Consider the following 56,838-nt stretch of genomic DNA (forward strand, 5'->3'; position numbering starts at 1 on the left):
ACGCAGCAGGGCTTTTTCGTCATCGAACAGGAAGCGGGCCAGCGCCTTGCACAGTTCCGTCTTGCCCACACCCGTCGGACCCAGGAACAGGAACGAACCGATAGGACGGTTGGGGTCCTGCAATCCGGCGCGGGCACGACGTACGGCGTTGGACACCGCCTTCAGCGCCGGTTCCTGACCCACCACGCTCTTGCGCAGTTCATCTTCCATACGCAGCAGCTTGGCGCGTTCGCCTTCCAGCATCCGGTCCACCGGCACGCCGGTCCAGCGCGACACGACAGCGGCGATACCCTGATCGGTCACGGTGTCGCTGACCATGCCGTCGCCCTTGCTGATCTGGTCCGCTTCTTCCTGCGCCTTGGCAATCTGGGCCTGAAGCTGCGGCAGGCGGCTGTACATCAGCTCCGATGCCCTAGCCAGATCACCCTTGCGCTGGGCAATCTCGATATCCGAGCGGATCTGGTCCATCTCTTCCTGCAGCTTCTGCACCGCGTTGACGCGATCCTTTTCCGCATGCCACGCCGCTGTCAGCGCATCGGACTTTTCCTGCAGTTCGGACAGTTCGGCTTCCAGCTTGCCCAGCCGTTCCCTGCTGGCCGCATCGTCTTCCTTGCGGATGGCTTCGCGTTCGATCTTGAGCTGGATCAGACGGCGGTCCAGTTCATCAAGTTCTTCGGGCTTGCTGTCGATCTGCATGCGCAGGCGGCTTGCGGCCTCATCCACAAGGTCGATGGCCTTGTCGGGCAGGAAACGGTCGGTGATGTAGCGGTTGGACAGGGTCGCCGCCGCCACCAGCGCGCCGTCGGAAATACGGATACCATGATGGAGTTCGTATTTCTCCTTGATGCCACGCAGGATGGAGATGGTGTCAGCCACCGTCGGCTCACCGACGTAGACCGGCTGGAACCGGCGGGCGAGGGCCGCATCCTTCTCGATATACTTGCGGTATTCATCCAGCGTGGTCGCACCGATGCAGTGCAGCACGCCGCGCGCCAGTTCGGGCTTGATGAGGTTGGATGCATCCATCGCGCCATCGCTGCGCCCGGCACCGACCAGCGTGTGCATTTCATCAATGAAGAGGATGATCTGGCCTTCGGCGGATTCGATTTCCTTCAGAACGGCTTTCAGCCGTTCCTCGAATTCACCACGGAACTTTGCACCGGCGACCAGCGCGCCCATGTCGAGGGAAAGCAGCTTCTTGTTTTTCAGCGCCTCCGGCACGTCGCCGTTGACGATACGCTGGGCCAGCCCTTCGACAATGGCGGTCTTGCCCACGCCCGGTTCACCAATCAGGACGGGATTGTTCTTGCTGCGGCGGGCGAGGACCTGAATGGCGCGACGGATTTCCTCGTCACGGCCGATCACCGGGTCCAGCTTGCCCTGCTGGGCGACTTCCGTCACATCGCGCGCATATTTCTTCAGCGCGTCGAAATTGGCTTCTGCGTTTTCACTTGTCACTGTGCGTCCCTTGCGGATGGCTGCAATCGCCTTGTCCAGCGCCTGCGGTGTGGCGCCCCCGCCCCGCATGGCCTGCCCCGCCGGCGTTTCGGACGCGGCGATGGCGGCCAGCAGCCTGTCCTGCGCCACGAATTCATCACCAGCCTTCTGGGCGCCCTGTTCGGCGGCATCAAGCACGCGTACAAGATCGCCCGTTGCGGTCGGCTGGCCCGCACCGCTGCCCTGCACCTTCGGCAGCTTGGCAAGGGCGGCGTCATTTGCAGCCGTAATGGCGGGAACCTGCCCGCCCGCCGCACGGATAAGGGAAGCGGCAGCCCCCTGTTCATCATCCAGCAGGGCCTTGAGCAGATGTTCCGGCGTTAACTGCTGGTTGTAATCCCGCATCGCAATGGTCTGCGCAGCCTGCAGGAAACCGCGTGAGCGTTCCGTAAATTTCTCGATATTCATAAGTTCCTCGTCCCTTTCAATCAGGCGACATAACTGGTTGTGCCATGGTGCCGTCCCTCAACAGGCAACGGCATGGCGCTGGATTTCAGATGGGATCACCCGGATGTTATTACAAGATGCCAGAAGCTGATTCCCCCTCCATCCGACTGTCCCGCGCCGTTAACGGCTGACCCTTCCATAATGATGACAGGTGACCATTAGCACCGTGTTGGCAACCTTGATTCAGGTCAAGGGTGGCCTGCCGTGTCGGCGCAACGGCCATTCGCCCTACGCTGGCACCCGCCTGCCCCGACCGGGCACAGGCGGGAAACCGCGCGGATCAGCCCTTTTTGGCGACAGCAGGCCCCAGAAGCAGCATATCCGCCGCCGAGAGGCGATCCGAGGCCGTGCTGGCCTGATGCCAGTAGGGATAGATGAGCGGCGGCGCGCTGGCGGCATCAAGGCGGCTGATTTCCTCCGCCGTCAGGTCCAGTGATGCGGCCTTGAGGTTATCGGTCAGTTGCGCCTCGGTCCGCGCACCGATCACGACCGATGTAATGGCGGGACGCTGGGCCACCCACGCCAGCGCCACCTGCGCTGCGGAAATGTCCCGGGCTTCGGCAATGCTGACCAGCACTTCCACCACGTCATACAGTTTTTCAATGTCATGAACCGGCGGCTCGCCCCAGTTCTCGATCTGCCGCGTGCCCGTAGGCTGCGGCTTGCCGCGCCGGTACTTGCCCGAAAGCAGCCCGCCCGCCAGCGGGCTCCATACCTGCACGCCAATGCCCTGATCGACTGCCAGGGGCAGCAGTTCGTATTCCGCGTCGCGGGCCTGCAGGGAATAATAGATCTGCTGGGACACCGGGGCGATCAGCCGGTTGCGTTCCGCCGTGCCCAGCGCCTTCATCAGGTGCCATGCGGAAAAGTTGGAAACCCCCGCATACCGGATCTTGCCCGTGCGCGTCAGGGTATCGAGTGCTTCCAGCGTTTCATCAAGGGGGGTCTGACCATCCCATTCATGCAGGTAGTACAGGTCGATATGGTCACGACCCAGACGTTTCAGGCTGGCTTCGCACGCGCTGACCAGATGGTAGCGCGACAGACCGGCGTCATTCGCCCCGGTGCCCATACGGAACCGGGCCTTGGTGGTGATCATGATGTCATCGCTACGCCCCTTGAGGGCAGCGCCGAGAATTTCTTCCGAAACACCGGTCGAATAGATATCGGCGGTATCGAACATGTTGATCCCGGCATCGATGCACAGGTCGATCTGACGGCGGGCGCCGGCAAGGTCGGTATTGCCGGTCTTGGCGAAATCGCCCTTGCCCCCGAATGTCATCGTGCCCAGCGTGAATGCCGAGATCCGCAGGCCGGAACGGCCAAGCTGACGATAATGCATGTCTTGCAATCCTTCTGCGCGAAGCGGCGTGCAAAGCCGCACACCCTCACGCCAACTATGGGCGTGCGGGCGGGGAGATGATAATCACCTTTACCCGGAAGCAGCTTGCACGAAGGAAATCAAATATATGCGTGACATCACCGAAATGGCGGTATTTGTCACCATTGTACGCCATGGCAGCCTGTCCGCCGCGGGGCGGGAACTGGGTCTGGCCACATCCGTCATAAGCGACCGGCTGGCGCGGCTGGAACGCCGCATGGGCACGCGCCTGCTGGTGCGCACCACGCGCCGCCATGCGCTGACGGCGGCGGGACAGCTTTACTACCACGAAGCCTGCGCCATTGTGGAAGCGACCGCACGGATGGAAGCCCGCACCCGCGCCATGGCCACGACACCGGCGGGGGAACTGCGGGTCACGGCCCCCATTCCGTTCGGGCGATGGTGGCTGACACCATTCATGACGCAGTTCGCCCATCGCCATCCCGATATCCGTATCAGCCTGACGCTGGAAGACAGGGTTGCGGATATCGTGGGCGAAGGCTTTGACATCGCCATCCGCGCGACCCCCGCCCTTGATACGATGCTGACCGGGCGGCGCATCATGGAAACACGGCGCGTGATCGTGGGTAGTCCCGCCTATCTGGCGCGCAAGGGGGTTCCGACGCATCCTTCGGAACTGGAAAACCATGACTGCCTGAGCCATGGCCCCACCCCCCACCTGCATACGCAGTGGCGGCTGGGGCGCGGCGCGCAGGTCCGCACGGAACGGGTGCGCGCGCGCCTGGCCTCCACCGATTCCGAAATGCCGGTGCACTGGGCGCTGGCCGGTCTGGGTCTGGTCCAGAAATCCCTGTGGGAAGTGGAAGGCTACGTGGCCGGGGGGCTGTTACAGCCAGTCATGGAGGAATGGGAGCCGGAGCCCATATCCTTTTTCGCCATCCATCCGGTCAGTACGGCCCATTCGTGCAAGATCGCGCTGTTCATTGATGAACTGGCGCGCCATCCCGCCCCGACCGTGGCGGCACGTGTGCCGCATCCGGCCTAACCGGTATAGGTGACGTTAAGTTCGCCCACGCCCGCGCAGACACCATGCATCACATCGCCCCGCCTGACCGGCCCCACGCCCGATGGCGTGCCCGTCATGATCAGGTCGCCCGGTTCAAGGGATACAAAGCGGCTGAGGCAGGAAATGATTTCCGCCACCGACCATATCAGGTCCGACAGGTCGCCTTTCTGCCGCAGTTCCCCATTGACCGTAAGCGTGATGGCGCCGGTGGCGGGATGGCCGCAGGCTGACACGGGCACGATGGGCGAAATGGGACAGGACTGGTCAAACCCCTTGGCCAGCGACCACGGGCGGCCTGCCTTCTTGGCCACGGCCTGAAGGTCGCGGCGCGTCATGTCGAACCCCACGGCATAGCCGTAAATATGGGAAAGGGCTTCTTCTTCCGTAATGTCATGACCTGGCCGCCCGATCGCGGCGACGAGTTCCACCTCATGATGCAGGTCGGACGTGCTGACGGGAAACGGCAGCAGTCCCCCCTGCGGCACCACGGCATCGCCCGGCTTGGAAAAGAAGAAGGGCTCGGAACGTTCGGGATTGCTGCCCATCTCACGCGCATGGGCGGCATAGTTCTGCCCCACACACCATATCCGCCGGACGGGAAAGGCACCTGCCGTCCCCTTCACGGGTACCACGGGCTGGGGACTGGGGGGAAACACGTAATCCGTCACGGTACGGCGCTCCTGCAATGCTGTCGGGCGCGCATGGTGGCACCCGTCAGGGGGTGTGTCACGGCAAATGCAGGGAAATACAGGCAAAGCGGACATAAAAAAAACGCCAGCCGGGACAGCCCGGCTGGCGCTGGAAAAAGGCGGGGCCGAAACCCTGCCCCCTGTGGCGTAGATCAGTTGCGGGACTTGTCGACCAGCTTGTTCTTGCCGATCCACGACATCATGCCGCGCAGCTTCTCGCCCACCTTTTCGATCTGGTGTTCGTTGTTGCGCGCACGGGTCGCCTTGAAGCCGATGTTGCCCGACTGGTTTTCCAGGATGAAGTTGCGCACGAAGGTGCCGTCCTGAATGTCGGTCAGGATCTTCTTCATCTCGACCTTGGTTTCCGGCGTGATCACGCGCGGGCCGGACACGTATTCACCATACTCCGCCGTGTTGGAGATGGAGTAGTTCATGTTCGCGATGCCGCCTTCATAGATCAGGTCGACGATCAGCTTCATTTCGTGCAGGCACTCGAAATACGCCATTTCCGGCGCGTAGCCCGCTTCGACCAGCGTTTCGAAACCGGCGCGGATCAGTTCGACCAGACCACCGCACAGGACAGCCTGCTCACCGAACAGGTCGGTTTCGACTTCTTCCTTGAAGGTGGTTTCGATGATGCCCGCACGGCCGCCGCCATTGGCGGAAGCATAGGACAGCGCGATTTCAAGCGCATTGCCCGAAGCGTTCTGCGCCACGGCCACCAGCGACGGCACGCCGCCACCCTTCTGGTATTCGGAACGCACGGTGTGGCCCGGACCCTTGGGCGCGATCAGGAACACGTCCAGATCGGGGCGCGCTTCGATGATGCGGAAGTGGATCGCCAGACCATGGGCGAAGGCAAGGGCCGCACCCTGCTTCAGGTTCTTTTCCAGCGATTCCTTGTACAGCGCGCCCTGACCTTCATCGGGGGTCAGCACCATCACCACGTCGGCCCACTTGGCGGCGTCGGCGGGCGTCATCACCTTGAAACCGGCGGCTTCAGCCTTGGGCACAGCCGTCGACTCGGGACGCAGGCCGACCACAATGTCGGTCACGCCGGAATCCTTCAGGTTGTTGGCATGGGCATGACCCTGGCTGCCGTAGCCGATGATGGCCACTTTCTTGCCCTTGATCAGGTTCACATCGGCATCGCGATCGTAATAGACGCGCATGATCTCACTCCTTGGAGAAATAAAAACGTATGGAAAGGTAAAAACCGGAACCCTTTACAGGATCGCCGCGCCGCGGGCGATAGCGACGATGCCCGTGCGTGACACTTCGGCAAGGCCGAGCGGACGCATGAGGTCGATAAAGGCATCAAGCTTGTCAGTCGCACCCGTCAGTTCAAAGACGAACGAGGTGGCTGAAGCATCAACAGGATGGGCGCGGAACGCCTGCGCGATACGCAGCGCATCCGCACGGCGTTCGCCACTGGCGATGACTTTCACCAGCGCCATTTCACGCGCCACATGCGCGTCCTGCTTCGTCATGACCGAAACGCGGTACACCGGCACCAGCCGTTCAACCTGCGCGCGGATCTGTTCCAGCACGCGCGGGGTGGCGGTCGTGACGATATTGATGCGCGACTGGTGGCGGGTTTCATCAACCGGGGCCACGGTCAGGCTTTCGATATTGTATCCGCGACCGGAAAACAGGCCGATGACACGCGCCAGCGCACCGCTTTCGTTTTCGACCTGAATGGCAATGACCGCGGAGACGGGGATCTCCTGCTGCGTGGTCATGATCGTAATTCCTGACTGCTGAAGGCGCCGCCATGGTGGCTGTATCTGCACACATGGCGGCAGGAAGGAAGAAAGGCTGCCGACAACACGGCGGCAGCGGGGATCAGACCAGCATGCGGCCTTCGGCGCTGATCTCGTCATCCTGATCGGGGCCGAGAAGCATCTGGTTATGCGGCGCGCCCGACGGGATCATGGGGTAGCAGTTTTCTTCCTGCGCCACACAGATATCCGCCACCACCGGGCCGGGGTGGGCCAGCATCCCGGTTATCACGCCATCCAGTTCGTCCACGCATGTCGCCCGCAGGCCCCGGCCGTGGAAGCTTTCGGCCAACTTGACGAAATCAGGCAGTGCGGCGCTATAGCTTTCGGAATAGCGGGATTCATGCAGCAGTTCCTGCCACTGGCGCACCATGCCCATATACTGGTTATTCAGGATGAACACCTTAACCGGCAGGCGGTACTGCGCGATGGTGGACAGTTCCTGAATGTTCATGAGTATCGAGGCTTCACCCGCGATATCGATCACCAGCGCATCGGGATGCGCGATCTGCGCGCCCACGGCGGCAGGCAGGCCGTAACCCATGGTGCCCAGCCCGCCCGATGTCAGCCAGCGGTTGGGCCTGTCGAAGCCGAAATGCTGGGCCGCCCACATCTGGTGCTGCCCCACCTCGGTCGAGACATAGGTGTCACGCCCCGTGGCGGTGGCCAGTTCATGCAGGCGACGGATGGCGTATTGCGGGCGGATGATCGCACCCGGCGTCATGTCCTGCGTGAAACCGAGGCTGTCGAGACCACGCCATTCACCAATCTGGTGCCACCACTGCGCAAGGTCGATGGGCTGGCGGGGATTGGCGGGGGTGCAGTCCCATTCCTCCAGCATCATTTCGATCACGCGGCGCACATCGCCCACTACACCTACGTCAACACGCACGATCTTGTTGATCTGGGAGGGATCAATATCCGCATGGATCTTAAAGGAACCGGGGGAGAACGCATCCAGCCGCCCCGTCACCCGGTCATCAAAACGCGAACCCAGCGCGATCAGCACGTCACAGTCATGCGTCGCCATGTTGGCTTCGTACGTGCCGTGCATGCCCAGCATGCCAAGGAAACGGCGGTCGTCCGACGGCATCGCCCCCAGCCCCATAAGGGTGGACGTGCAGGGAAAACCGGTTTTCTCGACCAGCCTGCGCAGGGCGACGGAGGCTTCGGGTCCGGCATTGATGACGCCACCGCCCGTATAGAACAGCGGCTTGCGCGCACCCTTCATCGCGGCCACGGCACGCGCGATCGCCTCACGTCCCGGTTCGGTCTGGGGCTGGTAGGACGGATGCGGCGCGCGCGGCGGCGCGGTGTACGGCGCGGGGCCGACCATCAGGTTCTTGGGCAGGTCCACCAGCACCGGGCCGGGGCGTCCGCTGCGCGCGATATGGAAGGCTTCATGCACGCTGGGCGCGATCTCGTCGGCGCGGCGGATCAGGTAATTGTATTTCGTGGCCGGGCGCGTGATGCCGGTGGTGTCGGCTTCCTGAAACGCGTCGGTCCCGATCAGCGGCACGCCAACCTGCCCGGAAAAACAGACCACCGGGATCGAATCCAGCATCGCATCCAGCAGGCCCGTCACCGTATTGGTGGCGCCGGGGCCACTTGTGACCAGCACCACCCCCACCTTGCCGGTGGAGCGGGCATAGGCTTCCGCCGCATGCACGGCCGCCTGTTCATGGCGGACCAGCACATGACGAATCGCGTTCTGGCGGAAAATGGCATCGTAAATGGGCAGGACCGCCCCGCCGGGATAGCCGAAAATGACTTCGACCCCCTGCTCGCTCAGTACGCGCAGAAGCACTTCCGCACCGGTCTGGACAACGGATGTATCCGTGCCGGCGGTGTGAGGCTTCAGGTCGGTCTGGTGCGGTGCTGCGTTCATGGTTCCTGCTCCTTCGCCCCGGCGACCGGGACAACCGGCCTGCCACCAAGGGCGAAATCCCGGGCCGGGTTTACGGAAACCCTTGGCCCGCGTCAATGCGGTTAATAACAAAAGAAATGATTTTGTTTGTCCATCTTTCCATTTGTTGCGCAGTGGCACAATTTTCAAACCGTTTTTCATACACAACACTGTCCGCCGGGGCGGCTAGCGGATGATGGGCAAACCATGTCGCCTGACGCTTTGTATATTGCCCGGTCAGGCGGATGGCCCGTTCGGCCGCCGCCTCCCGCGTCATGTCCCCGCGCAGGACGGCGGCCAGTTCCGGCACCCCATGGGCGCGCATGGCTGGCAGCGCGGGGGACAGATCCTGTTCCAGCAGGCGGCCAACTTCCTCAAGCGCGCCATGGCGCAGCATGTCATGGAAGCGACGCGCAATGGCGGCGCGCAGTTCATCGCGGGGCGGGTGCAGGCGCATTGCGATGAAACGGGCGTCCAGCGGCGGCAGCACCGCTTCCCGCCGCCACCAGGCCAGACCATGCCCGGTCGCCGCATGCACTTCCCATGCACGGGCGATACGCTGGCCATCCGTCGGGCGCAGGGTGGAGGCTGTTTCGGGGTCACGTTCATGCAGCAGGGCATGCACCGCCCCCGGCCCCAGACGGGCAACCATTTCGCGCGCCTGTTCGCGGATGGCGGGCGGGGGCTGGGGAATATCGGCCAGCCCGTGGATCAGCGCCTGATAATACATGCCGGTCCCGCCACAGAATACCGGCACGCGCCCCGCATCCCATGCCGCATGGGCCGCCGCGATCGCCTGCGTGCGCCACCATGCCACGCTGCCATTTTCCGCAGCGGGCAGGACACCATACAGGGCGTGGGGCACACTGGCTTCATCATGCGGGTCGGGACGGGCTGTCAGGATGCGCAGTTCGCGATATACCTGCATCGAATCCGTATTGATGATCGTGCCATTCACCTGCCGGGCAAGCACCATGGCCAGCGCGGACTTGCCCGAACAGGTCGGACCCGCCACGATCAGCGCCACGCGCCCCCGTCCCGCGGGGGCGTGTTTCATTGTCTCACCCCTGTCATATCCCGGACCTCATGGCTGATTCTTCTCCTTCCTTCTCCCATACCCTTGTACTGGTGGCCAATCGTGACGCCACATCCCTTACGCAGGTGGATATCCATGCGGCGCGTGATCTGGTGCACGGGGCGGCTCCCGTCACCCTTTCGGAAGGGGAAGCTGTCGAGATCGCGTGTCATGCCCCTTCCACATGGGATGCGCCAGATATCGCCGCGCTGCGCACGGTCTTTGCCGGGCGGGGAATGGACGTGCTGGTAACGCCGCGACACGGCCGCCGCAAGCGCCTGCTGGTGGCGGACATGGACAGCACGATCGTCAACTGCGAAACGCTGGACGACATCGCGGCCCATGCCGGGATTGGTGAAAAGATTGCGGAAATCACCACGCGGTCCATGAATGGCGAGATCGAATTCGAAGCCGCCCTGCGCGAGCGCGTCGCCCTGCTGCGCGGCCTGCCGGTCAACCTGCTGGACAAGGCGTGGAAGGATGTCCGCCTCAATCCCGGCGCGCTGGAACTGGTGCGCACCATGCGGGCGAATGGCGCGCATACGGCCCTTGTATCGGGTGGGTTCACGTTCTTCACCAGCCGCGTGGCCCAGCTATGTGGCTTCAACGAAAACCATGCCAACACGCTGCTGGAAGCGGATGAGCGGCTGACAGGGCATGTCGGCCTGCCCATTCTGGGGCCGGATGCGAAGCTGGAACACCTGCGCCGTCTGGTCGCGCATGGCGGGATCGACATGCACGACGCAATGGCGACGGGCGACGGGGCCAATGACCTCGCCATGCTGCGCGTGGCCGGTGCGGGCATCGCGTTTCATGCCAAGCCCGCCGTACGGCGTGAGATCAGCAATCAGGTGAACGAGACAACCCTGCGCACCCTGCTGTTCGCGCAGGGTTACCGCGCGGACGAATTCGTCACGGCGTAGGCGCACCTGCCCCGGTGGTGGCCACGCCCGCGGGCTGGGTGTGGCTGTCCTGTGCCTCCACAAATACACGCGTGACATCGGGGTAGTGCTGCTTGATCTGGCGTTCCAGTGCGCTGACCACCGTCTCGACCTGTCCCGCACTCATATCATTGCGGAAATCAACGCTGATCGCCACCAGCACGTCATGCGGGCCGAAATGCATGGAACGGATCTCGTTCAGCCGTTCCACCCCCTCCGCCGCCAGCGCCATGCGCCGCAGGGCGACCAGAACTTCGGGGGCCACGCCTTCCCCCGTCAGCAGGGACTGGGATTCGCGGGCGAGGAACCCCGCCGTCACCGCAAGGATGCAGCCGATCACGATGGACGCCACGCCATCGAACACCGGCATGTCCAGACATTCGGCAAGGATATTGCCCACCAGCGCCACGGCCAGACCGGCCAGCGCCGCCGTATCCTCGAACAGGACGGTGAAGACGGTGGGGTCCTTGCTGACCTGTACCGCCTCGACCCAGCCGCGCTTGCCTTTGCCATCCTTGCGGAAAGCCCGCAGGGCGAACAGCCAGACAGACCCTTCGAAAACGATGCTGGCGACCAGCACGGCGTAATTGACGGCCACATGCGCCAGTGGCTGCGGATGAAGGATGTGGACCACGCCTTCAAAAAAGGAAACGCCAGCCCCCAGCCCGAAAATCAGCAGCGCCACAACGAAGGTCCAGAAATACAGTTCCAGCCCGTGCCCGAACGGATGCAGCGCCGTGGCGGGACGGGTCGCGCGCCGGATGCCGACCAGAAGCAGGCCCTGGTTGCCGGTATCGATAAGGGAATGGATGGCCTCGCTCAGCATCGAAGCGCTTCCCGTCACGATGGCCGCACCGAATTTCGTGGCGGCCACCAGCAGGTTACCCAGCAGGGCCGCGAAAATGACTGTTCGGGAAGAAGCGGAATGTGCCATTGATTTTCAACCTGAAATACATCCCCATCCTATGCCCCTTTCCCCCCTTTTGACAGACTGCGCGGCTCATCCCTGCCAGTTGCGGTTGGCGGGGTGCCTGTCCTATGGTCGGACGATAATGCCTGTGGAGGTCTCCGCCTTATGCGCACCACTGTGATCCAGATGGCGCCCGGCGCATCCGCGCCCGAAAATATCGACCGTGCCCGCGCACTGATCAATGCCGCCGTCAGTTCCGACAAGCCCGATCTTGTCATCCTGCCGGAAATGTGGAGCTGCCTCGGGGGCACGCGGGACATGAAGTTCGCCGCCGCCGAAAACCTGCCCGCCCCCGATGACAAGGGCGAAGCCGGACCGCTGTACGCGTTCCTGTCCGGCATCGCGCGCGAACATGGCATCATGCTGCATGGCGGTTCCATCGGGGAACGGCATGGCGGCAAGCTGTTCAATACATCCCTGTTCTTTGACGCCGAAGGGCATGAGCGCGCGCGCTACCGCAAGATCCATCTGTTTGATGTGACCACCCCCGGCGGCGAAGGCTACCGGGAAAGCGATACCTATGAACCCGGTTCCGATATCGTGACCGTGCCGCTTGACCACGGGCTGAAGGCCGGGCTGGCCATCTGTTACGATATCCGCTTCCCCGCCCTGTTCCACGCGCTGCGCGCACGCGGCGCCAATGTCCTGCTGGTTCCCGCCGCCTTCACGGTGGAAACCGGTCTTGCGCACTGGGAAACGCTGCTGCGCGCGCGCGCGATCGAAACCCAGTGCTGGATGGTCGCCTGCGGCACCACCGGCACCCACACGGACGAAAACGGCCAGAGCCGCCGCACCTATGGCCATTCCATGATCATCGACCCATGGGGGACGATCGTGGGCCAAGTATCGGACGGACCGGGCTGGAGCACCGCGCGCCTTGACCGCACGGTGACGGAGAGCATCCGCGAGCGCATGCCGGTCATGGCGCATCATCGCCTGTCCATCCACACTCCATGAATGACGCGTCATACCCGGACTGGACTGACGGCACCCTTCCCACACGGCTGCATTTCGCCGCCGCCCCCAATGAAAGCGCCGAACTGTGGCTGGACCGTCTGGTCGGGCAGTACGGGCAGTGCCCGCCGGAAACGGCGGATGCCCTGATCTGCCTGGGTGGCGACGGCTTCATGCTGGAAACGCTGCATACGACACTGGGGCGCAGGCTGCCGGTTTATGGCGTCAACTGCGGAACCGTGGGTTTCCTCATGAATCCGGCGGTTCCGGACAACCTGCCGCAGCGTCTGGCCGCAGCACAGGCCGCAACCCTGCACCCGCTGCGCATGAAGGCCACGACACGCGGAGGGGAATGTATCCACGCCCTGGCGCTGAATGACGTGTTCCTGTTCCGCCAGACACGGCAGGCCGCGAAAATCCGCATTGAGGTGGACGACCGCGTGCGCATGCCCGAACTGATCTGCGATGGCGTGCTGATCGCAACGCCTGCGGGTTCAACGGCCTATAACCTGTCCGCGCATGGGCCGATCGTGCCCCTTTCGGCCAACCTGCTGCCGCTTACCCCCATCAGCGCGTTTCGCCCGCGGCGGTGGCGCGGCGCGCTGCTGCCCTCCTCCGCAAGGGTGCGCTTCGACATTCTGGAAACGGACAAGCGCCCCGTCGCGGCGGTGGCCGATTTTACCGAAGTGCGCGATGTCGTTTCCGTCGAGATCAGCGAAGCACGCGAACTGCATACCACCGTGCTGTTCGATCCGGGCCAGAGCCTGTCGGAACGGATCATAGCCGAACAGTTCACCGCCTGATCCCGCTTCAGGCGGGCACCATGCGATGCAGGCTGGCCCCGTTGGCATGCAGCCATTTTTCCGCCTGACGGCGGTGCGGGGTCAGCCTGTCCACCAGCAGCCAGAAATCCGGGCCGTGATTCATATGGCGCAGATGCGCCAGTTCATGGGCGATGATGTAATGCTGTACTTCCTGCGGGGCCATGACCAGCCGCCAGCATAACATGATGGCGCCATCGGACGAGCAGCTTCCCCAGCGGCTTTTCGTATCGCGCAGCCTGACCTGCGTGGGGCGAAGGCCGCACTGCCCGGTCAGCAGGCGCAGCCGCGCGGGCAGCAGCACCTGCGCCTGCGCACGCAGATAGGCCGCCACACGACGGGCAATGAACTCCTCGGCCCCGCTTACGTGCAGCCGCCCGTCCTCCAGCCATACGCCGCGCCGCGCATCAGGACAGTGGCGGATTTCATGCCTCTGTCCGTCCAGCAGGACATATCCCCCGTCGCATAGTTCCGGCGTGGGCGGCAGGCGGGACAGTCCTGCCGCCACCCAGCCTGAATGCGCGCGCAGCAGGGACAGCCCGTCGGCCTTGCGCGCGCCGCGTGGCAGGGTGATGATGACATGCCCGCTACGGGGATCGATGCGCATGGAAATCCGCCGCGCCTGCCGCGAGGGCCGCCATTGCACCGTTACCTGACCGGAGGCGATGGGCACGGTTTCCACAGCCGCGACAGCGCCCGCCACCATCAGCGACGACGCGGCCGCTTACGGCAGAAAGCGCCGCGGGGCGCTTCCCCCGGCCAGTCGATCACATGGTCTTCCAGCATCCCCGCCTTCCGTTCGCTTATGACCCGGCCGCTTACGGATATTCCGGCCTCATGCACGGTCTCGCGCGTGCCCGATACCAGCGGATGCCACCATGGCAGCGGTTCACCATCACGCACCAGAATGTAGCCGCAGGTAGGGGGCAGCCAGTCGATTTCAGCCACCATTTCCGCCGTCAGGCTGATGCAGTCCTGCACGCGGCGCTGACGGTTGGCGTAATCGGTGCACAGGCAGGTATCGGTATCAAGCAGCCGACAGGCCACATCGGTGAACAGCACCTCGTCCGTGTCCTCCTCACGCAGCTTGTGCAGACAGCACCGGCCACACCCGTCACACAGCGACTCCCACTGTTCGCGCGACATCTGCTCCAGCGGGGTCGTTTCCCAGAATGGGGGCGTATCGTGCGTCATGCGCGTGATCCTGACGTATCCATGCGTAAAAAACCTTAAGACCGGGCAACCGCCACCATGGCGCACAGGGCGATCATGATGATGGAAAACGCCGTCACCCCCGCCACCGGACCCCCAAGCAGCGGCAGCCACAGCAGCCGCATCCTTGCCTTCATATCCGCGCCCAGCCCGCTAGCCGTACGCACAAGGCCGGACGGAATCCGGTCCAGCACACGCAGCAGCGGCCACATGGCGGCAGGGGCCAGACATATACCCTGCATGCCGCTACCCACCATACCCGCCATGCCCATATGGGCGGGCCACCACAGGGCAAGCCCCAGTCCCGGCAGCACAAGGGCCAGCATCAGCCCGCGCAGCAGGACACACCGTTCAGGCCATGCCCGGTACAGCACGGCCTGCACCGCCAGCACCAGCAGACAGCCCACCAGCAGCCCCGCAGCCGTACAGCCCATATCCAGCCCCAGCAGCCCAGCAGGCCGGAACGCGATTTCGGGTATCATCAGGTCGCGTTCCGCAGCCACGTATCAAACCGCCGCGACAGGGCGGCGTAGTGGGTCTGCCAGAACTGGACATCCACGGGCAGGACCCTGCCCTGATGGCCGGGGTCCGGCACGGACGCCGGATACAGACCAAGGAAGGCCGCCTGCCGGTCAGGCTGGATAATAAAATGCAGCAGGTTGCGCGACTGACCCAACTGCTCCGCCGACTGGCCAGCCACTACCCCCCATGACAGGCCATAGGACAGCGCCATATCCGCATTCACACCAATCGTGTCCCTGCGGGCGGGGGCGATGGTCCGTACCGCATCCCCCGGCGCGCTGCTCATCAGCACCTGTCCGTGTTCCAGGATGCTGGCGGCCTCCGCTGGGGTGGACCACCACGTTATGTAAGGACGCAACTGGCTCAGCTTGCGAAAGGCGCGGTCCACCCCCTGCGCGGTAGCAAGCTGGTTATAGACATCATCGGGGGGCACCCCATCGGCCATAAGCGCGATTTCAAGCGTGGTGCGGGGGTCATGCCGCAACCCGCGCTTGCCGGGAAAGCGGACGATATCCCAGAAATCCGCCCAGCGCGGGGCGGTTCCGCTCCATGCCCGGTCCCATGCCACCACTACCTGCGTGGTCAGGCCCGGCACGCCACAGCCATCGGGGTTGGTCGTACTACCCGCCAGATGCACGACCAGCCCCTGCACGCATGCGGCACGGATGGTACTGTCATCTGTAAAGACCAGTGACCATGATCCCCTGCCATCCGCATGCAGGCCATGGGTATCGAGTTCCTGCACGGTGCCATGCCAGACCCTGTGGATCACCGGCTGCCCGGACATGCGGGCAAAGGGCTGGAAAAACGCAGCATTCTGCGCCTGTTCCAGCCGCGAATCCATGGTCGCCACCACCAGGGCCGGTTTATGGCGTGCCCTTGCCGCATGACCTGAAACGGGCAGCAGGGACAGCCCCCCCGTTGCCGCAAGCAGGCAGAGCAGGGCTGAACGGATGGACCAACGGGGCACGAACTGAAACACGGACAGGAAACAGCCTTTTACGCAGATGCTGACGGATGCCGGACGCTACCCCATTTCGCCGCGGAACGGAAAGGCAATTGCCTGCGCTGGCTGCCAGGCCAGCATGGCCGTCTGCCCCGGCTTCACACGTTGCAGCCCCGGCGCGGGGGGACGGCGGGCAAGCAGTTCCTCCCCATTGGCCAGCCGGAAACGCAGCAGGACATGATCGCCCATCTGCCGCAGGTCGGTCAGCGTGGCTTCCAGCAGCGGCGGTTCATCGGGGTCGGCGCTGACCGCCATGCCGGGGCGGGTGGGAAAAATGACCGCGATACGGTCGGGACGGATGCACAGCGTGGCAAGCTGGTCCGCCGCCACGTCGGGTGCCGCCATGGCTTCGACCGGCAGGCCACCGGGCAGATGCGCCCGCGCCACGTCGTCATCGATACTGGCCACGCGGACCGTCAGGCTGTTGGCATGGCCGAACCCGGTGGCAACCCGGTCACAGGCCGGGCGGTCGAACAGATCGAGCGCCGTGCCCGTCTGCACGATTTCCATGCCCGACATATAGGCGATGGTATCACCCAGAAGCAGCGCATCCTCACGCTCCCGCGTCAGCAGGACCACGCACAGCCCCCGCGCCTGCACAAGCCGCCCGACAAGGCGGCGCATGGCGACACGGCTGACCGGCGGCAGGGATGTGAACGGATCTTCCAGCACCAGCACGGCCGGGTCCAGCACCAGCACCCGACCGATCATGACGCGCAGCGCCTGCTCGCGCGTGAGGGAAAGGGGACTGGCGTTTTCGAGTCCGTCGAGTCCCAGCAGCGCCAGAACCGCGCGCACCCTTGCCGCCACCGCCTGCGTTCCCACGCCGCGTGCGCGCAGGGCAAAGGCCAGGTTGGCCTGAACATTCATATGGGCGAATAGCGGGTCCCGCCAGCCTGCCAGCACGCAGGGTCGCCTGCCTGCGGGCAGGGTCGTGATATCGACCCCGTCGACCTCGATCCGGCCCGCATGCACCGCCGTCTGCCCCACCAGCATGTCCGCCACGACCGACAGACATTCGGCGCGGTCATTCACAATGGCCAGACAGGACCCTGCGGATGCAGAAAACGACAGCGCGGACGCACCGGAAAAAGCCCTCAGTGCGTTGACAACCAGCCGTAAGGAGAAAGGAGACATGCGATAACAGAAACCTGACTGGGGAGATAACGCGTTATAAGCAATGGTTGCCTCCTTACCAGAGGATTATGGACTTTACCCTTCATAAAGGACCGGACAATGAGCAAGACAGACACCATCAAGCAGGTTACCCATGAAGACCTGCAGGCCCTGAAAAGCCAGATCGAAAACCTGCTGGGCGCACACGGCAAGCAGGCGCTGCATGATGTCGCGGGCAAGGCCGAGCATCTGGTCAGCAACGCACGCGAAACGATCGCGGAACACGCGCCCAAAAGCGGTGGCTCACGCGCTCGTTCGCTGGTGGCTATCGCCATTTTCTCGGTGATCGGCTACTTTCTTGGCCGCGCGACGAAATAAGGCGTTTTAGCCTGCTGCAACCAGAGGATATGCGAGCATCATGAGAATAGGCGAAATCGGCAGAACCATCATCGAAGGGGAACTGACCCTACGCAAACTGATGGCAATCCGTCTTGGTCGTCAGGCCGCATTTCTGGTTGTCGCAGCTATATTCGCTTTCTTTGCCGTCATTTCAGGGCATGGCCTGCTGTGGGCCTTCTGCTACCAGACGCTGGGCTTCAGCGCGCTGGGGGCGGCGGCCACGGTGTTCGCGGCCGATGTGCTTGTGGTTCTGATGGGGCTGGTCATGGGGCGGCGCTCCTACATGACCCCGGAAGAAATCCGCGTGCGATTCGCCCGCGAACATGCCCTGAACGAACTGCGGCAGACGGTGGCCCTGTCCGCCGTGGCCACCACGGTGGCGGGACCGCTGACACGTCACACGCTGCGTGCCGTGTGGGGCGTGCTGCAGACCCTGATGGGCCGCCGCAGATAAGCCAGCCCCCCTGCGCCCGGACTATCTGGCAATGATCTACGTCATTGCCAGATAGTATCCATGCCGAAATTGCATTGGCTCACATTGTCGTTTTCTGGAAACGTGCAGCGGTTGGATATAATAAGCACGCAAATGGTTTGCATGCTTAATAACTGCATGTCCCCGCTGACGGAACACAATGCCCGATTTCGAGCGCAACGAGAAAGAACTGTCGTTCGGTCGTCGTCTTGCCCGGCTTGGCGCCGCATGGCGGCGGCAGGTCGACAATGACCTGCGCGACTATGGCCTGACCGAGGCGACATGGCGGCCCGTTCTGTATCTGGGGCTGCTGCCGCCACCCGTGCGCCAGACGGACCTTGTCCGCGCGCTTGAAATCGAAGCCCCTTCCGTCGGTCGCCTGCTTGACGTGCTTGAACGCCGCGGCCTCGTGTTCCGTTCCCCCGACCGGGCGGACAAACGCTCCAAGCTGGTCAGCCTGACCGACAAGGGCGAACATATCGCCCGGCAGGTCCGCCATGCGGTTGAAGCGGTATCGAGCCGCCTGCTGGACGGCATCTCCACCCCCGAACTTCAGGCCTGCTATTCGGTCTTCGAACGGATCGAGGCCAATCTGTATGACCGGACCGGCGCATCCGCCGAAGTGGCGGGGGGACCGTCATGAACTTCCCGGTCGCTCCCCTTCCCCCCGTTCGGGTCGGACAGGACACATCCATAATGGCACCCGATGCCGGATGGACCCGCCATGATGGCGGCAAAAGGCGGACATCTTTGCACTTTGGCGCCATTGCCGGTTTCTTCCGCTCGCCCGGTCCGCTACAGATAGCGGCGGACACGCGGGGCATCTGCCATCGTCTGTTCCCGCCTGCTTCTCCTTCAACGGGACCGTTCGGAATGAGAACCGCCTGATGCTGAGCGAATTCAATCTATTCGGTGTCTTCATGGCACCGATTGTGGTCTATGCCGTCGCGGCCCTGCCCGTCACCATGCTGTTGCGCTCGCTGTTATGGTGGTGTGGCATCATGAAATGGTTCTGGCATCTCGCCCTGTTCGAGGTCGCGCTATACACTTGCGTCCTCTGCCTCATGATCCTGTACATCTGACTGCCCCAAGAAGGTTCGAGAAATCCCCATGCCCCTCCTGCGCACCCTCATTCGTGTGGTCCTGACCCTGGCGGTCGTAACGATGGCCATCGTCATGGGAATCACCTTATGGGACACCTACATGATTGCCCCGTGGACGCGTGATGGACGTGTCCGTGTCTATGTTGTCGATGTGGCGCCGGAAGTATCGGGAACGGTGGTGCAACTGCCGGTGGTCGACAACCAGTACGTCCATCGTGGCGACCCGCTGTTCGTGCTTGACCCCGTGCGTTTCCGTCTGGCCATCCGCGAGGCGCAGGCCCGTCTGGACGGCGCGCTGGAGGACCTGAAGCTCAAGCAGAATGACGCACGCCGCCGTATGGGGCTGGGTGGCATCGTGTCGGCGGAAGAGCAGGAAGTCTTCAACTCGAACGTCGCAACCCAGATCGCATCGGTGGACGCGGCCCGCGCGGCCCTTGATCTGGCCAAGCTGAACCTGCAGCGCTCCATCCTGTATTCCCCCGTCAACGGCAACATCACCAACCTGAACCTTCGGGTTGGTGATTACGTGACCGAGGGACATGCCCGGCTGGCGGTGATCGATGCGGATTCCTACTGGGTCAACGGCTATTTTGAAGAAACCAAGATGTGGGGCGTGCATGTGGGTGACGAAGCCCGCGTCAAGCTCATGGGTTACAAGGACATCATCCCCGGTCACGTCGTCAGCATCGCGCGCGGTATCAACGACCAGAACGGCAAGCCCGACGGGCTGGGCCTGCAGGATGTCAGCCCGATCTTTACATGGGTGCGACTGGCGCAGCGTATCCCGGTGCGTATCCATCTGGACCACGTGCCTGACAGCGTGACGCTGGCCGCCGGCATGACCGCCACGATCAGCGTCGGACCCCAGTCCCGTACCCAACGCGGCCGTCTGACGACCTGGCTGCAAGACCATCTGTAAGGCGCCGGGCACGATCATGAACATCAATTCCGTTACCCGCAGGACCGGCCTGTTCCTGACCGCGGCCATCTTCCTGACCGGCTGCACGGTCGGGCCGCGGTACCAGTCGGACCGCATGAAACCCCCGGCCAAGTTCACCGAGGACGATCACGCCGCCACGCCGGAGGAGATCGAGGAAACCGACCGGGAACTGAAGCAGTGGTGGCATCTGTTCAAGGACCCTGAACTCGACAGGCTGGTCGACAAGGCGATTGCAGGCAATTACGACCTGCAGGCAGCCGGGCAGCACATCCTTGCGGAACGCGCCATCCGCGATGTGCAGGCATCGCAGTGGTATCCGCAGCTTGATGCCGATGCGGGCGGCGGTAACGTGCGGTATTCGATCAATATCGAAAACTGGCCCCTTCGCCCCGGTAACCCGGCCAACCACCCGGATGCGAACTACCTGACCTACGGCATGGCCGGAAGCTGGCAGCTTGACGTATTCGGTCGCATCCGCCGCAGCGTGGAAGCGCAGAAATACGCGGTCGAGGCGACGATCGAGGAACGTCGCGCGCTGATGGTCATGATCCTGTCCGAAGTGGCAAGCGATTACATGATGCTGCGTGACCAGCAGTTGCGGCTGGAGATCGCGAACAACAACATCCACGTCGCGCAGGATGCCTATGATCTGACCAACCGCCTGTATCTGGAAGGCGTGGGCAACACGATGCAGATCGCGCAGGCCAAGGCGGAACTGGATTCCCAGACCGCGGCGCGTGAACCGCTGAAGACCCATATCTCCCAGATCACGCATGCGCTTGATGTGCTGATGGGACAGATGCCGGGCACGTCGGAAATCGAACTGAAGGTAGCCAAACCGCTGCCCAAGGTGCCGGAATTCCCCGCGGCCCTGCCGTCGATCGTCCTTGCCAACCGTCCCGACATCCGCACAGCCGAACGCCAGTACGCCGAAGCCACGGCCCGAATCGGCATGGCGGTGGCGCAGCTTTATCCGAATTTCAGCATCCCCATCAGCTTCAATCCGAACGCATCCGTTATGTCCCAGATGACGGAAGCCGCCACGATGAGCTGGCAGTTCCTGATGATGGCATCGCTGCCGCTGATGCACGGCGGCAAGATGACATCGCAGGTCCGCGCAACGCAGGCGGCGGCGGAAGCCAGCCGCCTGAACTATCGCCAGACCGTGCTCAAGGGCTTCCGTGAAGTCGAAGATGCGATGGCCGCATGGCATGATGATGAAGAACACACGGAACTGCTGGCCAAGGCGGCGGAAGACAGTGCGCTGGCCAGCGAACGCGCCCGCAAGCTGTATGCCGCCGGTCTTGTCGGCTTCCTGGAAGTACTGACGACGGAACGCACGACCCTGAACGCCCAGAATGCCGAAGCCATGGCGCGGCTGGAGCGCCTGCAGGATGCCATCAACCTGTACACCGCACTGGGCGCCGGGTGGCAGGGCATAGCCCTGACCAATACAACCCTGCCGGTATCACTTGAAAAGCAGAACATACTGGCCCGCGCATTCCAGCAGTAAGTTTTCCTGATACTGGCCTGCGCGGACGGGCGGGCCAGTATCAGAAACACGCCTCCATTCCTGCACCTATGCATGTCGGGTGAGGTCATCCGGCTGACAGTCCAATAAAATCCCTGCCTGACGATTGTCCTGCGTCCCACTTATGCTAAACAGGGCGGCATATGCGAGCTTGGCGGAATGGTAGACGCACGAGACTTAAAATCTTGCGCCCGCAACAGGGCGTGCGGGTTCGAGTCCCGCAGCTCGCAGACCATGACTAGTTATATATTATTAAGTAAAAACGTATGCTTTATATGTTTTTACTGTCGCGGCACGGGCAGGCTGCGGCAAGAGACCTTATATTACAGATCTGTCTCCAACCGGGGGCAGGCGCTCCTCAATTCTCCTGCTAAAATCGTAGCGCGTGCAGGTCGCACCACAGCATTTATTCATTAAATGAAATATTTCTTCTCGATTGAATTATATAATATTAATTCAATCAATGTAGATGAAACGTAACCGGAAGCAATACATGTCTGCCATTCAGATTTGTTCCCGTTGCCGAACACTGCACCTTGGTGGCAGCAGCAAGGGCGGTGCTGTCCAGATCATCGTAGCCGGTGCCGGTTTTCAGGGTCGTCTGTAACACCTGTCCCTGTTCCCCGAGTGTCAGATCCACCACTGCACTGCCTTCTTCGTGCATATGCCGCGCCATTGCGGGGTAACGCCATGAAGGCTGGGTACAATGTGGTGCCGTAGCGGATGATGCCGTTGTCCCTGCTGTCGCGCCATTCTGTGGCGCAATGGCGGGATGGCTCGCGCTGCCTGCCTGTTGTCCGCCCGGTGTAGCAACCGCGCCTGCGCTGCTGTGGACAGATACAGCATGCGCCGGAACGGGCGGAGCCGCCGTGGGTGCCGGACGTACCACCGGCCGGCGTATTTCATCCTGCTGTCGCACCTTTGGCTGTGGCTGTGGCTGTGGCTGTGGCTGTGGCTGTGGCTGTGGCTGTGGCTGTGGCTGTGGCTGTGGCTGTGGCTGTGGCTGTGGCTGTGGCTGTGGCTGTGGCTGTGGCGTAGCCGATGTGGGCGCGGGCGCAACCTCCGGCCGGTCAAAAAAGACCTGTATGCTGTTTTTTTCGCCCGCCAGTTCATGCACCGGCGTCTGGCGCGGTAACAGCCATGCCCCGATCATGCCATGCACCAGTATCGCCAGGAGCACGGCCCAGCCGGCGGCCATGGCACGCCAGCCCGGACGTTCGGACATGGTGGAAAACGGTGTGGCAAGCCTGCCTGCGCGTCTGTCCTGCTGCTGCACGCTTCTATCCATTACGGTGGCAAGACCTTACCCAGATTTGACAAAAACGTAGGCGTATCCGAGAACACATACCCGTTACCGCCCTTATCTTACAGCCAGAAAGCACCCGTTCAAACATGGGCCACGCCCGCCACCCTTTCCTGCATGACATGCCTGCGATCCGCTGGATCATGGTGCTGTGCGCATGCCTGGGGCTGTGGGGGCAACTGCTGATTGAAAGCCGCAGCCTGCCGGGTGAGCTGCCGCGTTCGACCATCATGCGGCTGACAGGCATCGACATTGCGCCGATGCCCCACATGGCGGACATGCCGCAGGCCGATGCCAGCCACGACACCATGATGGATGACATGGGGCCGGGACATACCGACCCCATGGACCAGCCGGGCCATGACCATACCGAAGGCTGCCCGCTGTGCCCGCTGCTGCACCTGCCTGCGCTGGTCCTGACCGTCCTGCCCTTTGTCCCGCTGCCGCCCGTTACGTGGGCACGCCCCCGGCATGCACTCAGCCAGCCGCGCGCGCCGCCGCCCGTCATACTGGGGCTTCCCCCTGCGCAGGGGCCACCTTCCGTATCCTGAACCCCCATGCCGCCGCATGCCCCCGTGGGCATGCGCTTTCCGGTCTCCTGTTCAGGACATGAAAAGTGACTTCCATAAAATCACCGGCCACGCTTATCGCGATGGCCGCTGGCGGCAGCATGCTGGCCGCTGGCCTGTGCCATGCCGCGCGGGCTGAAACCACCGTAACCCTGCCCGGCCTGTCGATCGAGGACTCGGCCGAAGATACCCCAATGGGCGAACGCCTGCTGTCCGCCAGTTCGCCATCGCAGGCGGATACCACCGCCGCGCGCCTCAGCAGCCCCGACGCGGTCAGCCTGTTCCGTAACCAGCCGGGGGTCAGTGCCTATTCGGCGGGGGGGCTTGCCGCACTCCCCGCGCTCAACGGCATGGCCGATGACCGGGTGGCAACCGTGGTGGACGGGGTACGCATCCCCTCCGGCTGTCCGAACCATATGAATCCCGCCCTGTCCTTCATCGATTCCGACAGTGTGGAGACCGCCACCGCCATTGCGGGGATCACGCCCGTCAGCATGGGCGGGGACAGCACTGGCGGCACCATCGACGTGGAACGCCGTGACCCGCAGTTCGCACGGCATGGCAAGATACTGGTGACCGGCCACGTAACCGGCACCTATCGCAGCAATGGCGGCGGATATGGCGCATCGGGCAGCCTGACGGTGGCGAATGACATGTTCAGCCTGCGCTACAATGCTTCCTACAGTCAGGCGGGCGATTACAAGGGCGGCGGGGATGCCGGTCTGGTCCGTTCGACCAGCTACCTGACCTACAACCATGACGTGACCTTTGGCGTCCATAAGGACAATCACCTGCTCACCCTGACCTTCGGGCAGCAGGACACCCCGCATGAGGGATTCGCCAACCAGTACATGGACATGACCAACAACCGCTCCACTTATGTAAACGGCAAGTATGTCGGCACATTCGACTGGGGCGAACTGGAAGCGCGTGGCTACTGGCAGCGCGAGGACCACGCGATGGACTTCCTGCCCGACCGGCGGAAAACCACCCACATGCCCATGAACACCAATGCCCGCATGGCGGGCTACAGCATCAAGGCCACCATTGCGCTGGCGGAAAAACATACCCTGCGGCTGGGCAGTTCATTCGACCATTCCGGCCTGAACGACTGGTGGCCACCGGTCGCGGGCAGCATGATGATGGGGCCTGACACCTATCACAGCATCAATGACGGCCACCGTGACCGTCTGGGCCATTTCGTGGAATGGGAAGCCGCGTGGACACCGCGCGTCTCGACCCTGCTGGGTTTCCGCAATGATCTGGTCATGATGAATACGGGACCGGTCGCCCCCTATTCCACCATGCCCTCCATGATGAGCAACGCGAACATCGCCGCCGCCAGCCAGTTCAACGCCACCGACCGGGGCCGGACGGATGTAAACTTCGATGTGACCGCCCTTGTCCGCTGGAAGCCACGCCGCGACCTGTCGATCGAAGGCGGCTATGCCCGCAAGACGCGCTCGCCCAACCTGTACGAACGCTACGCATGGGGGCGTTCGGCCATGGTCACCAGCATGATCAACTGGTTCGGGGACGGGAACGGCTATGTCGGCAATCCCGATCTCAAGCCGGAAGTCGCCAATACCGCCAGCATCACCGCTGACTGGCATGACCCCGATGGCGATCGCTGGGACCTGAAAATCCAGCCCTATTACACCTACACCCATAATTACGTGAACGTGCGACGCATCGCGTCATCGGGGCAGTTCTCGACACTGGAATTCGTCAACCACAATGCCCAGAGCTACGGCATCAACGCATCGGGCAATTATCGCCTGTGGCACAATGCCCGTTTTGGCCATGGCGAGATCGTGACCAACATCAACTGGGTGCGCGGACAGGATCTGACCAATGGCGCGGGCCTGTATCACCAGATGCCGACCAACGGAAACGTGGCGCTGCATGAACAGTGGAAAAACTGGACCGGTCGTGTGGAAATGACCTTCGTCAAGGCCAAGGATACGGTGGACTGGGTGCGCAATGAACCCCGCACCCCCGGCTATGCGCTGCTTGGGCTGGGGGGACAGTACACCTGGCGTTACATGACGCTGGATGCCAGCATAGACAACGTACTGAACCAGAAATACAGCCTGCCGCTGGGCGGGTGGTCGCTGGCGGATTACGCCGCGACCGGATCGCTGCGCGCCCTGCCGGGCATGGGCCGGTCATTCAATGTCAGCCTGACCGCACGCTTCTGACCGCCGCCACCCACCCACCCGCCCGGCACAGGACAGGCCGCGCCCGGTCCGGGGCTGGCGGGTGGGTGATGCGCTTTCGCTTTGACGTGGGGGGCAGCGCGCGCTACGGCAGGAACATGCTTGCCGAACCTGTTGTCCGATACGGTCATCATTCCTACACGCGGGGGGCGTTGTGAACGGCGTTCTCGATTCTGTTGCCGGTCTGGGCAGGACGGTTCTGGACATCATCCGCACGGCCGGACGGGTGGCGCTGTTCGCCGCCGTCGCCCTGTCGCATGTGATCCGCCCCCCCTTCTACTGGCGCATCCTGTGGGGCACGCTGGTTGAAATCGGCTATTTTTCGCTGCCGGTCGTAGCCCTTACCGCCCTGTTTTCGGGGGGGGTGATCGCACTTCAGTCCTATACCGGCTTCGCCCAGTACCATGCGCAGAACGCCATTGCCGGGATTGTCATCCTTGCGGTCACGCGCGAACTGGGGCCGGTTCTGGCCGGGCTTATGGTCGCGGGCCGGGTGGGGGCCGCGATGTCGGCTGAAATCGGAACCATGCGGGTGACGGACCAGATCGATGCGCTGAGCACGCTGTCCACCAATCCCATGAAATACCTCGTTACACCCCGGCTGGTCGCAGGCACGCTGGCGCTCCCCTTCCTTGTGCTGGTGGCCGATATCCTGGGCGTGCTGGGCGGCTTTACCGTATGCGTGATGAAGCTGGATTTTTCCGCATCCGCCTATATCGCGGCGACGGTGGCGTCCCTCAAGGTGATGGATGTGACCGTGGGACTGGTGAAGGCGGCCATCTTCGGCTTCCTGATCGCGCTTATGGGCTGTTACCATGGCTATAACAGCCGCGGCGGCGCGCAGGGCGTGGGGGCGGCCACGACCGCGGCAGTGGTTGCGGCATCGATCCTGCTGCTGACATTCGATTATCTCCTGACGGACGTATTCTTCTCGCAATGACCCAACAGACACCCAAGATCCGCATTCGCGGCCTGAAAAAGGCGTTCGGCCCCAAGGTGGTGCTTGATGGGGTGGACCTTGATGTCATGGGGGGCACATCGTTCGTGGTCATCGGCGGGTCCGGCACCGGCAAGTCGGTGCTGCTGCGCTGCATACTCGGGCTTATGGCGCCCGATTCCGGTTCCATCGAAATCGATGGCGTGGAAATGACCACCCTGTCCGCCCGGCAGCGCGAACCCTACATGGCCAGAATTGGCATGCTGTTCCAGAACGGCGCGCTGTTCGACAGTCTGAGCGTGTGGGAAAACGTGACCTTCGGCCTGATGGCGGCGGCACGCAACGGCCATGGCCCACGCCTGACCCGCGCGCAGGCCCGCGAACGCGCGGGCACATTGCTGGAACAGGTGGGCATGGACCCTGCCGTGGGCAGCCTGTCCCCTTCCGAACTGTCCGGCGGGATGCAGAAGCGCGTGGGACTGGCACGCGCGATCGCGGCCCGGCCTGAAATCCTGTTCTTTGATGAACCGACCACCGGCCTCGACCCGATCATGGGGGCCGTGATTGACGGGCTGATTGCCGATTGCGTGCGGAAGCTGGGTTCCACCGCCATCGCCATCACACATGACATGGCATCCGCCCAGCGGATCGGGGATCAGGTCGGCATGCTGTATGAAGGCAGGCTGATCTGGCAGGGTGCGCCGTCCACACTGTTCAACAGCGGCAACCCGGTCGTGGACCAGTTTACCCATGGTCGGCGCGAAGGCCCGATCAAGGTTGACGTGCCCACCTGATTCCGGGGCACCGCCACCCCATATGAAACCGGTCTGTTCTTGCGCAAGGAGCCATCATGGCGCGTCGGCCCGCCAATCGTTTTGTCTGTCAGTCCTGCGGGGCGGTCTTTCCCAAGTGGTCGGGCCGGTGTGACGCCTGTGGTGCATGGAACAGCATTGTAGAAGAATCGGTTGAACCCACCGCGACCGGTGGCACGAACGCGCGCAGGCGTAGCGGCGCGCGCATCAATCTTGTGGGGCTGGCGGGCGACACGCCTCCGCCACCCCGGATAGAAACGCGGATCAGCGAACTCGACCGCGTGCTGGGTGGCGGACTGGTGCCCGCATCCGTGGTGCTGGTGGGCGGCGATCCCGGCATCGGCAAGTCCACGCTGCTGTTGCAGGGGGCCTGCGCACTGGCGCGTCTGGGGCGCAAGGTCATGTATATCTCGGGCGAGGAGGCGGTTGACCAGATCCGCCTGCGTGCCCGCAGGCTGGGACTGGAAGCGCCCACGCTGGAACTGGCTGCCGCGATAAACGTGGCCGACATCGCCGCTACGCTGGAAGCGGAAAGCGATCTGGCGATGGTGGTAATCGACTCGATCCAGACCATGTGGATGGAAACGGTGGAAAGCGCGCCCGGCACCGTCAGTCAGGTCCGGTCCAGCGCATTCGAACTGATCCGTCTGGCCAAGCAGCGCGGTTTCAGCCTGATCCTTGTAGGACACGTCACCAAGGAAGGGGCACTGGCCGGCCCCCGCGTTCTGGAACACATGGTTGATGCGGTGCTGTATTTCGAGGGCGATCGCGGCCACCAGTTCCGCATCCTGCGCGCGGCCAAGAACCGCTTTGGCGCGACCGATGAAATCGGTGTTTTCGCCATGACCGATCAGGGGCTGGAGGAAGTACCCAACCCTTCCGCCCTGTTCCTTGCGGAACGGCGCGGCCATATCGCAGGCTCCGCCGTGTTCGCGGGTATGGAAGGCACCCGTCCCGTCCTTCTGGAAGTGCAGGCCCTGCTTTCGCCCAAAGGGGGGGATGGCGCGCCACGCCGGGCGGTGGTCGGCTGGGATACCGGGCGGCTGAACATGCTGCTGGCGGTTCTGGAAGCGCGCTGCGGCATCAAGCTCAATGCAATGGATGTCCATCTGAATGTGGCGGGCGGGCTGCGCGTGATGGAACCGGCGGCAGACATGGCGGTGGCTGCCGCACTGGTTTCGGCGGCGACAGGCCAGCCCACCAGCGCGGGTTCCGTCTATTTCGGCGAAGTCGGCCTGTCGGGGGAAGTGCGGCAGGTCTCCCAGCCCGATACACGGCTGAAGGAAGCGCACAAACTGGGCTTCGAACACGCCTACCTGCCGCGCCGCATCGCGCGGGGCAACCGCCGCCCCACCGCGCCCGACGGGCTGGGCCTGCATGAAATCGGTCATCTGGGCGATCTGGTCAGCCTGTTCACCCAGGGGATGGAGGAGGCCCCGGCGTGAGTGCACCCGAGCGCTTCATGCTACAGGCCCCCGCCATGCTGGAGCGGGAAATAAAGAAAAGCATCTTTCTGGCGCAGGCCGCCCCCGTCGCCACCCCGCAGGAAGCCATGGCCTTCATCGCCGCCGTCAGCGATCCCGATGCGACCCATAACTGCTGGGCCTATCTGATCGGCCAGACCTACCGCAGCGATGATGCGGGTGAGCCGGGCGGCACGGCGGGACGCCCGATCCTTCAGGTGATCGAGGGGCAGGGCTTCGACCGGACGGTGGTGGTCGTGACCCGCTGGTTCGGCGGTACCAAGCTGGGCGCGGGCGGGCTGGTGCGCGCCTATGGCGGCACGGCGGCGGAATGCCTGCGCCTCGCCCCCCGCCAACCCATTGTGGAAATGGTGGCCCTGACCTTTGGCTGCGGTTTTTCCGAACACGCCCTGCTGCGCGCCCGGCTGGAAAGCATGGACTGCCAGATCTCTGGGGAGGAATTCGGCGCGGCGGGCGTGACGCTGCATATAACGGTGCCCGTCGTACGCGAAGCGGAGGTGCGCGCACGCATTACCGACATAACCCGCGGGCAGGCCACGATCCGCGTGGTGGAGGAAGATGCGTCACAGGGTGTTGGAGAGTAAGGGCATTGCCGCTATGTCAGACAGCGTTTCACGTTCAGCATACGGAAAAGACCAGATATGACCGATACCCCGCCGGACCGTCTGTCCGTCAATCCCGCCAGCCCCTTTTATGACGAGGCCCTGCTCGATCGCGGCATTGGCGTGCGCTTCAAGGGCATTGAGAAAACCAATGTCGAGGAATACTGCATAAGCGAAGGCTGGGTGCGTCTGGCCGTAGGCCGTGGCACCGACCGTTTTGGCAACCCCATGGCCATGAAGGTCAAGGGGCCGGTGGAAGTCTGGTTCAAATCCTGAAACGCACCCTCCATTCATGAAAAAAGGCCGCATTCCCAAGGATGCGGCCTTTTTCATTTCATACCCCCGAAAGGATCATTCCGCGTCGATCGACCGCTTGGGCAGCAGGGCCGGGACGAAAACAAGGGTCGCAACCAGCGTGCAGCCCAGCGACAGCAGCAGAAGCCGCCCCATGCTGGCCGTGCCCGGATGGTGCGATGCCGCCAGCGATCCGAAGGCCGTGCCCGTGGTCAGCGCCGAAAACAGTACCGCACGCGCCGTCGGGCTGGACAGCGGCAGCTTGATCCCCGCCCGCCAGTTCATGACGAAGTAGATGTTGAACGACACGCCCACCCCAAGCAGAAGCGGCAGGGCGATGATGTTGGCGAAATTGAGCTGTTCAGGCACCACGATGATCAGGATCACCGTCATCAGCGCCGAAAGCAGCAGGGGTGCGAGCACCAGCGCGGTATCCAGCAGCCTGCGCAGCGCGACCGACAGGATGATGGCGATCATGACAATGGCCGCACCCGCCGCCGTGACAAAGGCATGCACCATGGTTGCGGCACTCTGCACGATATCGATGGCGGACCCTGCAGCCATCGGCGCGACCTTGCGGATCTCATCGACATAGGTGTGCAGCGCGCGATTGCCCTGCATCTCATGGCTGGGATGGACTTCGACCAGCGCACGGCCATCAGGCAGCAGGTAATCATGTGCCAGTTGCGCGGGCACATCAGCAATTGTCACCGGCTTGGCCTGAAGCATGCCGCGCAGCATGTCGAGCTGCATGGGCAGGAAGCGGACCAGTGCCTCGTTCGTAGCCAGAACGCGCTGGTCATCGGCCTTGGACAGATGCGCAAGGGCCGACTGGATGCGCCGCAGCGGATCGTTGGCCGGCAACTGGTCCAGTACGCCGCCCAGTGCGGCAGCGGTCCTGGCGGCAGCGGCGCGCAGTTCGACCGCATCCGGCGCAGGCTTGGGATTGGGAACCACCAGCGTCGGCAGCAGCAGGCTGGCCGCATCCTGAATCAGCGGGAGCTTGGTCTTCTGGTCGGATGGCACGAGGGAGCCAAGCCACAGCGCGTCATGCACCAGCGGCAGACCGGACAGGCGCTCCGACATGGCGGCGGCCTGATCCAGATTGGGCAGCAGCACATCCACGGTATAGGGCGAATACTGCGGCTCCGACATCAGCATGCCCAGCGTGACCATCCCCTCCGATTTGGGGTTCTTGGTATGCAGCGGGTCGGCGTCGAATGTCAGGCGTGGCGTCAGCCCCAGTCCCACAAGTGCGATCACCACGAAAACGGCAAGGATCGGCCAGCGATGGCGGCGGATCGCGTGGTCCACGGGTCGGGCGAAGGTAAAGCCCATGCGGCCATGGCCTGCGGTCGGCCGGAACAGGCGCAGCAGCGCGGGCAGCAGCGTAAGCGTGCAGATGAAGGCGAACAGCATGCCGAAGCCGGCAATCAGCCCAAGCTGGGCCACGCCGACAAAAGCAGTGGGCGTAAACGCAAGGAAACCGGCGGATGTCGCCATGGCGGCGACAAGGATCTGGTGCCCCGTTTCATTCCCCGTGCGCTCAAGCGCGTCCAGCAGGCCGGGGGAAGAGCCGTCGGGCTGTGCCTGCGCCCGGAAGCGCACTGAAAACTGGATGGCGAAATCCACCGCAATGCCCACGAACAGGATGGCGAACGCCACCGAGATCAGGTTCAGCTTGCCCACCACGATGGCGGCGAAGCCCGTGGTCAGCAGCAGGCCGGATACCAGGGTGACGATAATGGGCACGATGATGCGCCATGTATGCACCGCCAGAATCAGCCACAGCGTAACCAGCACCAGCGAACCCAGAAGCCCCGCGACCATGCCTTCGGCCACGGTTGCGAATTCCTCATCCGCAATCTGCGTATCGCCGGTGATGTGGACATGCGCGCGTCCGTTCTTGACAAACGGCAGGTCATTGGCGGCGGCCCGGATCGCATCCGATGCCGCGCCGCCGGGCTGGAAGGAATCATAGTCCAGCTTGGGCTGGGTCACGACAAACTGGAACTTGCCGCCCAGATCCGCCAGATCACCCGCCAGCAGCCGTTCCCATGACAGGGGTTCGGGACTGCCATCGACCGAATGCTGCAACGTGGTGGCGAAACCGTTCAGCGCCGCCTGAAAGTTGCCCAGATCCGCCTGCCCCTGACTGACGCCAAGCGCGATCAGGTCCAGCGCGCTGAACAGCCCCCGCCCTGACGGGTCGGCTGCCAGTTCACTCAGGAACGGCTGGGCGGTGATGGTGGTGTTGAGCACACGCTCCAGCGCCGTCGGATCAAGGAACATGAGACCGTTGCGCACAAGGTAGGGATCGGTCTGGGGCGTGGTGACGTAATTGAAGTGGGCATGGTCATCGCGCAGCTTCGCGGCCAGCGCCAGCGCGGTCTGCTGCGCCTCCTCCGGCAGGGCCGCATCGATTACGGCGACAAGCTGGTCCTGCTTCTGCGGGAACAGCCGCCCCATTTCGTCCGACCGCTTCTTCCAGTCGAGCGAGGAGGAGAACATCGTGTCCGTATCGGTGGTCACGCCCAGCAGCATGTAACTGGCATAGGTCGCGCCCGCTATCAGCACGGCAAAAGCCAGCACGACCGCAATGGCACGACGGGAACAGAAAGCGACAAGACGCCCAAGCGGTACCGATAGCATGACGAGTATTCAGCCCTTCAAAAACTACGGCGTACCGCGTGGCGCGCGGCAGTCCGTGAAGATGCCCGGTTTGGCCCATGATGCGGTCGTGATGCAAGGTGGTTCTTCATGACGCACGCCTACGCACGGAGCGTGGCGATATCATGATCGACCGGACAGATGTATTTCCTTCGCATGGGCGGGCTCGGGACGTATCCAGCGCATTTCCATCACCTGCCATGCCAGAAGCGATGGCAGGCCCCATGCGATTTCCCGCAGGCGCTTGATCAGGGAAAGCGCGATCCCTACCTGCGGCGACAGGCCAAACAGCCCACCGATCAGGATATACCCCCCTTCGGACACGCCCAGCGCGCCGGGTACGGCAAAGCCTGCGGACTTCGCGGCCTGTCCCACGCTCTCGATCACAAAGCTGTCAGCAAGCGAAAGGGGATGGCCCATCGCGTCGAGAACCAGAAAAACCTCGAACGTGCCCAGCGACCAGCCCAGCAGTTGCAACGCGCCCGCACGCAGCGAATTTTCATGGGTGCGGTAAAGGGTCAGGATTTCCTGATGCAGGCCACGGATATCCTCCACCCCGTCCCATCCCAGATGGGCCGCGATCCGCACCAGCAACTTTTCCACAACCGACACCGCGCCCAGATACTGGCTGCCAAGGAAAACCGCACCCAGCGCCACGGCTGCGAGGGCACTTTCCATAAGTTCATCCGTAACGGCGGAACGATGGACCAGACAGAACAGCACCCCCAGCCCGATAAGGGTGAACGTCACCTGACTGAGCAGTTCGATGGTCAGGTCGCATATGGTCGCCGCCGCCGCGCGCCGCAGGCCCACATGATGCCTACGCGCCAGAAGGCGGGTGGTGATGACCTCGCCCCCCACCTGCGCCACGGGAAGAAGGTTGTTGATCCCTTCGCGCGCGCAGCGCAGGGCGAAAAAATCGCCAAAGCCCAGACGGGCGCGCCCGGTCTGGGCCAGCATGCGCCATGCCTGCGCCGAAGCGCAGACCTGTGTCGTATGGAAAAGGATGATGACAGGGATGCTCCATCCCCCGGCCGCCATCAGCCAGAGAATGTCATGCAGGCCAAAACGCCCCAGCATCCATATGGTCAGACCAATTCCGAATGCCCCGGCGATGAGGGTGAACTGCCGCATCCGCCATCCCTGTCCACAGATTGAAACAGGACCATAAATGGTCGTTTTCAGCCATTTATGGTGTCCTGTGGCATCTTAGCAGCCTCTGATTTTCTGAAGCAATGCGAGACTTTCGACACAGGCCGCCACGGCCTCGCGTCCCTTGTTGTGCACGTCATCACGCGAACGGACCACGGCCTGTTCATCAGTATAGGTCGTCAGCACGCCAAAGGCGATCGGCACTTCCGTATTCAGCGATGCCTGCTGCAGGCCGATCGCCGTGCCAAGGCTTATGAATTCGAAATGCGCCGTATCGCCCTTGATCACGCAGCCAAGGCAGACCACACCATCGTAACGGCCCGTGCGGGCCAGCGTCTGGGCCAGAAGGGGCAGTTCGTAGGCACCGGGCGCATACATGACGTCATCATCACGCATGGCGATCGCATGTTCCGCCAGCCACGCCAGCGCGCCATCACGCAGTCCGTGGGTCACGTTTTCATTGAAACGGCTGACCACGATCGCAATGCGCGGCGGATGGGCGAAATCAAGTTGCGCGGAGGCGGAGGGGATGTTGGTGCTCATATCCAGCTTTTATCCGTGTCTGTCGTTATGATTCAGTGCGTATCCGCCGTTTCCGGCTGGCACAGGGCATGGCCCATGCGGGTACGCTTGGCTTCCAGATAGGCGCGGTTGAAGGGATTGGCCGCCACCGTCAGGGGAATGCGTTCGCGCACGTCAAAGCCGTGCTGCTGCAGGGCACGCACCTTGTCCGGGTTGTTCGTCAGCAGGTCGAGCCTGTTCACACCCAGCGCGTGCAGGATGGCGGACGCAGCCTGCCAGTCACGCGCATCGGTCTCGAAGCCAAGGCGATGGTTCGCATCGACCGTATCCAGCCCCTCATCCTGCAATGCGTAGGCGCGGATCTTGTTGGCCAGGCCAATGCCGCGCCCTTCATGCCCGCGCACGTAAACCAGCACCCCGGCCTGCGCCTGCCCGATCTGCTGCAACGCGCCCTGCAACTGGGCGCCGCAGTCGCATCGCAGCGACCCCAGCGCATCCCCCGTCACACATTCCGAATGCAGCCGCACCAGCGGCACGGTACCCGCCCTGTCGGGCTGGCCCTTCACCATGGCGACATGTTCGGTGCCATCGGGCGCGCGGAAGGCATGGATCATCATGTCCGGGCCGCCAAAGCGGCTGGGCAGATGGGCACGGGCCACCTGTTCGATGCCCGGTGTCGCGTCCGCCGTCGCATCCAGCGGGTGCGATTCGAGCCAGCGGGCCAGTTCCGCGATGGACAGGATCTGCAGCCCGTGCCGTTCGGCATAGGGGCGCAGGTCATCCATGCGGGACATGGTGCCGTCCTCGTTCATGATCTCGCAGATCACGGCGGCGGGTATCAGCCCGGCCATGCGCGCCAGATCGACCGACGCTTCCGTATGGCCCGGCCGCGCCACCGTGCCGCCGGGCACCGCACGCAGCGGAAAGATATGCCCCGGCGAGACAAGATCCGCCGCCGTCGCATCAGGCTGCGCCGCCACCAGCACCGTACGGGCGCGGTCGGCTGCGGAAATGCCGGTTGTCACCCCTTCGCGCGCCTCGATCGAGACGGTGAAGGCCGTGCCACGCGGGCAGGTGTTCACCTGCGTCATCATGGGCAGGTTGAGCTGCGTGATCCGTTCGGGCGACATGGGCATGCACACCAGACCACGCGCATGCGTGACCATGAAGTTCATCGCCTCCGGCGTCATGCACTCGGCGGCCATGACCAGATCGCCCTCGTTTTCGCGGTCCTCGTCATCCACAAGGATGATCATTCCGCCCCGGCGGATGGTGGCAACAGCCTGTGCCAGCGCGGGGGGCATCAACGATACTGACATATGCTCTCCACATATTTGGCGATGACATCGACTTCGACATTCACCGCATCCCCTGCCTTCAGGGTGCCAAGGGTGGTGTGATCCCATGTATGGGGAATGATCATGAGGGCGATGCGGAACGCATCGGGATCGCTGCCCTCCGCCCCCGGCGCGCCAACCTCATTGAGCGTCAGGCTGATGCCGTCCAGCGTGATCGAGCCCTTTTCCACAAGGTAGCGCCGCAGCCGGGCGGGAACGGAAAAGACAATGCGCCGTCCCTCCCCCGTCTTTTCGACTTCCAGCAGACGCGCGGTCCCATCCACATGGCCCTGCACGATATGACCCGAAAGACGGGTACCGGCAGTGACCGCACGTTCAAGGTTGACGGTGCGCCCTACCGCGATCCGCCCAAGGGCCGTGCGGTCCAGCGTTTCCGAACTGATGAAGAAGGAGGCCTTACCCGCGGCGTCAAAGGCGGTGACGGTCAGACACACGCCATTGACGGCGACGCTTTCGCCCAGAGCCAGATCGGTAATGCCGGTTTCCACCGTTATTTCCAGATCCCGGTCCAGTCGCCGCGCGGCACTGACGTGCCCCTGGTACTCGATAATGCCAGAAAACATCTTTACTCCTTCATACCGGAGAGTTCGGGGAAAAGGCGCAGCGGGGTCACATCCCCTTCCCGCACACGGACATCGTAGCGATCCATGCCGCTGCCATCCGCCGTGATGGTCAGCCAGTCATGCCACAGGTTACGGGCCACGATTTCAGCCAGCAGCGCAGGCCCTGCCTCCACCATCGCCCAGGTCACGCCCACCTGCCCCAGCATGTCCGGCAGGGCCGCGATATCGGTGCAGACCCGCACATCGAAACCACGCGCACGCGCGGCCAGCAGGTAGGCTTCGTCCACTTCCCCCATCCGGGTGCAGATGGCGAGGATACGCGGCGCACGACCGGGATGATCCGCCACACGGCGCACGGTCAGGGCAGGGCTGTCAGCGCGGATGGTGCCGCTGGCGGTAATCACCGCGTCCGTGGCCCGGCGCAGCTTATGCGCAAGGTCAAGGGAGGCCGGCGCGCTAAAGGTCGTCTGACCTGCGGGCGGCACCATGGAACCCGTGGCGTCCAGCGCCTGCTTGACCGTAATCCATGGCTGGCCGGTACGCATGAAATGCGCGAACGGGGCCAGCAGGCTGCGGCAGGCCGCAAGGGCCGCCGCATGCGTGGGAACGGGCTGGAGCACATGCACGCTGCATCCATGCTGGTGCAGGTAATCCGCGCCGCCACCTTCCACATGCGGGTTGGGGTCACGCAATCCGATCCATATCGTGCGCACCGGCGTTGCCAGCAGCGCCTGTGAACACGGACCCGTACGGCCGGTATGGTTGCACGGTTCCAGTGTCACCACCGCCGTATGCGCGCGGTCCAGCAGGCCGCGTTCACGGCACTGGTTTATGGCCTGTATTTCGGCATGGGGAGTACCGGCGCGATGATGGCCACCAACGGCAAGGATGACGCCATCACGGTCCAGCAGCGCACAGCCGACAGGGGGATTGGGCGCCGTGGCGCCCACATGGCGCGCGGCCTCATCCACCGCGGCGCGAAAACCATGCGCAACCGCTTCAGGCAGGTCAGGAGCGGGAAAGGGCATGATGCCCCGTGGCAACGCGTCCAAGCAACAGTACTCCATCCATCTGGACGGACTCAGGGCGCGTAAAACCATCTGCCTGCCTTCCATGACGGAAGGCGGGTGTACAGTTCTCGTTCTCTCTCATCCGGACTGTAACCGTCGGTTCCGGAATCACACCGGATCTGCTTGACCCCGCCCGCATGACTGCGACCGGGCGCTCGCGGACTTATGCCCCTGCGGACAGGGAACACTCACCGCCGGTGGGGAATTTCGCCCCGCCCTGAGAACGCCTGCAAACCGGGTCTGGGACCCGATTCGCGTTTCTGATTATGATATTGGGAATAATTTGCGCCGATTGCAAGTAGGCTGCCTGCCCATCACTGGCGGGGCGTCCCCTGCGCCCCCGCATGACGGCCCGGATGCAGCAGGGAGGGGATGCGGCCATGGTGGCCGAAATTGACCAGCCGCGCCTCCTCCACCTCGATACGTCCCAGCAGGCGCGAACGCAGCAGCCAGATCGCAAGTGCTGCCCCCATGAAGGGACCAAGCACATAAATCCAGAACGCCTGCCACTGTCCCGCCATCAGCGCCGGACCAAAACTGCGCGCCAGATTGGAGCTGTTACCCGACAGCCAGGCCGAAATCGGATTGCATATGAAAAAGAACAGCCCGCCCGCCCATGGCGTCACCACTTTCCATGTCGGATGGGCGGCAAGGCAGCACAGCATCAGCACCAGCAGGGCGGTCAGCGCCACCTCCGTCACCAGCGGCCAGATAACCGCTACCCCTGAAAAGGGAACGGTCGCGGCATAGGCGGATTCGTGCACCATGCGCCCCCACCCCGGAAGCAGATGCCCAAAAAGGGCGAGGAGAAAGGTGGCGACACAGGCGCCCGCCATCTGCGCCGCAACGTAGCCGCACAGATCGACACCCCCCAACCGCCCCGCGAGACTGAACGCCAGCGAGACGGACGGACTGACATGCGCCCCGCTGACACGGCCAAACGGCGTATAGGCGGCCACAGTCCCCGACAGGCCGAAGAACAGGCCGCATAAGGCGGTCTGGAGCAGGGGATGGGGCGCAAGGTCCCTGCCGATGACACTGAAAGGGGCCGTCAGCACCGTCACGGAAATGATCCCGCAGAGCATCAGCACCACGGTGGCGACCATTTCGCATCCATACAGCTTCCAGTGAAAGGGATGGTCAGGATGCGGCATACCGGCCAGCGGTCGGTCCTCGATGGGACGGGAACCCGATTGCCGGGATTCGGTCATATCTCTCACTCCCATGTCAGTGCATGTAAAGGACTTGAGTTAACGGCAGAAATGTTATGAAATAAAGGAAATCATGCGAATATATGTCGTGCGTATGAATATTTAATGCATAACAGATAAACATTTTTTCTATATAAGATGCAATCCGTTCATGTATTACGCATGTTATGTTGCCGGCGAAAGAAAACAGACGGTATCTGCTGCCATCTGCACACAGCCGATATTATCCCGTGCCCGTACCCGGCACGGGTGGATTTTGTTAATCATGTATTCAGGGGCTGACGCGCCAGACTGATGGATTGCTGTTGTAAAGAAAGCTGCCTGTCCTGCACCGCAGGCAGGCAGGCCATCATGTGGGGCGGGGTTGCGGTGCTGCTGGGCGGCATGATCATGCCGGATTGCGCGCGGGCGGATGACATGGCGGAAATCCGTGCCATCCATGCCGAAATGCGACGGCTTGAAGCCAAGGTCCAGCAGATCGAGGCCCGCCACGACGGGGCACAGACCGCGCAGCACATGCCAGCCAGCCGCACGCTGCGTTCCGGCGGGCGGGCCAGTACGGCGTGGACCGCCCCCTCTCCTTCCGGGCAGATCACCGCCATGCCCGACCTGTCGCGTCTGGTCATAGGTGGCCCTGCGCTGTCGGATGATGCGCAGGCCGCGGCAGCGGCGGAAAACACGATGACGGAAAGCATCATTCCCAGCCAGCCCAAGCTTGACCTTGATTCCTCCAGCCCGCTTGCCATTACCCAGACGGGCGTGGACAGCCTGCCCCCCGTGTTCCGCATTGGCGGGGTTTCGGTACGACTGGGCGGCTTCATCGACTTTTCAAACATCTATCGCAGCAAGAACCTGACCAGCGGCCCCGCCACAAGCTGGGGCAGCTTCCCTTACGCCAACAGCCCCAACGCCCATACGGGCGAGTACCGCCCGTCCGCGCAGCTTACGCGCCTGAGCGTGCTGCTGCAGGGTTCGCCCACCAAGGATGAAACCCTGTCCGGCTATATCGAGACGGATTTCGGCGGCGCGGCAGGTACGGCCAACAGCTACCAGACCAACAGCTACACGCCGCGAATCCGGCAGGCGTACATGACCTACAGCAACACCAAATGGGGGTTCCATGTGCTGGCCGGGCAGGCATGGAGCCTGACCACGGGTTACACGCAGGGTCTGCTGTCACGTCATGAACAGCTACCGCCGGTAGTCGATAACAACCAGATACCCGGTATCGTCTTTACCCGCGTGCCACAGATCCGCTTCATCAAGGATTTCGGGCGTAAATGGTGGCTGGGGCTTTCGCTTGAAGCGCCGCAGGTGGCTTACGCGGCGTCAGGCAGCAGCAGCGATCATCCGATGCTGAGCGGCACCGATGATGATATCCTCGCCTCATCCGGCACGCGCATACTCTACAGCAACGCTGGCTCGGGCATGCTCAATCCCAACGCCAAATACAGCATGGATGTCGCCCCTGACATCGTGCTGAAAGGGGCGCTGGACACCAAGCCCGCCCATTACGAGGTTTACGGTCTGGCGCGCTGGTTCAAGGCCATGTCGCAGTCCGCCACGGGTGGGCCGATCCGCGAACGGGTGTCCTTTGCGGGTGGCGTCGGTGGGGACGTGACGGTGCATGTCATTCCCCGCTTCCTGCAGTTTACCGGCAATGTGCTGGCGGGTGAGGGCATTGGCCGTTATGGCCCCGGCATGCTGCCCGACGCCACATTCAAGGCCAATGGCACGCCCGCGCCCATTCCCGAAATCATCGGCAGCATGGGGCTGATCGGCCACCCGACCCCCAACCTGCTGGTCTATCTGTATGGTGGCGTGGAACATGCCGGGCGGCGGACCTATACCGGCACGGATGGCTACCAGTATGGCTACGGCGTGAACGACCTGTCGCTGAGCAGTTGTAATGTGGAGATGATTACCGGCGGTAGCTGTGATGCCCAGACCCATACCCTTGCCGACCTGACGGTAGGCGGCTGGTGGCATGTGCTGCAGGGCGGCTATGGCGCGGTGATGACCGGCGTGCAGTACACCTATCTGCGCAAATTCGCCTATAAGGGCGGTGATGGGGCGTCCCCCACCACCGGTGGCAATACCGTTTACGTCACGTTCCGTTATCTGCCGTTTCAGTAGGCAGGCCAGCCGACAGGGCGGCAAGGCAGTCCGCATTCTGGTGGGCCAGATGGATGTCATGCACGGCACCGATGGCGCGGATGCTGTCCTGCCGCCAGCGCGCCGGCATGCCATGGGCGGTGCATAGCGCCCCCGCCCCCAGCAGCGCGCCATTGCCCGGATCAATTATGGACAGCACGGCATACGGATTACGCGGCAGGGCCTGACGCAGCGATGTGCGCAGGCGGCTGGCAGTTGCGTCATCGGCATGGGTGATCAGGTCGGGCACCAGTTCGATCCACCCATCCCAGCCAGCGGCCACGGCGCGGCGCAGGCGGGGCCATGCCTTCTGTTCATCCAGCGCGTGGACGGTGGCCTGCGCGCCTTCTTCATGAATCTGGCGGGCAAGGGCGCGGGCGCTCAGGCTTGACGCGGTTTCGGTTGTGGCCGTGGTCGTGGGCAGACTGGCCGCGAGTGCTGTCAGCCCGGCGGTGGGACCAAGCAAGGCCATGAGCAGCATCAGCCGGGGAAACGATCTTATACGCATGGTCGCTGTTCTCCCTTCTTACTGGTGTTGCGCCATGGTCGACAGAACAGGGTAATCGTGGCGCGGGCGGGGCAGGGATAAGGAAAATCATGGGCACGCCGGTTGCGGCGCGCGCCGCATGTGCCTATAGCCTGCGGCGATGCCCGTGTTCCGACGGGGCAGCCGCGCGATCCTGACCGGACCGGCCACGCGCGTTGACAAACGGGGCGTATCCGGTCCTGATCCTATTCCCGGCTGGTCCTGCCATTGTGGAGAACATACGTTTCATGGGTACCATGTCCTCTTCCGAGATTTCGCGTCTTCAGGTCTGCCTGCGTCGCCTGCTGGGCTCACCGGGTCTGACCGTCAATGCACCGCCGCGGGCGGGCCTGTCGGTTGAACTGGCCGTCAACGGCGAAGTGGTGGGTACGGTCCACCGCGATGAAGATGAAGGTGAAGTGTCCTACGCCGTGCACATGACGGTGCTTGAGGAAGACCTGCCTGCCCCGAAATAACCGGGTTCCTGCGCGGCGGGCGCATTATCCCGCCACCACGCGGCCTAGGGCTGCGTCACGCGCTGCGGAACCGGCCCGGCCGACGCCTCGATCAGGGGCTGCTGGCGCGGGGCGGGTAGTCCCACGCTATGAATCTTCCACTGAAACCCGTGGATGCGCATCTGAAGGCGCAGCGGCGTTTCATTTTCATGCCCGGGCATGATGACACTCGCCTCGAACACGCCGGGATGGGTGAAGTGCATGTGCACACGACCCAGCATGCCCACCATGGCGGGCACGCCCATGGGTGCCGCAACCTGTTCATGGGGCATCAGGTGATCGACCAGATTGCCCAGCCTGTCGGGGCGCACTTCCTCATCAATCGCGTTGGACACGGCGGAGGACGCGAAGGACGAGCCGAATTCCGGCAGTTCATCATCCGCATGCGTGGGACCGATCAGGCCATCCACAACCTGATTTTTCAGGCTGCTGCGCACCGTGTCCCACTTGAGCGTGGTGTTCAGGCTGCCCATGTCGTGGGCGCGGATGGCGGATGTGATGGACCATAGCGTGAAAAAAGGCGACGCGGCATACAGCGACGTGGCGGCGGCCAGCGTCCCGGCACAGACCCAGCGCGCCTGCTGGCGACGCAGGGAGGACAGGCCGGATGGAATTTCCATACGGGAAAGATAAGACATTGATTTATACTCCCCCTAATGGTTTCACGCCGTAACTGGACTATACTGGAAACATATCCGGCATGCATTGGTTTCATGATTGCATGAAGAAATTATCACGTAATCGTGAACTCTCGCACGCGGCTTCCGGCTGCGTTGTGGCGCGGGCGGGGTGTATCCGCCATGAAGGGGCTGCGGGATCGTGCAGGAGACAGGGATGAATTTTTCCGAAGACGAGATCCAGCGCTACGCGCGCCACATCCTTCTGCCCGAAGTAGGCGGAACCGGGCAGGACGCCTTGAAAAAAGCCAGTATTCTGGTTGTGGGCGCGGGTGGCCTGGGGTCGCCCGTGGCGCTGTATCTGGCGGCGGCGGGTGTTGGCCGGATCGGGCTGGTGGATGACGATGTGGTCGAGCTGTCCAACCTGCAGCGCCAGATCGCGCATGTGACCGACCGGATCGGTCAGCCCAAGGTCGATTCGGCGGCACAGGCGCTGCGTGCGATCAATCCGGGAACGCAGGTCGATTGTCATAACGTCCGGCTGACGGCGGACAATGCGCGCGAACTGGTGCGTGGTTACGACCTCGTCTGCGATGGCTGCGACAATTTCGCCACCCGCTATCTGGTGGCCGATGCCTGCGCGCTGGAAGGGCGCACCCTCATCTCCGCCGCCGTGTTGCGTTTTGAAGGCCAGCTTTCCACCTTCCGGCCCGGCGGTCCGTGCTATCGCTGCCTGTACCCCGAAGCCCCGCCCGCCGGCACCACCCCTTCCTGCGCCGAAGCGGGGGTCTTTGGCGCGGTAACCGGTGTCATGGGCACGCTTCAGGCAACGGAAGCCCTGAAGGAGATCCTGCAGATCGGCGAAAGCCTTGCCGGTCGCCTGCTGGTATGGGACGCATTGGCCATGCGCTTTCACACCATTGCCCTGCCCGCTGACCCCGACTGTGCCCTGTGCGGCGCGCATCCCACCATTCACGACCTGTCCGCCCATCGCCACGCCACGGCCCCGACCTGCCGCATCCCGGCGGAGGCCATGCATGACGCATGATGACGGCGCGCTGGCCATCCTGTTATATGATGGCGCATATGCCCGCGCCCATTATGCCTTTGTCGTAGCCGCAGGGGCGCTGGCCATTGGCCGTCCCGTCACCCTGTTCGCGGCGGGGCGGGGCGTGCATGCGCTGGCGCGTGACTGGCATGGCCTGCACGATGCCGCCGATGACATGGAAGTGCGCGCACGCGGTGTTGCGGGCATGGATACGCTACGGGAGGCTGTGATCGAATTCGATGCGACCCTCATGGTATGTGAAGCCGCGCTGAAATTATGTGACCTTGACCCCGATCTCCTGCTTGATGGAGTACAGGTTGCGGGTATTCCCACCTTCCTCGAAGCCGCCCGGGGGCGGCAGATCATAACCCTGTAAGGATTGAAGAACGCGATGGCGCAGTGCGTGCGGCATGAATTCCTGGCGCGACCGGCCCCGGCGCCGTCCCGCGCCCCGGTACGGTGGGGATATCTGGCAGGCTGCGTGGCCGTGCTGGCCACAGGCATGGGGCACGGCTACGCAGCCGCCCCCGCGACCACCACCAAAACAGCGCATCACCATGCGCATCACGCGGGGCAGGCTGCGGCCGCCCATAGCAGCACCCATGCGGCAGCCAGCAGTCTGGGCCATGCCCATGTCCACGCGGCCACCGAGAAAAAGGTGAAATCCCATACGGCCCGCCACCACCATGCCGCAGCCGTGGCGGCAGGCGTCGCCGCCGGTGCGGGGGCCGGTGTCGTTGCGGCGAAAAATGCGGCGCATACCCCGCCGCCACCCGCACCGGCCACGCCGGATACCGCCACGATCCAGCCGGTGGACAACAGCAAGGGCAGCGTGACCGGCCTGCCCCTGCCCCGCTTCGCCGCCTTCCGCGCTGATGAAGTCAACATGCGCACGGGGCCGGGCCAGCGCTATCCCATCGACTGGGTCTATCACCGCCGTGGACTGCCGGTCAGGATCGAGCGGGAATTCGATGTCTGGCGTCTGGTCGAGGACGCGGACGGACAGAAGGGATGGGTCCAGCAGGCAACCCTTGTGGGAACCCGCACGTTTGTCATCCCGGGACTGCCCCCACAGGGAGACGTGCAGCAGACCAACCAGCCATCCGCCAAGGAAACCGATGTGATCGGGCGCGCCGATACACGGGTGGTCGGCCATGTGGCGGATGTGGCCGAGGCGGGTCGGGTCAGGGGGGCGGTCATGCTGCGCGCGGATGCCAGCACGACATCCGCCGTGACTGCCGTGCTGCGCCCCGGTGTGGTGGGCACCCTGCGCCAGTGCCAGGCAGGATCGGCATGGTGCAAGGTTTCGGTCAAGCAGTACAGCGGCTGGCTGGAACGCAGCGCGTTTTGGGGACTGTTACCGCAGGAGGTCATATCGCCCTCCTGAGGGCAAAGATGAACAGAGCGGGAGAAAATGATGCCGGAAACACCGTATCGTGCCATGCGCCGGACCAAGATCGTATCCACATTGGGCCCGGCAACATCAGACCATGCGACCATACGCGCGCTGGCCGTGGCGGGAGTGGATGTATTCCGGCTCAATTTTTCCCACGGCACGCATGAGGATCATGCCGCGCGCCATGGCGTGATCCGCGATGTGGAAGCCGAACTGGGCCGCCCCATCGGCATTCTGGCCGATGTGCAGGGGCCGAAACTGCGTGTGGGCAATTTCGTCAACGGCCGCACGCAACTGACCGCAGGGGCCCATTTCCGGCTTGATCTCGACCCCACGCCGGGAAACGAGGCGCGTGTCTGCCTGCCCCATCCCGAAATCCTTGCCGCCGCCGCGCAGGGCAGCACACTGCTGCTTGACGACGGGCGTCTGGCGCTGCGGGTCTGTGAACGCGGCGACGATTTCCTGCTGACGGAAGTGGTGCTGGGCGGTGTCCTGTCCGATCACAAGGGCGTCAATGTGCCGGACGTTGTCCTGCCCATCCCGGCCCTGACGGACAAGGACCGTGCGGACATGGCCTTCGCGCTGGATCTGGGCATTGAATATGTGGGCCTGTCCTTCGTCCAGCGGCCCGAGGATGTGCGTGAAGCCCGCCAGTTGGCCGATGGCCGTGCGTGGATCATGACCAAGCTGGAAAAACCGCAGGCCATGGACAATCTGGAGGAGATCGTCGCCCTGTCCGATGCGGTGATGGTGGCGCGTGGCGATCTGGGCGTTGAACTGCCGCCCGAACGCGTGCCGCTGGCGCAGAAGCGCATCATCCGCGTGGCCCGGCGACTGGGCCGCCCGGTGGTGGTGGCCACCCAGATGCTGGAAAGCATGATCCATGCGCCCACCCCGACCCGTGCGGAGGCATCGGATGTGGCGACCGCAGTGTTCGACGGGGCGGACGCGGTCATGCTGTCCGCCGAAACCGCCGTGGGGTCATACCCGCGTGAGGCCGTGGCCATCATGGACCGCATCGTACGCGGTGTGGAGGAGGACGAAGGGTGGCGGCGGCAGATGGAAACCTCCGCCCCGGAACCCGATCATGACGTGGCGGGCGCCATTGCCGCCGCCACGCGGCAGGTCGCGTCCACGGTGGGTGCCTCCGCCATTGCGGCCTTTACGCTTGCGGGACGCACGGCGCTGCGGATCGCACGCGAACGCCCGTCCTGCACCATCCTTGGCCTGACCCCGACCGATGACGCAGCCCGCAGGCTGGCCGTGGCATGGGGCGTGCAGGCCATATCCGTGGGGCAGGAAACGCCGGTGCATACGATCGAAAGCGTCGTGGATCAGGCGCTGTCCATCGCCCATATGGATGGTTATGGCGCGGTTGGCGATGCGGTGGTGATCGTGGCGGGGCTGCCCTTTGGCGTGGCGGGCAGCACCAATACGCTGCGGGTTGCGATCATTACCTGAACCACCCGAAAGCGTGGAACCGGCGTTACGCCTGCCGGTTCTCGATCAGGCTGCGCCGGATGGCGCGGCCCCGGTTGATCCGGCTTACGATCACATCTTCGTTGCCGGTGCGGATGGCGTTGCCCATCGCCTGCGCATCCGCAACGAAGCGGTCGAGCATGTCCAGCAGGGCTTCACGGTTATTGAGAAAGATGTCACGCCACATGACCGGGTCCGACGCCGCGATGCGCGTGAAGTCCCGAAAGCCCGATGCCGCAAAATCCAGCACTTCGGAGCGGGTTTCATCCGCCAGATCATCCGCCGTGCCACAGATGGTGAAGGCCAGAAGGTGTGGCAGGTGACTGACAATGGCGCAGACGCGGTCATGATGTTCGACGGTCATGCTGCGCACCCGCGCGCCCATCATTTCCCACAGGGTGGTAATGCGCGCGATGGCGGAAGCAGGCGTGTTTTCCGGCGGGGTCAGCAGGCACCACCTGTCCTCGAACAGGGTGGCGAATCCGGCATCCGGCCCGGAAAACTCGGTACCCGCCATCGGATGCGCAGGCACGAAAGCAATATCGGGACAGGTAGCCAGAAGCGGTTCCATGGCGTCCATGACCGTTTTCTTGACCGATCCGACCTCGCTGAGGATCGCGCCGGGCTTCATGACCGGCATGACCTGCGCCGCCACCATGGCGATCGCCCCGACGGGCACGCACAGGATTACACAGTCAGCATCCCGCGCGGCGGCAACCGGATCAGCCTCGATCCCATCGGCGATGCCCAGTTCAGCCACACGGGCGCGGACCTCGGGGCTTATGTCGCATGCAATCAGCCTGCGCGCGATACGCCGGTCATCCAGCGCGCGGCGCAGGATGGACGACCCGATCAGGCCCGGCCCGATAATGGTCAGCGTATCAAACAGGGGAACGGTGGGGTCCGTCGTCATGATGGGGATCTGTCTGGCTGAAGGTTCTTGAAAAAAAGCGCCCTCACTCGGGCGCGGCGTCGGTCTGCCGGGGCCGGTCATGCACGGAAACCGGGGCGGTGACCGGGGCGGCCCCCGCATCATCCAGCGTGGCCGGCCTGCGGCGCAGGCCCCGCATTTCCATGCCCTGCCACAGCAGCAGCATGGGAATGCCGATAACCAGTTCCCGCCCGCGCCGCAGCAGCGACAGCCCCAGCGAGACGGACGGCGCGATGCCAAAGGCCGAACCAAGCGCCATGTAAGCCGCTTCCTGCACCCCCAGCCCGGCGGGCACGAGGAACGAGACGGACATGATGCCGCAGGCCACGCCCTCGATCGCCACGGCGCCGCTGAAGCTCAGATGCGCGCCAAGGAAATAATAGGCGATCCAGATGGTGGCGGCGCTGCCCAGCCATCCGACGTAATGCAGCAGCGCACCCTGCGCGATGCGGCCCGGATGGGACCAGATCGCGTCGAAACGTTCCTGTATGCTGTCCGCGCTGCTCAGCATTGCGTCCTGCCACTGGGCGGCCATGTTGTGCCCCAGCTTGCGCCCCACGCCGCGGAGCAGGTCGCCGCCCCGGCGCTGGGTATAGATGAAGCCCGCGATGCCCAGCGTCAGCAGCCCCAGACCGATCAGCACCGGACGGGCGAACGGGCTGGACTGCTGGTGGGCCATAAGGCACAGCACGGCGGTCAGGATGAACAGGATCTGGCCCATGACCTCGGTGGTGATATCCACAAGGTTGGCGCAGGCGGCCTCCCCCCCGTCCACATGACGGCCACGACGCCCGGCGAACAGGTCGCTTGATGATGTGGCGCGGATGCCCAGCACCATCCCGCCCAACTGCGAAAACGGCAGGCAGGACGCGGCTGCATCCCGAATCATGCGTGAAACCACAAGCTGGACGAACGGAATGTCCCGACAAGCTGCATGCCAGGCGAGACCCAGTATTGCATCGACTGCAAGCTGCGCCAGCACCGTCGCCATGAATCCGACGAAGCCGATGGAGACGATGGCCTTCATGACCGAACCGGCCCCGTACCACGCGGTAAAGCCTGTAAGCAGGGCCAGGCCAAGGATGGCCAGCAGGATCGTGAGCTTTCTCAAGAAAGGGTCCGTCTTCGTCTGTGGGCGTCGGAACGCCGGGTAAAATTCGTACCACAGCGGTCGACTGCGCCTGACTTACACTACAGCAGGGTCTGGCGCCACCGGGAGGTGTCGGGATAAATGGAACGCCCGCCGGTTGCGAGTCCGTGTCGCAATCATGAATTCTGTCCCCTGACGGAGTGATCGTTCAGACCATGACTGCCCCAACACTTGTAACCGGCGCGACCGGTTTTGTCGGCTCGGCCGTTGCCCGCAACCTGGTTGAACGGGGGCATACGCTCCGGCTCATGGTGCGCAAGGGCAGCGACCTGACCAATCTGCGCGATCTCCCCGCCGAACTGGTGGAAGGGGACCTGTCCACCCCCGGCAGCTTCGATGCGGCGGTCAGGGGCTGCCGCTACGTGTTCCATGTCGCGGCTGATTACCGGCTGTGGGTGCCCGATCCGGTACCCATGATGGTCGCCAATGTGGAAGGCACGCGCGCCCTCATGCTCGCGGCACAGAAGGCGGGGGTGGAGCGGATCGTGTACTGTTCCTCCGTCGCGGCGCTGGGACTGATCGGGGATGGCACCATTTCCGATGAGGAAACGCCGGTGCACGAACACGGCGTGATCGGCATCTACAAACGCTCCAAATACCGCGCAGAACAGGAAGTCCTGCGTCTGGTGCATGAACGCGCCCTGCCTGCCGTAATCGTAAACCCGTCCACCCCGGTTGGCCCGCGTGACATCAAGCCCACGCCCACGGGCCAGATGATCCTGGACTGTGCTGCGGGACGCATGCCGGCCTATGTCGATACCGGCGTGAACATCGTCCATGTGGATGACGTGGCGGAAGGACATGCGCTGGCGCTGGAACGCGGCCGGATCGGGGAAAAATACATCCTTGGCGGCCAGAACTACCTGCTGCGCGACCTGTTCGCCATGACCGCCGAACTGGCCGGGGTCGCCCCGCCACGCATAAGCCTGCCGCAGGCGGTGATCTGGCCGGTGGCCGTGGCCAGCGAATGGCTGTCCCGCGCTTTTGGCATCGCGCCGCGCGTCACGCGCGAAATGCTGGCCATGTCGCACAAGAAGATGTTCTTCTCATCCGACAAGGCGATACGCGAACTGGGCTATGCCCCGCGTCCCGCGCGTGAAGCGGTAAAGGACGCCATTGACTGGTTCCGCCAGCACGGAATGCTGGACTGAGGTTCCCGTCATGCTGCTGCTTCCCCTTGCCGTCCTGAGCCTTGTCATCTGGCTGGGACTGATTTTCTGCCATGGGCGTTTCTGGCAGGCGGGGCCGGTACTCGCCCCCCTGCGCACGCCGCTCCGGGCTGCGGACTGCCCCGAAGTCTGCGTGGTGGTCCCCGCGCGGGACGAAGCCCCGTCCGTGGTGGAGTGCGTGCGTTCGCTGCTGGCGCAGGATTATCCCGGCCCGCTTCATGTCATTGTGGTGGATGACAACAGCACCGATGGCACCGGCAGGCTGGCGCGCGGCGTGCCGGACCCGCAGCGGCGGCTGACAGTGGTTACGGGCCGGACCCGTCCCCCGGGATGGAGCGGCAAGCTGTGGGCGGTATCGCAGGGCGTGACCCGCGCGCGCGAACTGGTGCCCGATTCCAGCGGTTTCGTGCTGCTGACCGATGCGGATATCACCCACGATCCGCGCCATGTCTCGACACTGGTGGCCAAGGCGCAGGCGGACCATCTGGATCAGGTATCCGAGATGGTGGAACTGAACTGCGCCAGTCAGGCCGAACGCATGCTGGTCCCGGCCTTCGTGTTCTTCTTCACCCTGCTCTACCCCTTCGCGCGCGTGAACAACCCGCGTAGCCGGGTGGCGGGGGCCGCTGGCGGCACGGTGCTGGTGCGGTGGTCGGCGCTGGCGCGTATCGGCGGGATCGAGAGCCTGCGCGGCGCGCTGATCGATGACTGCACGCTGGCCGCGCATGTGAAGCACAGCGGCGGCAGAATCTATCTGGGACATAGCTGTCTTGCCCGCTCGATCCGCCCCTATCCCCGCCCGATCGACATCTGGCGCATGGTGGCGCGCACGGCGTATGTGCAGCTTGACTATTCGCCCCTGCTGCTGCTGGCCACCGTGATCGGCATGGTGCTTGTATGGGTCATTCCGATGCAGCTTGCCCTGTTCACCCATGGCCTGCCCTGCCTGCTGGGGGCGGGGGCGTGGGTCATGTCCATGGCATCCTACACGCCCACGCTGCGCCGTTTCAGCCTGTCGCCCGCATGGGCGATGTTGCTGCCGGTCATCGCGGGGTTCTATACGCTGGCGACGATCGGTTCGGCGCTGGACCACCATCGGGGCCGGGGCGTGATATGGAAAAGCCGCGCCTATACCGATCCCGATGGCGCAATCTCGACACATAATGGCGCCAAGGGTGCCGCAACCGTAATAAACCACACCATGGGGGATGACGTAGGGTGAACACTGATGAGCGGAGCGTGTGGGGCAGCGAGGATGTCTCGTCGGGCAAGGACGCCGGGGACGAGAATTTTCCCGTAGGCTCCCTGCTGATAAGCCGCAGGCTGCGCCCGCATGTCCATGCCTATTACGATTTCGCCCGGGTGATCGACGATATCGTCGATACCGACCGGCTGGACGCACAAGCCAAGATCGCGCGCCTCAACGCCATGGAGGACGTGGTGATGGGCCGCAGGCAGGCCCCCCAGCGCCGCGATGCGCAGACGGCGGTGCGCGTGGGCCACACACTGCGGCAGACCGGCGTTTCCCCCGCCACCGCAACGGACCTGATCGTTGCCTTCCGTCAGGATGCGGTCAAGAACCGTTATGATTCGTGGGAGGAGCTGGAGGAATACTGCCGCTATTCCGCCAATCCCGTGGGGCGGTTCCTGCTGGAACTGCATGGCGAGGACCCGCGCACATTCGGCCCGTCCGATGCGCTGTGCACGGCGTTGCAGGTTCTCAACCACCTGCAGGACTGCGCGGACGACCTGCGCAACCTTGACCGCTGCTACCTGCCCCGCCCGTGGCTGGAACGTGAGGGCGTGCAGGTGGATGACCTGCGCCGCACCCATACCGTGCCCGGCCTGCGGCTGGTGTTCGATGCGCTGCTGGACCGGGTGGACATGCTCAACCGGCAGGCGGCCACCCTGCCCGGCCTGATCCGCGACCGGCGCATGCGCATGGAAGCGGCGGTCATCGTCGGACTTTCAAAACGTCTGGCGGCGCGGCTGCGGGCGGAAGACCCCATCGCGGGACGGGTCAAGCTGTCACGCGGGGATGTGCTGCTGGCCCTTGCCCGCGCTACACGCACGCTGCTCTGACAGGGCGGGTTTTGTCCTTGGTCGTGATTACCGCTAAGAACGGGCGGACTGTAACTGGTAAGTGAACGGAACACGCGGGAATGGGTTTTTTGCGCGCGCGACATGATGAAGCCCCGGCACTGGGCTGCGATCCCGCCGACCTGGCAGCGGTTGAGCGGGTCGTGGTGCAGTCGGGTACGTCCTTTGGCAAGGGAATGCGCATCCTGCCACCTGACCGGCGGTATGGGATGTACGCGGTCTATGCCTTCTGCCGTCTGGTCGATGACGTGGCGGATGACGCGGGCGAGGCGGAAGACAAATGCCGCCGGCTGGAAGAATGGCGCGCGCGCATTGCCCGGCTTTACGCCGGTGAGGCACGCGACGGCATCGACCGTGTCCTGCTGGCCACCATCCGCCGCTTCGACCTGCGGCAGGACGACTTCGCCGCCGTGATCGACGGCATGGAAATGGATGCCCGCGGCCCTGTCATCGCCCCGGATGAAGCCACGTTTGACCTGTATTGCGACCGGGTGGCCTCCGCCGTGGGGCGGCTTTCGGTGCGGGTGTTTGGTGATTCCTCCGCCGAGGCGGACAAGGTGGCACACCATCTGGGCCGCGCCCTGCAGATCACGAACATCCTGCGCGACGTGGCGGAAGATGCCCGCCTTGGCCGCCTGTACCTGCCGCGCGAACTGCTGGAACGCTTCGGGATTGCGCCCGAACCCGCCGCCGTGGTCCACGCCCCGGCGCTGGAACAGGTCGGGCGTATCCTGGCAGGGCGCGCGCATGACCATTTCCGTGCCGCCGCCGCCGCCATGCGCCGGTGCGACCATACGGCCATGCGCCCGGCCCGCCTGATGGGGGCGACCTATGCCGCCATCCTCAACGCGCAGGAACGTCAGGGCTGGGGCACGCCCGAACGCCGGGTCTCCCTTTCCCGCCCCCGCAAGGTGCTGATCGCCCTGCGCGCGCTGGTAAGCTGACACATGAGCGGACATGTCCATATCATCGGCGGCGGGCTGGCCGGGCTGTCGGCGGCGGTGGAACTGGCGGGCGGCAGCGAGCGCGTTACGGTCTATGAAGCCGGTCCGGCCTGTGGCGGTCGGGCGCGGTCCTATCTGGACCGGCATCTGGGCTGCCGGATCGATAATGGCAACCATCTCCTGCTGTCGGGCAACCCGGCGGTCTACCGCTATCTTGGCCTGATCGGCGCGCAGAAGACACTGGTCGGCCCCGGCCGCCCGGTCTTCCCCTTCGTGGATCTGGCCGAACGGCTGCGCTGGACGCTGGACCTTTCACGCGGGCGGGTGCCGTTGTGGGTGCTTTCACGCCGCAGGCGCGTGCCGGGCATGCGGCTTGCGGAACTGCGCGGGCTGCTGGCCCTCATGGACGCCACGCCGGATATGGTGGTGAGCGACTGCCTGCAACCGGGCAGCCTGTCGCGGCGGCTGCTCGAACCCTTCGCCATATCCGTGCTCAACACCATGCCCGATACCGGCAGCGCGGCACTGCTGGGGGCCGTGGTGAAGGAAAGCCTTGCCCGCGGCGGACGCAACTGCCTGCCCCGCTTTCCCGAGCAGGGCCTGTCCGAAAGTTTCGTGGACCCTGCCCTTGCCCATCTGTCGGTGCTGAAGGCGACGGTACGCACGGGCAGCCGCGTCAGCGCGGTGGAAATGGATGGCGCCACCGTCACCGCCCTGCGGCTGGGTGACGAACAGGTGGCCATCGGCGACCGCGATACGGTCATCATGGCGGTGCCCGCCCCCGTGGCATCGGGACTGCTGGCAGCGCAACTGCCCGGTTTCAGCGCCCCGGATGCGTTCGAGTCGATCCTGAACGTGCATTTCCTGCTCCCAGCCGCACCAACCCTGACGGGCGGGCTGGCGCAGGCCCGCTTCATCGGGGTTGTGGGCGGAATCAGCGAATGGGTCTTCGTCAAGGACCGTATCCTGTCGGTCACGGTCAGCGCCGCCAACCGCTATGACGGGCGCGATACGGATGAACTCGCAGCCCTGATCTGGAACGAAGTGCGCGCCGCGATCGACCCCGCCGCCACGGCCCCGCTGCCCGTCGCCATGCCGCCGCTGCGCATCGTGCGCGAAAAGCGCGCGACCTTTGCCGCCACCCCCGCGCAGGACCGCCTGCGACCGGGCACGCGGACCATGGCGGCCAACCTGCTGCTGGCAGGAGACTGGACGGCAACGGGATTGCCCGCCACTATTGAAGGTGCGATCAGGTCAGGTGCCGCGGCGGCGAAGGCTGTCCATGCCCGCAGGGGCACACCGGGCCGACCGGAATGAACATGATGTACGGATTTGGAATAGGCCCCCGTCATGACACGGGGAACGTGGAATAATGGCCAAGAGAACCGAGACAATCACCGCTCCCCGCAAGAAGACGCCCGCGTCCACCCGCTCCCGCGCGGCAGGACCGGCCCGCACGCCGCGTCCGGCAACGGATGCCCCGCTGGACCGGGACGAACTGGATCAGGCCGTAACCCGCGCCCATGGTGCGCTGGGCCGGCGGCAGGCCGATGACGGGCACTGGGTCTTCGACCTTGAAGCCGACGCCACCATCCCGGCCGAATACGTGCTGCTGGAACACTATCTGGACCGGATCAATCCGGAGCTGGAACAGCGCATCGGTGTCTATCTGCGTCGCATCCAGGGCGATCATGGCGGATGGCCGCTCTATCAGGACGGCAAGTTCGACCTGTCGGCTTCGGTCAAGGCCTATTTCGCGCTGAAGGCGCTTGGCGACAGCGTCAACGCGCCGCACATGGTGCGCGCCCGTCAGGCGATCCTTGATCATGGCGGCGCGGAACGGACCAACGTGTTCACCCGCATCCAGCTTGCCCTGTTTGGCGAAGTGCCGTGGGAAGCGGCCCCCGCCATGCCGGTGGAAATCATGCTGCTGCCGCGCACGGCCCTGTTTTCCGTATGGAACATGTCCTACTGGTCGCGCACGGTGATCGCGCCCCTGCTGGTGCTGGCCGCCCTGCGTCCCATCGCGATCAATCCGCGCGACATCCATGTGCAGGAACTGTTCGTCACGCCCCCGCGCAAGGTTCGTGACTGGATTCGCGGGCCGTACCGTTCCGTATGGGGCCGTGTGTTCAAGTATGTGGACGTGGTGCTGCGTCCCGTCGAACGCATGATCCCCGAAAAGACACGCCGCAAGGCCATCAGGGCCGCCGTGGACTTCATCGAACCCCGCCTGAACGGCGAGGACGGGCTTGGGGCCATCTACCCCGCCATGGCCAATACCGTCATGATGTTCCGCGCGCTGGGCATTCCCGACAGCGACCCGCGGGCGAAGACCGCATGGGACGCGGTGCAGCGCCTGCTGGTCAATCAGGGCGACGAAACCTACTGCCAGCCCTGCGTGTCCCCCATCTGGGATACCGGCCTTGCCGGCCATGCCATGATCGAGGCCGCATCCGGCCCCAACGGCATCGCCCCGGAAAAGACGAAGGAAAAACTGGCCGCCGCCAGCAAGTGGCTGCGTGAACGCCAGATTCTGGACGTAAAGGGCGACTGGGCCGTCAACTGCCCGGACCTGCGCCCCGGTGGCTGGGCCTTCCAGTATGCCAACGATTATTACCCCGATGTGGATGACACCGCCGTTGTCGGCATGCTGCTGCACCGTGAGGGCGACCCCGCCAATACGGAAGCCATCGAGCGCGCCCGCGAATGGATCATCGGCATGCAGAGTATGAATGGCGGCTGGGGCGCGTTCGATATCGACAACAACCTCGATCTGCTCAACCATATTCCCTTTGCCGATCACGGGGCGCTGCTTGATCCGCCGACGGCGGATGTGACGGCGCGCTGCATTTCCTTCCTCGCCCAGCTTGGCCACCCGGAGGACCAGCCGGTCATTGACCGGGGCATCGCCTACCTGCGGGATGAACAGGAAAAGGACGGTTCGTGGTTCGGCCGCTGGGGCACCAATTACATCTACGGCACGTGGTCCGTCCTGTGCGCGCTGAACGCGGCGCAGATCGCGCATGATGACCCGATGATCATCCGCGCGACCGACTGGCTGCGCAGTCACCAGCGCGCCGATGGTGGCTGGGGCGAGGACTGCGCCAGCTACGAAGGGGCCGCACCGGGCGAATACAAGGAAAGCCTGCCATCACAGACCGCATGGGCCGTTCTGGGCATGATGGCGGCGGGCCTGCGTGACGACCCGGCGGTAAGCCGTGGCATCGCCTTCCTGGGCCGCACGCAGGGCGAGGACGGCGAATGGGCGGAAGAACCCTATAACGCCGTCGGTTTCCCCAAGGTGTTCTATCTGCGCTACCACGGCTATCGCCAGTTCTTCCCGCTTATGGCGCTGTCGCGCTACCGCAATCTGGAAGTCAGCAATAGCGGCCGCGTCGGCTACGGCTTCTGAGCGCGGGGGGACCGATAGACATGCCCGATACTGTATCCGTGTCCCCCTTTTCCCGGCTCGGGATCGTGGTGGGAATGGAAGCGGAAGCCTCGCTGATCCGCCCCTTCCTGCCCGATGCGCGTTTCGGGCTGAGCGGCGCGACCCTGTCCGGCGCGCGGCAGGTGGTGCTGGACCTGCTGGAAAGTGGCGTTGACGCGCTGCTGTCCTTTGGTCTGGCGGCGGGGCTTGATCCGGCACTTGCCCCTGGCGCGGTTGTCATCCCGCAGAATGTGATGGTGAATGGTGAACGTCTGCCCGCCTCCCCTGCCCTGCTGTCATGGCTGGGGGCCGACCGGGCGGACGTGGTTGGCGGCGACCTGCTGCATAGCGACGTGATCGTCACCGCCGCGACGCGCAAGACCGCCCTGTTCCGCCAGACCGGCTGCGTGGCGCTGGATATGGAAAGTGGCGTGGTCGCGGAAATGGCCGCCGCGCGCAAGGTGCCCTTTGCCGTGATGCGCGTCGTGTGCGACCCGGCGGACCGCACCCTGCCGCCTGCCGCCGTCGTGGCCCTGCGTCCCGATGGCCGACTGGCCGTTGGCGCCCTTACGCGCAGCATCCTGTGCGATCCGTTGCAGATTCCAGCACTGATGCGCGTCGGTCGGGACGCGGGCCATGCCCGCAAGGCGGCACAGGCCGCACTGGCCCGGCGTTTTGGCTGATCCGGTCGCGTCCTGCGCCACGCGGATGTGATATGCGCACCCCCGCCGCCCGTGGGAGCATAGCGGGCAGCTATGAAGAAAGCAGGGGCAGAAATATTTTAACGCGCTGATTTAAAAATACTTTCTGACCATACGCC

At 63.9% G+C, this 56,838-nt stretch carries 55 protein-coding genes, 1 tRNA gene and 1 riboswitch (1 of these 57 running past the window's edge); of the genes, 31 read left to right on the plus strand and 25 right to left on the minus strand.

The features are described from left to right. Positions 1 to 1,905: the 5' portion of an ATP-dependent chaperone ClpB gene (clpB, locus tag KSAC_RS09060; RefSeq protein WP_102324866.1), read on the minus strand. It extends 699 nt beyond the left edge of the window; the window shows 1,905 of its 2,604 coding nt (coding positions 1-1,905); the start codon lies at positions 1,903 to 1,905; its stop codon lies off the left edge, out of view. A 319-nt stretch (positions 1,906 to 2,224) separates the two neighbouring features. Beyond that, entirely contained in the window at positions 2,225 to 3,286 is a 1,062-nt protein-coding gene (locus KSAC_RS09065; protein WP_132305164.1) for an aldo/keto reductase, read from the minus strand. Positions 3,287 to 3,413: 127 nt separating this feature from the next. On the opposite strand from KSAC_RS09065, the gene KSAC_RS09070 reads away from it, so the two are divergent. Then, the gene (locus tag KSAC_RS09070) at positions 3,414 to 4,331 is read left to right on the plus strand and encodes a LysR family transcriptional regulator (protein WP_102324868.1); all 918 of its coding nucleotides are present in this window, start codon (positions 3,414 to 3,416) and stop codon (positions 4,329 to 4,331) included. Here the strand turns inward: KSAC_RS09070 and KSAC_RS09075 are convergent. From KSAC_RS09075 to miaA, 5 genes are all read right to left on the minus strand, one after another. Then, the gene (locus tag KSAC_RS09075) at positions 4,328 to 5,020 is read right to left on the minus strand and encodes a fumarylacetoacetate hydrolase family protein (protein ID WP_243705173.1); all 693 of its coding nucleotides are present in this window, start codon (positions 5,018 to 5,020) and stop codon (positions 4,328 to 4,330) included. The genes KSAC_RS09070 and KSAC_RS09075 overlap by 4 nt on opposite strands. A 173-nt stretch (positions 5,021 to 5,193) precedes the next feature. Next, positions 5,194 to 6,213 carry a ketol-acid reductoisomerase gene (gene ilvC / locus KSAC_RS09080; RefSeq protein ID WP_102324870.1) on the minus strand — a complete coding sequence of 340 codons (1,020 nt, stop codon included), beginning with the start codon at positions 6,211 to 6,213 and terminating at the stop codon, positions 5,194 to 5,196. A 54-nt stretch (positions 6,214 to 6,267) separates the two neighbouring features. Beyond that, complete coding sequence (gene ilvN, locus KSAC_RS09085) at positions 6,268 to 6,783, minus strand: acetolactate synthase small subunit (RefSeq protein WP_102324871.1); 516 nt, start codon at positions 6,781 to 6,783, stop codon at positions 6,268 to 6,270. Positions 6,784 to 6,886: 103 nt separating this feature from the next. Beyond that, positions 6,887 to 8,710 (minus strand): biosynthetic-type acetolactate synthase large subunit, encoded by a 1,824-nt coding sequence (ilvB, locus tag KSAC_RS09090; RefSeq protein ID WP_132305165.1) that lies wholly within the window; start codon positions 8,708 to 8,710, stop codon positions 6,887 to 6,889. 70 nt (positions 8,711 to 8,780) lie between these two features. Further along, positions 8,781 to 9,785: a tRNA (adenosine(37)-N6)-dimethylallyltransferase MiaA gene (gene miaA, locus KSAC_RS09095; RefSeq protein ID WP_132305166.1), complete on the minus strand. Its 1,005-nt coding sequence runs from the start codon at positions 9,783 to 9,785 to the stop codon at positions 8,781 to 8,783. A gap of 29 nt (positions 9,786 to 9,814) precedes the next feature. Here miaA and serB point away from each other — a divergent pair, with 29 nt between their 5' ends. Next, a complete protein-coding gene (gene serB, locus KSAC_RS09100; RefSeq protein ID WP_102324874.1) occupies positions 9,815 to 10,726 on the plus strand; it encodes a phosphoserine phosphatase SerB in 912 nt (303 codons plus the stop codon). On the opposite strand, the gene KSAC_RS09105 is transcribed toward serB, so the two are convergent. Next, positions 10,716 to 11,678, minus strand: a complete 963-nt coding sequence (locus tag KSAC_RS09105; protein WP_102324875.1) for a cation diffusion facilitator family transporter — start codon at positions 11,676 to 11,678, stop codon at positions 10,716 to 10,718. The two genes, serB and KSAC_RS09105, sit on opposite strands and share 11 nt — an antisense overlap. 141 nt (positions 11,679 to 11,819) lie before the next feature. Here KSAC_RS09105 and KSAC_RS09110 point away from each other — a divergent pair, with 141 nt between their 5' ends. Beyond that, positions 11,820 to 12,671: a carbon-nitrogen hydrolase family protein gene (locus tag KSAC_RS09110; protein WP_102324876.1), complete on the plus strand. Its 852-nt coding sequence runs from the start codon at positions 11,820 to 11,822 to the stop codon at positions 12,669 to 12,671. Next, on the plus strand, positions 12,668 to 13,471 hold the full coding sequence (locus KSAC_RS09115; protein WP_132305167.1) for an NAD kinase: 804 nt from the start codon (positions 12,668 to 12,670) through the stop codon (positions 13,469 to 13,471). The genes KSAC_RS09110 and KSAC_RS09115 overlap by 4 nt, the downstream gene beginning before the upstream one ends. Positions 13,472 to 13,478: 7 nt before the next feature. Here the strand turns inward: KSAC_RS09115 and KSAC_RS09120 are convergent, their stop codons facing one another. From KSAC_RS09120 to KSAC_RS09140, 5 genes are read right to left on the minus strand one after another with little or no spacing between them, the layout of a single operon-like run. Then, positions 13,479 to 14,195 carry a M48 family metallopeptidase gene (locus KSAC_RS09120; RefSeq protein ID WP_102324878.1) on the minus strand — a complete coding sequence of 239 codons (717 nt, stop codon included), beginning with the start codon at positions 14,193 to 14,195 and terminating at the stop codon, positions 13,479 to 13,481. Further along, positions 14,195 to 14,683, minus strand: coding sequence for a YcgN family cysteine cluster protein (locus KSAC_RS09125; protein WP_118962690.1), 489 nt, complete (start codon positions 14,681 to 14,683; stop codon positions 14,195 to 14,197). Before KSAC_RS09125 ends, KSAC_RS09120 begins: the two co-directional genes overlap by 1 nt. A 35-nt stretch (positions 14,684 to 14,718) precedes the next feature. Continuing rightward, entirely contained in the window at positions 14,719 to 15,183 is a 465-nt protein-coding gene (locus KSAC_RS09130; protein ID WP_132306206.1) for a hypothetical protein, read from the minus strand. Next, entirely contained in the window at positions 15,183 to 16,193 is a 1,011-nt protein-coding gene (locus tag KSAC_RS09135; protein WP_243705174.1) for an extracellular solute-binding protein, read from the minus strand. The genes KSAC_RS09130 and KSAC_RS09135 overlap by 1 nt, the downstream gene beginning before the upstream one ends. A 57-nt stretch (positions 16,194 to 16,250) precedes the next feature. Beyond that, positions 16,251 to 17,366, minus strand: a complete 1,116-nt coding sequence (locus KSAC_RS09140; protein ID WP_110548229.1) for an ABC transporter ATP-binding protein — start codon at positions 17,364 to 17,366, stop codon at positions 16,251 to 16,253. A gap of 99 nt (positions 17,367 to 17,465) precedes the next feature. Between KSAC_RS09140 and KSAC_RS09145 the strand changes: the two genes are divergently transcribed. The 7 genes from KSAC_RS09145 (at position 17,466) to KSAC_RS09175 (ending at position 22,020) form a co-directional block, all read left to right on the plus strand. Next, on the plus strand, positions 17,466 to 17,723 hold the full coding sequence (locus tag KSAC_RS09145) for a hypothetical protein (protein ID WP_102324882.1): 258 nt from the start codon (positions 17,466 to 17,468) through the stop codon (positions 17,721 to 17,723). 40 nt (positions 17,724 to 17,763) lie between these two features. Continuing rightward, a complete protein-coding gene (locus KSAC_RS09150; RefSeq protein ID WP_118962688.1) occupies positions 17,764 to 18,198 on the plus strand; it encodes a hypothetical protein in 435 nt (144 codons plus the stop codon). A 178-nt stretch (positions 18,199 to 18,376) separates the two neighbouring features. Continuing rightward, on the plus strand, positions 18,377 to 18,859 hold the full coding sequence (locus tag KSAC_RS09155; RefSeq protein ID WP_102324884.1) for a MarR family winged helix-turn-helix transcriptional regulator: 483 nt from the start codon (positions 18,377 to 18,379) through the stop codon (positions 18,857 to 18,859). A gap of 244 nt (positions 18,860 to 19,103) precedes the next feature. Beyond that, a complete protein-coding gene (locus tag KSAC_RS09160) occupies positions 19,104 to 19,298 on the plus strand; it encodes a DUF1656 domain-containing protein (RefSeq protein ID WP_010510087.1) in 195 nt (64 codons plus the stop codon). 28 nt (positions 19,299 to 19,326) lie between these two features. Further along, the gene (locus KSAC_RS09165; protein ID WP_102324885.1) at positions 19,327 to 20,238 is read left to right on the plus strand and encodes a biotin/lipoyl-binding protein; all 912 of its coding nucleotides are present in this window, start codon (positions 19,327 to 19,329) and stop codon (positions 20,236 to 20,238) included. 16 nt (positions 20,239 to 20,254) lie between these two features. Further along, entirely contained in the window at positions 20,255 to 21,772 is a 1,518-nt protein-coding gene (locus KSAC_RS09170) for an efflux transporter outer membrane subunit (protein WP_132305168.1), read from the plus strand. 163 nt (positions 21,773 to 21,935) lie between these two features. Continuing rightward, positions 21,936 to 22,020, plus strand: a tRNA-Leu gene (locus KSAC_RS09175). 230 nt (positions 22,021 to 22,250) lie between these two features. Here KSAC_RS09175 and KSAC_RS09180 read toward each other — a convergent pair. After that, positions 22,251 to 23,078 (minus strand): TonB family protein, encoded by an 828-nt coding sequence (locus KSAC_RS09180; protein ID WP_132305169.1) that lies wholly within the window; start codon positions 23,076 to 23,078, stop codon positions 22,251 to 22,253. A gap of 104 nt (positions 23,079 to 23,182) precedes the next feature. Here KSAC_RS09180 and KSAC_RS09185 point away from each other — a divergent pair, with 104 nt between their 5' ends. The 7 genes from KSAC_RS09185 to KSAC_RS09215 all read left to right on the plus strand — a co-directional run bounded on the left by KSAC_RS09185 (position 23,183) and on the right by KSAC_RS09215 (position 29,992). Further along, complete coding sequence (locus tag KSAC_RS09185; protein ID WP_174234089.1) at positions 23,183 to 23,644, plus strand: DUF2946 family protein; 462 nt, start codon at positions 23,183 to 23,185, stop codon at positions 23,642 to 23,644. A gap of 119 nt (positions 23,645 to 23,763) precedes the next feature. Next, positions 23,764 to 25,863, plus strand: coding sequence for a TonB-dependent receptor (locus KSAC_RS09190; protein ID WP_243705366.1), 2,100 nt, complete (start codon positions 23,764 to 23,766; stop codon positions 25,861 to 25,863). A 172-nt stretch (positions 25,864 to 26,035) separates the two neighbouring features. After that, the gene (locus KSAC_RS09195) at positions 26,036 to 26,821 is read left to right on the plus strand and encodes an MlaE family ABC transporter permease (protein ID WP_110546859.1); all 786 of its coding nucleotides are present in this window, start codon (positions 26,036 to 26,038) and stop codon (positions 26,819 to 26,821) included. Further along, a complete protein-coding gene (locus KSAC_RS09200; RefSeq protein WP_132305171.1) occupies positions 26,818 to 27,612 on the plus strand; it encodes an ABC transporter ATP-binding protein in 795 nt (264 codons plus the stop codon). Before KSAC_RS09195 ends, KSAC_RS09200 begins: the two co-directional genes overlap by 4 nt. A gap of 56 nt (positions 27,613 to 27,668) precedes the next feature. Next, complete coding sequence (gene radA, locus KSAC_RS09205; protein ID WP_102324898.1) at positions 27,669 to 29,075, plus strand: DNA repair protein RadA; 1,407 nt, start codon at positions 27,669 to 27,671, stop codon at positions 29,073 to 29,075. Beyond that, positions 29,072 to 29,698, plus strand: coding sequence for an IMPACT family protein (locus KSAC_RS09210; protein WP_102324899.1), 627 nt, complete (start codon positions 29,072 to 29,074; stop codon positions 29,696 to 29,698). The genes radA and KSAC_RS09210 overlap by 4 nt, the downstream gene beginning before the upstream one ends. Positions 29,699 to 29,755: 57 nt before the next feature. Further along, positions 29,756 to 29,992, plus strand: coding sequence for a DUF3297 family protein (locus KSAC_RS09215; protein ID WP_102324900.1), 237 nt, complete (start codon positions 29,756 to 29,758; stop codon positions 29,990 to 29,992). A 75-nt stretch (positions 29,993 to 30,067) separates the two neighbouring features. Here KSAC_RS09215 and KSAC_RS09220 read toward each other — a convergent pair whose 3' ends face one another. The 7 genes from KSAC_RS09220 to KSAC_RS09250 all read right to left on the minus strand — a co-directional run bounded on the left by KSAC_RS09220 (position 30,068) and on the right by KSAC_RS09250 (position 38,556). Beyond that, a complete protein-coding gene (locus KSAC_RS09220; RefSeq protein WP_132305172.1) occupies positions 30,068 to 32,662 on the minus strand; it encodes an MMPL family transporter in 2,595 nt (864 codons plus the stop codon). 141 nt (positions 32,663 to 32,803) lie between these two features. Further along, positions 32,804 to 33,814 (minus strand): lysylphosphatidylglycerol synthase domain-containing protein, encoded by a 1,011-nt coding sequence (locus tag KSAC_RS09225; protein WP_102324902.1) that lies wholly within the window; start codon positions 33,812 to 33,814, stop codon positions 32,804 to 32,806. Positions 33,815 to 33,889: 75 nt separating this feature from the next. After that, on the minus strand, positions 33,890 to 34,375 hold the full coding sequence (gene ribH / locus KSAC_RS09230; protein WP_132305173.1) for a 6,7-dimethyl-8-ribityllumazine synthase: 486 nt from the start codon (positions 34,373 to 34,375) through the stop codon (positions 33,890 to 33,892). Positions 34,376 to 34,407: 32 nt separating this feature from the next. Next, positions 34,408 to 35,658, minus strand: coding sequence for a 3,4-dihydroxy-2-butanone-4-phosphate synthase (ribB, locus tag KSAC_RS09235; protein ID WP_102324904.1), 1,251 nt, complete (start codon positions 35,656 to 35,658; stop codon positions 34,408 to 34,410). After that, positions 35,658 to 36,275, minus strand: coding sequence for a riboflavin synthase (locus KSAC_RS09240; protein WP_102324905.1), 618 nt, complete (start codon positions 36,273 to 36,275; stop codon positions 35,658 to 35,660). The genes ribB and KSAC_RS09240 overlap by 1 nt, the downstream gene beginning before the upstream one ends. Before the next feature lie 2 nt (positions 36,276 to 36,277). Then, positions 36,278 to 37,303, minus strand: a complete 1,026-nt coding sequence (ribD, locus tag KSAC_RS09245) for a bifunctional diaminohydroxyphosphoribosylaminopyrimidine deaminase/5-amino-6-(5-phosphoribosylamino)uracil reductase RibD (protein WP_408884758.1) — start codon at positions 37,301 to 37,303, stop codon at positions 36,278 to 36,280. Positions 37,304 to 37,411: 108 nt separating this feature from the next. After that, positions 37,412 to 37,574: riboswitch (FMN riboswitch) on the minus strand. 85 nt (positions 37,575 to 37,659) lie between these two features. Then, a complete protein-coding gene (locus tag KSAC_RS09250) occupies positions 37,660 to 38,556 on the minus strand; it encodes an MIP/aquaporin family protein (protein WP_243705175.1) in 897 nt (298 codons plus the stop codon). Positions 38,557 to 38,907: 351 nt separating this feature from the next. Between KSAC_RS09250 and KSAC_RS09255 the strand changes: the two genes are divergently transcribed. Further along, the gene (locus KSAC_RS09255) at positions 38,908 to 40,692 is read left to right on the plus strand and encodes a hypothetical protein (RefSeq protein WP_408884759.1); all 1,785 of its coding nucleotides are present in this window, start codon (positions 38,908 to 38,910) and stop codon (positions 40,690 to 40,692) included. Here KSAC_RS09255 and KSAC_RS09260 read toward each other — a convergent pair. Next, positions 40,664 to 41,218, minus strand: a complete 555-nt coding sequence (locus KSAC_RS09260) for a hypothetical protein (protein ID WP_243705176.1) — start codon at positions 41,216 to 41,218, stop codon at positions 40,664 to 40,666. The genes KSAC_RS09255 and KSAC_RS09260 overlap by 29 nt on opposite strands. Before the next feature lie 266 nt (positions 41,219 to 41,484). On the opposite strand from KSAC_RS09260, the gene KSAC_RS09265 reads away from it, so the two are divergent. After that, entirely contained in the window at positions 41,485 to 41,712 is a 228-nt protein-coding gene (locus KSAC_RS09265) for a DUF3126 family protein (protein ID WP_102325267.1), read from the plus strand. A 44-nt stretch (positions 41,713 to 41,756) separates the two neighbouring features. On the opposite strand, the gene KSAC_RS09270 is transcribed toward KSAC_RS09265, so the two are convergent. Beyond that, complete coding sequence (locus tag KSAC_RS09270; RefSeq protein ID WP_102324908.1) at positions 41,757 to 42,389, minus strand: DUF2939 domain-containing protein; 633 nt, start codon at positions 42,387 to 42,389, stop codon at positions 41,757 to 41,759. Positions 42,390 to 42,585: 196 nt separating this feature from the next. Here KSAC_RS09270 and KSAC_RS09275 point away from each other — a divergent pair, with 196 nt between their 5' ends. From KSAC_RS09275 to pyk, 4 genes are read left to right on the plus strand one after another with little or no spacing between them, the layout of a single operon-like run. After that, positions 42,586 to 43,416, plus strand: a complete 831-nt coding sequence (locus KSAC_RS09275; protein ID WP_132305175.1) for a HesA/MoeB/ThiF family protein — start codon at positions 42,586 to 42,588, stop codon at positions 43,414 to 43,416. Then, complete coding sequence (locus KSAC_RS09280) at positions 43,406 to 43,792, plus strand: DsrE family protein (protein ID WP_102324910.1); 387 nt, start codon at positions 43,406 to 43,408, stop codon at positions 43,790 to 43,792. The genes KSAC_RS09275 and KSAC_RS09280 overlap by 11 nt, the downstream gene beginning before the upstream one ends. Positions 43,793 to 43,807: 15 nt before the next feature. After that, complete coding sequence (locus KSAC_RS09285; protein WP_132305176.1) at positions 43,808 to 44,803, plus strand: SH3 domain-containing protein; 996 nt, start codon at positions 43,808 to 43,810, stop codon at positions 44,801 to 44,803. Between the two features lie 30 nt (positions 44,804 to 44,833). Next, positions 44,834 to 46,273, plus strand: coding sequence for a pyruvate kinase (pyk, locus tag KSAC_RS09290; protein ID WP_102325268.1), 1,440 nt, complete (start codon positions 44,834 to 44,836; stop codon positions 46,271 to 46,273). Between the two features lie 25 nt (positions 46,274 to 46,298). Here the strand turns inward: pyk and KSAC_RS09295 are convergent, their stop codons facing one another. Together KSAC_RS09295 and KSAC_RS09300 are read right to left on the minus strand one after the other, a co-directional pair. Beyond that, positions 46,299 to 47,204, minus strand: a complete 906-nt coding sequence (locus tag KSAC_RS09295) for a prephenate dehydrogenase/arogenate dehydrogenase family protein (protein ID WP_132305177.1) — start codon at positions 47,202 to 47,204, stop codon at positions 46,299 to 46,301. 43 nt (positions 47,205 to 47,247) lie between these two features. Beyond that, positions 47,248 to 48,333, minus strand: a complete 1,086-nt coding sequence (locus tag KSAC_RS09300) for a lysylphosphatidylglycerol synthase domain-containing protein (RefSeq protein WP_110546853.1) — start codon at positions 48,331 to 48,333, stop codon at positions 47,248 to 47,250. 194 nt (positions 48,334 to 48,527) lie between these two features. On the opposite strand from KSAC_RS09300, the gene hpnA reads away from it, so the two are divergent. The 7 genes from hpnA to KSAC_RS09335 all read left to right on the plus strand — a co-directional run bounded on the left by hpnA (position 48,528) and on the right by KSAC_RS09335 (position 56,701). Continuing rightward, complete coding sequence (hpnA, locus tag KSAC_RS09305; protein WP_110546876.1) at positions 48,528 to 49,523, plus strand: hopanoid-associated sugar epimerase; 996 nt, start codon at positions 48,528 to 48,530, stop codon at positions 49,521 to 49,523. A gap of 10 nt (positions 49,524 to 49,533) precedes the next feature. After that, complete coding sequence (locus KSAC_RS09310; RefSeq protein ID WP_102324914.1) at positions 49,534 to 50,763, plus strand: glycosyltransferase; 1,230 nt, start codon at positions 49,534 to 49,536, stop codon at positions 50,761 to 50,763. After that, entirely contained in the window at positions 50,760 to 51,623 is an 864-nt protein-coding gene (hpnC, locus tag KSAC_RS09315; protein WP_132305178.1) for a squalene synthase HpnC, read from the plus strand. The genes KSAC_RS09310 and hpnC overlap by 4 nt, the downstream gene beginning before the upstream one ends. Positions 51,624 to 51,703: 80 nt before the next feature. Continuing rightward, positions 51,704 to 52,585 (plus strand): presqualene diphosphate synthase HpnD, encoded by an 882-nt coding sequence (hpnD, locus tag KSAC_RS09320; RefSeq protein ID WP_132305179.1) that lies wholly within the window; start codon positions 51,704 to 51,706, stop codon positions 52,583 to 52,585. A gap of 3 nt (positions 52,586 to 52,588) precedes the next feature. Further along, entirely contained in the window at positions 52,589 to 53,902 is a 1,314-nt protein-coding gene (gene hpnE, locus KSAC_RS09325) for a hydroxysqualene dehydroxylase HpnE (RefSeq protein WP_132305180.1), read from the plus strand. A 55-nt stretch (positions 53,903 to 53,957) separates the two neighbouring features. After that, the gene (shc, locus tag KSAC_RS09330) at positions 53,958 to 56,000 is read left to right on the plus strand and encodes a squalene--hopene cyclase (RefSeq protein WP_132305181.1); all 2,043 of its coding nucleotides are present in this window, start codon (positions 53,958 to 53,960) and stop codon (positions 55,998 to 56,000) included. A gap of 20 nt (positions 56,001 to 56,020) precedes the next feature. Continuing rightward, a complete protein-coding gene (locus tag KSAC_RS09335) occupies positions 56,021 to 56,701 on the plus strand; it encodes a phosphorylase family protein (RefSeq protein WP_118962682.1) in 681 nt (226 codons plus the stop codon). Positions 56,702 to 56,838: the final 137 nt, after the last annotated feature.

The sequence above is a fragment of the Komagataeibacter saccharivorans genome (genome assembly GCF_004348195.1).
Classification (GTDB): domain Bacteria; phylum Pseudomonadota; class Alphaproteobacteria; order Acetobacterales; family Acetobacteraceae; genus Komagataeibacter; species Komagataeibacter saccharivorans.

Bases quoted from the DNA above. Each gene is read 5' to 3' on its own strand.
- KSAC_RS09065 (WP_132305164.1), bottom strand. From the start codon at position 3,286: ATGCATTATCGTCAGCTTGGCCGTTCCGGCCTGCGGATCTCGGCATTC.
- KSAC_RS09070 (WP_102324868.1), top strand. From the start codon at position 3,414: ATGCGTGACATCACCGAAATGGCGGTATTTGTCACCATTGTACGCCAT.
- ilvC (WP_102324870.1), bottom strand. From the start codon at position 6,213: ATGCGCGTCTATTACGATCGCGATGCCGATGTGAACCTGATCAAGGGC.
- ilvN (WP_102324871.1), bottom strand. From the start codon at position 6,783: ATGACCACGCAGCAGGAGATCCCCGTCTCCGCGGTCATTGCCATTCAG.
- ilvB (WP_132305165.1), bottom strand. From the start codon at position 8,710: ATGAACGCAGCACCGCACCAGACCGACCTGAAGCCTCACACCGCCGGC.
- miaA (WP_132305166.1), bottom strand. From the start codon at position 9,785: ATGAAACACGCCCCCGCGGGACGGGGGCGCGTGGCGCTGATCGTGGCG.
- serB (WP_102324874.1), top strand. From the start codon at position 9,815: ATGGCTGATTCTTCTCCTTCCTTCTCCCATACCCTTGTACTGGTGGCC.
- KSAC_RS09105 (WP_102324875.1), bottom strand. From the start codon at position 11,678: ATGGCACATTCCGCTTCTTCCCGAACAGTCATTTTCGCGGCCCTGCTG.
- KSAC_RS09110 (WP_102324876.1), top strand. From the start codon at position 11,820: ATGCGCACCACTGTGATCCAGATGGCGCCCGGCGCATCCGCGCCCGAA.
- KSAC_RS09115 (WP_132305167.1), top strand. From the start codon at position 12,668: ATGAATGACGCGTCATACCCGGACTGGACTGACGGCACCCTTCCCACA.
- KSAC_RS09120 (WP_102324878.1), bottom strand. From the start codon at position 14,195: ATGGTGGCGGGCGCTGTCGCGGCTGTGGAAACCGTGCCCATCGCCTCC.
- KSAC_RS09125 (WP_118962690.1), bottom strand. From the start codon at position 14,683: ATGACGCACGATACGCCCCCATTCTGGGAAACGACCCCGCTGGAGCAG.
- KSAC_RS09130 (WP_132306206.1), bottom strand. From the start codon at position 15,183: ATGATACCCGAAATCGCGTTCCGGCCTGCTGGGCTGCTGGGGCTGGAT.
- KSAC_RS09140 (WP_110548229.1), bottom strand. From the start codon at position 17,366: ATGTCTCCTTTCTCCTTACGGCTGGTTGTCAACGCACTGAGGGCTTTT.
- KSAC_RS09145 (WP_102324882.1), top strand. From the start codon at position 17,466: ATGAGCAAGACAGACACCATCAAGCAGGTTACCCATGAAGACCTGCAG.
- KSAC_RS09150 (WP_118962688.1), top strand. From the start codon at position 17,764: ATGAGAATAGGCGAAATCGGCAGAACCATCATCGAAGGGGAACTGACC.
- KSAC_RS09155 (WP_102324884.1), top strand. From the start codon at position 18,377: ATGCCCGATTTCGAGCGCAACGAGAAAGAACTGTCGTTCGGTCGTCGT.
- KSAC_RS09160 (WP_010510087.1), top strand. From the start codon at position 19,104: ATGCTGAGCGAATTCAATCTATTCGGTGTCTTCATGGCACCGATTGTG.
- KSAC_RS09165 (WP_102324885.1), top strand. From the start codon at position 19,327: ATGCCCCTCCTGCGCACCCTCATTCGTGTGGTCCTGACCCTGGCGGTC.
- KSAC_RS09170 (WP_132305168.1), top strand. From the start codon at position 20,255: ATGAACATCAATTCCGTTACCCGCAGGACCGGCCTGTTCCTGACCGCG.
- KSAC_RS09180 (WP_132305169.1), bottom strand. From the start codon at position 23,078: ATGGATAGAAGCGTGCAGCAGCAGGACAGACGCGCAGGCAGGCTTGCC.
- KSAC_RS09185 (WP_174234089.1), top strand. From the start codon at position 23,183: ATGGGCCACGCCCGCCACCCTTTCCTGCATGACATGCCTGCGATCCGC.
- KSAC_RS09190 (WP_243705366.1), top strand. From the start codon at position 23,764: ATGCTGGCCGCTGGCCTGTGCCATGCCGCGCGGGCTGAAACCACCGTA.
- KSAC_RS09200 (WP_132305171.1), top strand. From the start codon at position 26,818: ATGACCCAACAGACACCCAAGATCCGCATTCGCGGCCTGAAAAAGGCG.
- radA (WP_102324898.1), top strand. From the start codon at position 27,669: ATGGCGCGTCGGCCCGCCAATCGTTTTGTCTGTCAGTCCTGCGGGGCG.
- KSAC_RS09215 (WP_102324900.1), top strand. From the start codon at position 29,756: ATGACCGATACCCCGCCGGACCGTCTGTCCGTCAATCCCGCCAGCCCC.
- KSAC_RS09220 (WP_132305172.1), bottom strand. From the start codon at position 32,662: ATGCTATCGGTACCGCTTGGGCGTCTTGTCGCTTTCTGTTCCCGTCGT.
- KSAC_RS09225 (WP_102324902.1), bottom strand. From the start codon at position 33,814: ATGCGGCAGTTCACCCTCATCGCCGGGGCATTCGGAATTGGTCTGACC.
- ribH (WP_132305173.1), bottom strand. From the start codon at position 34,375: ATGAGCACCAACATCCCCTCCGCCTCCGCGCAACTTGATTTCGCCCAT.
- ribB (WP_102324904.1), bottom strand. From the start codon at position 35,658: ATGCCCCCCGCGCTGGCACAGGCTGTTGCCACCATCCGCCGGGGCGGA.
- KSAC_RS09240 (WP_102324905.1), bottom strand. From the start codon at position 36,275: ATGTTTTCTGGCATTATCGAGTACCAGGGGCACGTCAGTGCCGCGCGG.
- ribD (WP_408884758.1), bottom strand. From the start codon at position 37,303: ATGCCCTTTCCCGCTCCTGACCTGCCTGAAGCGGTTGCGCATGGTTTT.
- KSAC_RS09250 (WP_243705175.1), bottom strand. From the start codon at position 38,556: ATGACCGAATCCCGGCAATCGGGTTCCCGTCCCATCGAGGACCGACCG.
- KSAC_RS09255 (WP_408884759.1), top strand. From the start codon at position 38,908: ATGTGGGGCGGGGTTGCGGTGCTGCTGGGCGGCATGATCATGCCGGAT.
- KSAC_RS09260 (WP_243705176.1), bottom strand. From the start codon at position 41,218: ATGCGTATAAGATCGTTTCCCCGGCTGATGCTGCTCATGGCCTTGCTT.
- KSAC_RS09265 (WP_102325267.1), top strand. From the start codon at position 41,485: ATGGGTACCATGTCCTCTTCCGAGATTTCGCGTCTTCAGGTCTGCCTG.
- KSAC_RS09270 (WP_102324908.1), bottom strand. From the start codon at position 42,389: ATGTCTTATCTTTCCCGTATGGAAATTCCATCCGGCCTGTCCTCCCTG.
- KSAC_RS09275 (WP_132305175.1), top strand. From the start codon at position 42,586: ATGAATTTTTCCGAAGACGAGATCCAGCGCTACGCGCGCCACATCCTT.
- KSAC_RS09280 (WP_102324910.1), top strand. From the start codon at position 43,406: ATGACGCATGATGACGGCGCGCTGGCCATCCTGTTATATGATGGCGCA.
- KSAC_RS09285 (WP_132305176.1), top strand. From the start codon at position 43,808: ATGGCGCAGTGCGTGCGGCATGAATTCCTGGCGCGACCGGCCCCGGCG.
- pyk (WP_102325268.1), top strand. From the start codon at position 44,834: ATGCCGGAAACACCGTATCGTGCCATGCGCCGGACCAAGATCGTATCC.
- KSAC_RS09295 (WP_132305177.1), bottom strand. From the start codon at position 47,204: ATGACGACGGACCCCACCGTTCCCCTGTTTGATACGCTGACCATTATC.
- hpnA (WP_110546876.1), top strand. From the start codon at position 48,528: ATGACTGCCCCAACACTTGTAACCGGCGCGACCGGTTTTGTCGGCTCG.
- KSAC_RS09310 (WP_102324914.1), top strand. From the start codon at position 49,534: ATGCTGCTGCTTCCCCTTGCCGTCCTGAGCCTTGTCATCTGGCTGGGA.
- hpnD (WP_132305179.1), top strand. From the start codon at position 51,704: ATGGGTTTTTTGCGCGCGCGACATGATGAAGCCCCGGCACTGGGCTGC.
- hpnE (WP_132305180.1), top strand. From the start codon at position 52,589: ATGAGCGGACATGTCCATATCATCGGCGGCGGGCTGGCCGGGCTGTCG.
- shc (WP_132305181.1), top strand. From the start codon at position 53,958: ATGGCCAAGAGAACCGAGACAATCACCGCTCCCCGCAAGAAGACGCCC.
- KSAC_RS09335 (WP_118962682.1), top strand. From the start codon at position 56,021: ATGCCCGATACTGTATCCGTGTCCCCCTTTTCCCGGCTCGGGATCGTG.